The sequence below is a fragment of the Microcoleus sp. Pol12B5 genome, assembly GCF_036701335.1.
GTDB lineage: Bacteria > Cyanobacteriota > Cyanobacteriia > Cyanobacteriales > Microcoleaceae > Microcoleus.
This window is the reverse complement of sequence record NZ_JAUBQQ010000006.1, coordinates 1-57,671: the sequence shown is the minus strand read 5'-3', so window position 1 is coordinate 57,671 and position 57,671 is coordinate 1. Positions and strand designations below refer to the sequence as shown.

At 45.8% G+C, this 57,671-nt stretch carries 45 protein-coding genes; 19 read left to right on the top strand and 26 right to left on the bottom strand.

Going from position 1 to position 57,671, the window contains the following annotated elements:
- Positions 1-333: 333 nt before the first annotated feature.
- Genes QUA24_RS05335 through QUA24_RS05325 form a run of 3 tightly spaced genes read right to left on the bottom strand, consistent with a single transcriptional unit; the run spans position 334 to position 3,198 of the window.
- Positions 334-666: a DUF2834 domain-containing protein gene (locus tag QUA24_RS05335; RefSeq protein ID WP_333227813.1), complete on the bottom strand. Its 333-nt coding sequence runs from the start codon at positions 664-666 to the stop codon at positions 334-336.
- A 57-nt stretch (positions 667-723) separates the two neighbouring features.
- Positions 724-2,856 (bottom strand): pentapeptide repeat-containing protein, encoded by a 2,133-nt coding sequence (locus tag QUA24_RS05330; RefSeq protein WP_333227811.1) that lies wholly within the window; start codon positions 2,854-2,856, stop codon positions 724-726.
- A 15-nt stretch (positions 2,857-2,871) separates the two neighbouring features.
- Entirely contained in the window at positions 2,872-3,198 is a 327-nt protein-coding gene (locus tag QUA24_RS05325) for a hypothetical protein (RefSeq protein ID WP_333212814.1), read from the bottom strand.
- Positions 3,199-3,295: 97 nt separating this feature from the next.
- On the opposite strand from QUA24_RS05325, the gene QUA24_RS05320 reads away from it, so the two are divergent.
- A complete protein-coding gene (locus tag QUA24_RS05320) occupies positions 3,296-3,745 on the top strand; it encodes a hypothetical protein (protein ID WP_333227809.1) in 450 nt (149 codons plus the stop codon).
- Positions 3,746-3,847: 102 nt separating this feature from the next.
- Here QUA24_RS05320 and QUA24_RS05315 read toward each other — a convergent pair whose 3' ends face one another.
- From QUA24_RS05315 to folK, 4 genes are all read right to left on the bottom strand, one after another.
- Entirely contained in the window at positions 3,848-4,495 is a 648-nt protein-coding gene (locus QUA24_RS05315) for a Uma2 family endonuclease (RefSeq protein WP_333227806.1), read from the bottom strand.
- Between the two features lie 114 nt (positions 4,496-4,609).
- On the bottom strand, positions 4,610-6,061 hold the full coding sequence (locus tag QUA24_RS05310) for an FAD-binding domain-containing protein (RefSeq protein ID WP_333227982.1): 1,452 nt from the start codon (positions 6,059-6,061) through the stop codon (positions 4,610-4,612).
- A 142-nt stretch (positions 6,062-6,203) separates the two neighbouring features.
- On the bottom strand, positions 6,204-6,752 hold the full coding sequence (locus tag QUA24_RS05305; protein WP_333136399.1) for an NUDIX hydrolase: 549 nt from the start codon (positions 6,750-6,752) through the stop codon (positions 6,204-6,206).
- Between the two features lie 164 nt (positions 6,753-6,916).
- Positions 6,917-7,405: a 2-amino-4-hydroxy-6-hydroxymethyldihydropteridine diphosphokinase gene (folK, locus tag QUA24_RS05300; protein WP_333227805.1), complete on the bottom strand. Its 489-nt coding sequence runs from the start codon at positions 7,403-7,405 to the stop codon at positions 6,917-6,919.
- A gap of 245 nt (positions 7,406-7,650) precedes the next feature.
- Between folK and QUA24_RS05295 the strand changes: the two genes are divergently transcribed.
- Positions 7,651-8,118, top strand: coding sequence for a hypothetical protein (locus QUA24_RS05295; protein WP_333227803.1), 468 nt, complete (start codon positions 7,651-7,653; stop codon positions 8,116-8,118).
- Between the two features lie 168 nt (positions 8,119-8,286).
- Positions 8,287-10,635, top strand: a complete 2,349-nt coding sequence (locus QUA24_RS05290; RefSeq protein WP_333227801.1) for a PhoX family phosphatase — start codon at positions 8,287-8,289, stop codon at positions 10,633-10,635.
- Positions 10,636-10,889: 254 nt separating this feature from the next.
- On the opposite strand, the gene QUA24_RS05285 is transcribed toward QUA24_RS05290, so the two are convergent.
- Complete coding sequence (locus QUA24_RS05285; protein WP_333227980.1) at positions 10,890-11,255, bottom strand: Uma2 family endonuclease; 366 nt, start codon at positions 11,253-11,255, stop codon at positions 10,890-10,892.
- Between the two features lie 386 nt (positions 11,256-11,641).
- A complete protein-coding gene (larC, locus tag QUA24_RS05280) occupies positions 11,642-13,051 on the bottom strand; it encodes a nickel pincer cofactor biosynthesis protein LarC (protein WP_333227799.1) in 1,410 nt (469 codons plus the stop codon).
- A gap of 75 nt (positions 13,052-13,126) precedes the next feature.
- On the opposite strand from larC, the gene QUA24_RS05275 reads away from it, so the two are divergent.
- A complete protein-coding gene (locus tag QUA24_RS05275; RefSeq protein ID WP_333227797.1) occupies positions 13,127-13,792 on the top strand; it encodes an L-threonylcarbamoyladenylate synthase in 666 nt (221 codons plus the stop codon).
- A 69-nt stretch (positions 13,793-13,861) separates the two neighbouring features.
- On the opposite strand, the gene QUA24_RS05270 is transcribed toward QUA24_RS05275, so the two are convergent.
- On the bottom strand, positions 13,862-14,146 hold the full coding sequence (locus tag QUA24_RS05270) for a DUF427 domain-containing protein (RefSeq protein ID WP_190738299.1): 285 nt from the start codon (positions 14,144-14,146) through the stop codon (positions 13,862-13,864).
- Positions 14,147-14,243: 97 nt separating this feature from the next.
- Here QUA24_RS05270 and recQ point away from each other — a divergent pair, with 97 nt between their 5' ends.
- From recQ to QUA24_RS05255, 3 genes are all read left to right on the top strand, one after another.
- Positions 14,244-16,439, top strand: coding sequence for a DNA helicase RecQ (gene recQ, locus QUA24_RS05265; protein ID WP_333227795.1), 2,196 nt, complete (start codon positions 14,244-14,246; stop codon positions 16,437-16,439).
- A gap of 238 nt (positions 16,440-16,677) precedes the next feature.
- On the top strand, positions 16,678-17,640 hold the full coding sequence (locus QUA24_RS05260) for a hypothetical protein (RefSeq protein ID WP_333227794.1): 963 nt from the start codon (positions 16,678-16,680) through the stop codon (positions 17,638-17,640).
- A gap of 169 nt (positions 17,641-17,809) precedes the next feature.
- Positions 17,810-18,118 carry a UPF0175 family protein gene (locus tag QUA24_RS05255; RefSeq protein WP_333227792.1) on the top strand — a complete coding sequence of 103 codons (309 nt, stop codon included), beginning with the start codon at positions 17,810-17,812 and terminating at the stop codon, positions 18,116-18,118.
- Between the two features lie 44 nt (positions 18,119-18,162).
- Here the strand turns inward: QUA24_RS05255 and QUA24_RS05250 are convergent, their stop codons facing one another.
- Positions 18,163-18,711 (bottom strand): leucine-rich repeat protein, encoded by a 549-nt coding sequence (locus tag QUA24_RS05250; RefSeq protein ID WP_333227790.1) that lies wholly within the window; start codon positions 18,709-18,711, stop codon positions 18,163-18,165.
- Between QUA24_RS05250 and QUA24_RS05245 the strand changes: the two genes are divergently transcribed.
- The 4 genes from QUA24_RS05245 to QUA24_RS05230 all read left to right on the top strand — a co-directional run bounded on the left by QUA24_RS05245 (position 18,700) and on the right by QUA24_RS05230 (position 24,238).
- Positions 18,700-19,854, top strand: coding sequence for an ISL3 family transposase (locus QUA24_RS05245; RefSeq protein ID WP_333227788.1), 1,155 nt, complete (start codon positions 18,700-18,702; stop codon positions 19,852-19,854). The two genes, QUA24_RS05250 and QUA24_RS05245, sit on opposite strands and share 12 nt — an antisense overlap.
- A gap of 366 nt (positions 19,855-20,220) precedes the next feature.
- Positions 20,221-22,170, top strand: coding sequence for a long-chain fatty acid--CoA ligase (locus tag QUA24_RS05240; protein WP_333227786.1), 1,950 nt, complete (start codon positions 20,221-20,223; stop codon positions 22,168-22,170).
- Between the two features lie 151 nt (positions 22,171-22,321).
- Positions 22,322-22,762: a YlqD family protein gene (locus tag QUA24_RS05235; RefSeq protein ID WP_242722909.1), complete on the top strand. Its 441-nt coding sequence runs from the start codon at positions 22,322-22,324 to the stop codon at positions 22,760-22,762.
- A gap of 180 nt (positions 22,763-22,942) precedes the next feature.
- Positions 22,943-24,238 carry a dihydrolipoamide acetyltransferase family protein gene (locus tag QUA24_RS05230; RefSeq protein ID WP_333227784.1) on the top strand — a complete coding sequence of 432 codons (1,296 nt, stop codon included), beginning with the start codon at positions 22,943-22,945 and terminating at the stop codon, positions 24,236-24,238.
- A 607-nt stretch (positions 24,239-24,845) separates the two neighbouring features.
- On the opposite strand, the gene mscL is transcribed toward QUA24_RS05230, so the two are convergent.
- The 3 genes from mscL to QUA24_RS05215 all read right to left on the bottom strand — a co-directional run bounded on the left by mscL (position 24,846) and on the right by QUA24_RS05215 (position 33,065).
- A complete protein-coding gene (gene mscL / locus QUA24_RS05225) occupies positions 24,846-25,283 on the bottom strand; it encodes a large conductance mechanosensitive channel protein MscL (protein ID WP_194067975.1) in 438 nt (145 codons plus the stop codon).
- A gap of 797 nt (positions 25,284-26,080) precedes the next feature.
- Positions 26,081-27,541: a DUF3370 domain-containing protein gene (locus QUA24_RS05220; protein ID WP_333227783.1), complete on the bottom strand. Its 1,461-nt coding sequence runs from the start codon at positions 27,539-27,541 to the stop codon at positions 26,081-26,083.
- A 232-nt stretch (positions 27,542-27,773) separates the two neighbouring features.
- Positions 27,774-33,065, bottom strand: coding sequence for an AAA family ATPase (locus tag QUA24_RS05215; protein ID WP_333227781.1), 5,292 nt, complete (start codon positions 33,063-33,065; stop codon positions 27,774-27,776).
- Between the two features lie 705 nt (positions 33,066-33,770).
- Between QUA24_RS05215 and surE the strand changes: the two genes are divergently transcribed.
- Positions 33,771-34,448, top strand: a complete 678-nt coding sequence (gene surE / locus QUA24_RS05210; protein WP_333227978.1) for a 5'/3'-nucleotidase SurE — start codon at positions 33,771-33,773, stop codon at positions 34,446-34,448.
- Positions 34,449-34,723: 275 nt separating this feature from the next.
- On the opposite strand, the gene QUA24_RS05205 is transcribed toward surE, so the two are convergent.
- Positions 34,724-34,867, bottom strand: coding sequence for a hypothetical protein (locus tag QUA24_RS05205; RefSeq protein WP_333227778.1), 144 nt, complete (start codon positions 34,865-34,867; stop codon positions 34,724-34,726).
- Positions 34,868-35,592: 725 nt separating this feature from the next.
- Between QUA24_RS05205 and QUA24_RS05200 the strand changes: the two genes are divergently transcribed.
- A complete protein-coding gene (locus QUA24_RS05200; RefSeq protein ID WP_333227777.1) occupies positions 35,593-36,465 on the top strand; it encodes a pentapeptide repeat-containing protein in 873 nt (290 codons plus the stop codon).
- Between the two features lie 146 nt (positions 36,466-36,611).
- On the opposite strand, the gene QUA24_RS05195 is transcribed toward QUA24_RS05200, so the two are convergent.
- The 8 genes from QUA24_RS05195 to QUA24_RS05160 all read right to left on the bottom strand — a co-directional run bounded on the left by QUA24_RS05195 (position 36,612) and on the right by QUA24_RS05160 (position 47,757).
- The gene (locus QUA24_RS05195) at positions 36,612-37,826 is read right to left on the bottom strand and encodes an FAD-dependent oxidoreductase (protein ID WP_333227775.1); all 1,215 of its coding nucleotides are present in this window, start codon (positions 37,824-37,826) and stop codon (positions 36,612-36,614) included.
- Positions 37,827-38,217: 391 nt separating this feature from the next.
- Positions 38,218-39,750 (bottom strand): NAD(P)/FAD-dependent oxidoreductase, encoded by a 1,533-nt coding sequence (locus QUA24_RS05190; protein ID WP_333227773.1) that lies wholly within the window; start codon positions 39,748-39,750, stop codon positions 38,218-38,220.
- A 302-nt stretch (positions 39,751-40,052) separates the two neighbouring features.
- On the bottom strand, positions 40,053-40,538 hold the full coding sequence (locus QUA24_RS05185; protein WP_333227771.1) for a CRR6 family NdhI maturation factor: 486 nt from the start codon (positions 40,536-40,538) through the stop codon (positions 40,053-40,055).
- Between the two features lie 175 nt (positions 40,539-40,713).
- Positions 40,714-42,663 carry a DUF3685 domain-containing protein gene (locus QUA24_RS05180; RefSeq protein WP_333227768.1) on the bottom strand — a complete coding sequence of 650 codons (1,950 nt, stop codon included), beginning with the start codon at positions 42,661-42,663 and terminating at the stop codon, positions 40,714-40,716.
- A 47-nt stretch (positions 42,664-42,710) separates the two neighbouring features.
- Positions 42,711-44,921 (bottom strand): hypothetical protein, encoded by a 2,211-nt coding sequence (locus tag QUA24_RS05175; protein WP_333227766.1) that lies wholly within the window; start codon positions 44,919-44,921, stop codon positions 42,711-42,713.
- A 732-nt stretch (positions 44,922-45,653) separates the two neighbouring features.
- On the bottom strand, positions 45,654-46,118 hold the full coding sequence (locus tag QUA24_RS05170; protein WP_333216347.1) for a Fur family transcriptional regulator: 465 nt from the start codon (positions 46,116-46,118) through the stop codon (positions 45,654-45,656).
- Positions 46,119-46,346: 228 nt separating this feature from the next.
- A complete protein-coding gene (locus QUA24_RS05165) occupies positions 46,347-47,420 on the bottom strand; it encodes an Hpt domain-containing protein (protein WP_333227764.1) in 1,074 nt (357 codons plus the stop codon).
- Positions 47,421-47,502: 82 nt separating this feature from the next.
- Positions 47,503-47,757 carry a hypothetical protein gene (locus tag QUA24_RS05160; protein ID WP_333216341.1) on the bottom strand — a complete coding sequence of 85 codons (255 nt, stop codon included), beginning with the start codon at positions 47,755-47,757 and terminating at the stop codon, positions 47,503-47,505.
- A 269-nt stretch (positions 47,758-48,026) separates the two neighbouring features.
- Between QUA24_RS05160 and QUA24_RS05155 the strand changes: the two genes are divergently transcribed.
- The 4 genes from QUA24_RS05155 to QUA24_RS05140 all read left to right on the top strand — a co-directional run bounded on the left by QUA24_RS05155 (position 48,027) and on the right by QUA24_RS05140 (position 50,249).
- Positions 48,027-48,287, top strand: a complete 261-nt coding sequence (locus QUA24_RS05155; RefSeq protein ID WP_333076422.1) for a sulfiredoxin — start codon at positions 48,027-48,029, stop codon at positions 48,285-48,287.
- A gap of 97 nt (positions 48,288-48,384) precedes the next feature.
- Positions 48,385-48,933, top strand: coding sequence for a DNA starvation/stationary phase protection protein Dps (gene dps, locus QUA24_RS05150; RefSeq protein WP_333227762.1), 549 nt, complete (start codon positions 48,385-48,387; stop codon positions 48,931-48,933).
- A gap of 44 nt (positions 48,934-48,977) precedes the next feature.
- Entirely contained in the window at positions 48,978-49,682 is a 705-nt protein-coding gene (locus QUA24_RS05145) for a helix-turn-helix domain-containing protein (protein ID WP_333227760.1), read from the top strand.
- A 240-nt stretch (positions 49,683-49,922) separates the two neighbouring features.
- Complete coding sequence (locus tag QUA24_RS05140) at positions 49,923-50,249, top strand: STAS domain-containing protein (RefSeq protein ID WP_333227758.1); 327 nt, start codon at positions 49,923-49,925, stop codon at positions 50,247-50,249.
- Between the two features lie 56 nt (positions 50,250-50,305).
- On the opposite strand, the gene QUA24_RS05135 is transcribed toward QUA24_RS05140, so the two are convergent.
- A complete protein-coding gene (locus QUA24_RS05135; RefSeq protein WP_006632014.1) occupies positions 50,306-51,442 on the bottom strand; it encodes a PP2C family protein-serine/threonine phosphatase in 1,137 nt (378 codons plus the stop codon).
- Positions 51,443-51,872: 430 nt separating this feature from the next.
- Between QUA24_RS05135 and QUA24_RS05130 the strand changes: the two genes are divergently transcribed.
- Positions 51,873-52,397: an ATP-binding protein gene (locus QUA24_RS05130; RefSeq protein WP_333227756.1), complete on the top strand. Its 525-nt coding sequence runs from the start codon at positions 51,873-51,875 to the stop codon at positions 52,395-52,397.
- 15 nt (positions 52,398-52,412) lie between these two features.
- Here the strand turns inward: QUA24_RS05130 and QUA24_RS05125 are convergent, their stop codons facing one another.
- Positions 52,413-53,180, bottom strand: coding sequence for a DUF1350 family protein (locus QUA24_RS05125; protein WP_333227754.1), 768 nt, complete (start codon positions 53,178-53,180; stop codon positions 52,413-52,415).
- A gap of 577 nt (positions 53,181-53,757) precedes the next feature.
- Entirely contained in the window at positions 53,758-54,783 is a 1,026-nt protein-coding gene (locus QUA24_RS05120; protein ID WP_333227752.1) for a glycosyltransferase family 2 protein, read from the bottom strand.
- A gap of 1,087 nt (positions 54,784-55,870) precedes the next feature.
- Here QUA24_RS05120 and ggt point away from each other — a divergent pair.
- On the top strand, positions 55,871-57,598 hold the full coding sequence (ggt, locus tag QUA24_RS05115; RefSeq protein ID WP_333227750.1) for a gamma-glutamyltransferase: 1,728 nt from the start codon (positions 55,871-55,873) through the stop codon (positions 57,596-57,598).
- The last annotated feature ends 73 nt before the right edge of the window (positions 57,599-57,671 follow it).

Sequence of the window (57,671 nt, the reverse complement as noted above, 5' to 3'; positions counted from 1 at the left end):
CGGACTGTTTGGAAATTGGAACAAATACCGATGCAACCGGGAACTATTTAATAGCAACTTCAATAAACTATTCAGTAGTAGGTTGGGCAAGTGGAACGAAACTAAACCCAAATTTTTTTAGCAAGAAATGAGTGAAATTGCTATTAATATTATGTCCCTTCGATCGACAACAATCACGTTGGTTTGTAGTGAGGAATTTAATCCGAATAAAATTCTGAGCACTTCCGTCGTCACTACAAACCTATAACGGTGATTTTACCGGAAATTATATCATACCTCGATCGCCTGCACCGAATTATTGTGCTGCGCGGCACTAACCGGTGAAACAACTTTTCAAATTGAGACTTCGCTTGATTTTTCCAGCTTGGTTTCCCGCACAAACAAGAAAAGCGGGAAAGCACAGTAAAACGAAACAAGCACACCCAGAAGTAGGTACAGCCCTACAAAACTTATATCCAATCGTTTTGACTCAGCGTACATCCAAGTGCTTCCTGCTACAGTTGCGATAAACAAATCTAAACTTACCGATTTCGCAGCCAGATTAGCGGAACTCTCCTTTACAAAGTCCAGCAAGTCAACATTGCTAAAAAACTGCAAGTTATAGTACCAAGGTAGCACCAGCCCCAAAATTGCTAAGATGAGATAAATGATTCGCTTAACGCTCATAATTACCCTACCTGTTCTTTGAGCGACTGTATTACCCTACTCGCTAACAACCAATCCTTACTTCTTCTGCGGGCACTTCGGATGAATCCCCCCCTGCAAACAAATGTAAGCAATTTGACTTTTATCTAAATTTTTCGCCTCCGCAAAATCAACTCCTAGGAATCGACCGGATTTACTACCAGTCGGACTTTGAATAAATTGATCGGAAGTTGCCTTCCCCAGAAACACAGCGCCTTTAAAATCTGCTCTAGCTAAATTCGCGCCCCTAAAATCAACCGAACTCACCTCCGCATTCCGAAAATTCGCATCTTGCAACTGAGCATCTTTTAAATTCACATTGGCGAGTTTAGTCGAAGTCAAATCAGCCTTTTGTAAGTTGGCGCCGCTCAAATCAGCACCGGACAAATCAGCACCTTGCCATTCCGATTTAGACAAATTTGTCAAGGACAACTGGGCACCTTGAGCCTTCACTTTTGCCAAACGCGCGCCTGACAAATCCGCTCGCGACAAATTCGCGCTTCCTATATCTGCCCCGGTAAAACTTGCATTTTTTAACAGTGCTTCCTGTAAATTTGCTCCAATTAAAATAGCACTGCTGAAATTAGCTGAATTCAAATTCCCGCTTGACAAATTAGCTTTGTTCATGACAGCACGCACAAAAGTAGTGCGGTTCATTACAGCACTGTTCAAAGACGCCCCGACCAAATTTACTCCTTCCAGATTAGCGCCACTCAAGTCAGAAATCCAATCATCAAATGTACCCGGACGCCTGTCTTCGCCGGTGCCGTAAAAGCGAGCTCCTTGCAAACTGGCATTCGTTAAATTGGCATTTCTCAACTTAATTCCCGACAAGTCAACTTTGTTTAAAACTAAAGTAAACTGAGACGGGCCGGCAGGACTTTGAGCTAAATCCGTGCGGCTGAGATCCGCGCCGTTGAGCTGGCTGCTATACACTGTGAGAATTTTGCCGATCGCCCTTTGTACTGTTCGCTGGCGGGCGGCCGCTAACTCGCGTTCCGGGGCCTTGCCGCCAAAGCGCAGGGAATCGAGGTCGTTGCTGAGGGCCTGATTCAACCGCTGCAACTCAGGCAAAGCTTTCGGCCCGCTACTGACTAAAGCCTGCTGGATCGCGTCCAACATGGCGCGGTTGTCTTCTTGAGCTAGCAAATCCGCTAGCAGGGGTACGGCGCGGGAGTCTTCCACGGCCCCCAAAGCCAAAATAGCCGATCGCCTGCCCGATGCCCCGCTAGCCGATGTGGGAGACAATTTGCTGACTAAAGCTACAAATAATTCGTCGTTCCGCTGCCGGGAATCCCGCATATTTGCTTGACTTTGAGTGTAGATGAGAGTGCCGACAAACAAAGTTAAAATCAATCCGGCGCTGCCGACGGTAACTATCACTAAAGTTGTGCCTGGGTGTTGGCGCATCCAATTCCACAAACTGGCATTTGTTTTCAGGCCGCTTTGTGGAGTCACCACCAAAGCCGCAATCTGCGCGTCTTCCTCCGTCCAATCTGGACTCTTGACAGGATCGGCAGACAGTTGATTTGATCGAGCATTGACGACCAAAGTATTTGCGAGGCGATCGTGTCCCGCTTGCCGTTTGTAACGCCACGCAACCGCGCCGTCTGCGAGCACTGCCAAGCTGCTCAGCCCCCCTAAAATCAGCAGATCAGGAAACGCACCACTCAAGCGCCAAATGGCGTAAGCGACGCCCAGAGGCACTCCCCAGCGCCCCAAACTTTCGCGAATTAGCACGGGTCCAAAACCCGGAGGAGTACCCGACGCTGTGACAACTTTGACGCCGAACCAGCGTTTGGGGAGAGTTTGACCTGTTCTGGCGAGCAAAAACAGTTGCCACCCCGCTAAAACTGCCGGTGCCAGCAGTGCCCCTGACCAGAATAGATTAGTTAGGGGTGCGACTCTGGGGCTGCGATCGCGCACGGGTATGCCCAAGGTACGGGCGACGGTTTCGGATGCTGCTGCTACAGAGGAATTGAGCGGCACGGTTTCAGTTTCCTTGTTGACCAATGCCCCGATACTGAAGGGAACGAGGGCGCTGGCCGCAATTAACGAAATTTCCACAGCCCAAGCGCCGCACCTGCGAACCAGCAGTGGCATTTGCTTGGATTGTGTTTGCCAAGACGGATCGGGTTGATTGATGCCGCTGGGCGCGGTGGGGTTAGCCATATTTAGAAATTCCTATTATTTGTCGTTAGTATTTGAGGACTGGGGGGAAATTGCCAATTTATACGCTATGTAGATTAGCACTCCGAGAACGGCAAGAGTCATCAGCGCTGAAATTAGCTGTACGATGCTATTGAATACTGTCAGGACAATTATCGCTCCGACGGCAAAGGCTGCCACCTGCCCAGGTTTGGGGAGTCTTTGAAAATTGTCCAGTAATTGATTGTAGAAGGTTCCGACGGCTTGATAGCTGTCTGGATTTTGTGTGATGAGTGGCGATCGTTCTACTTTAGCTTTTAGTTCTCCCAACGCTTGCTGCCAATTGAAATTATTTTGAGGATTCATAAAAAAATTCCGAAGTTATTTTAGATTAATGTGTTTGGAACCGCCATTATCCCCTACCGTCAAAGAACTAGAACCAAATGCCATTGTGTGAGGAAACATGAAGATCCATTATCTGGGCGATCGCGGCAAACTGTGGTTTAGCTTGATCGTGACCCTAGCCTTGGCAATGATTTTAGCGGATGCCGGCGCCCTTCGGAGCCAACCGCTACAAATTGCTCCGGGATTTCCCGAACCGCTGGGAGTTTCTGGAGTTTCCGGCGGCCCGAACAATAGCGGCGACTGCGGTTTTGTCTCTCAAGGGCCGAACCACGTCATTGAAGTAACGCAGGATTTGCCTTACTGGCGGATTGCAGTACAAACCGCTGGAGCTCCAAGTTTGATGATTCAAGGGCCGAGGGGGCGTTTCTGTGTGCTGCCGGCGAATGCTGCTGCGGGGAATGTAGAATTTTCCGGTTATGGGGACAAGGGGACTTATGTTATTTTTGTGGGCGATCGAGCTCAAGGTCAACACCCTTACTCTCTCTCTATTTCCCAAAAGCGAAATTAAAAATACAACGGAATTAGGAGGCGGGCTGTGAGAAAATGGCTTTTGGGCGATCGTAAATAAGCCGGATTTCTAACAGCCAGTGCGTGGAATAGCGATTTCATATCAATTTTGTATTTGGTCTTTAACCCACTTCCGAAACAATCTGAGAGTTTGACTCGTACCCACTGTTTGGCTTTGTTCGCAATATTGAGAAATAGCTTCAATAATTGGCAGATTGGGAAAAATCGGACTAATTTCTGCTTCAACATATTTCCCATCTTGAAGCACATTAATCTGAAGCTTGTTATTTTCATAGCGCCAGATTTCAGGTACTCCCAAAGCTTCGTAAGCATCGAGTTGAGTTTTGGAAGTTAGATCGACTTCAATTACTAAGTCAGGTGGCGGATCTACAGTTAAGTCTATCCGCTTTTTACCAATCATTAGAGCATAATTCTGAATGTAAAAGCAGTTGTCAGGTTCAATTCCTTGTAACATACTTTTTCGCTTAAAAGTCGTCGAACCAAAACATTCTCGATCAATTTCAAGTTCTTCGAGTAATATTTTTACCATATCGCCAATGATTTCCTTATTGAATTCATGTTCTGGTAGTGGCATCCTAATCTCCAAAGTTCCTTGACTGTAAGCTATTCTAGAGCTACGGTGTTCTCCCAACTCTTCTAAAATTGCTTCAAATTCCTGCCAGTTGACATCATTGAACAGCACTCTATGTCCTGGGGGTACACTGATTTGCCTTAATTGCAGCGTTACCATTTCAACCTCCGATTTCTTTAAGTTTATTATAACTGATACCATCTTTTAAGTTGAGGGGTTTACAGCGCTATCTCAACTTAATTTACTGTTAAATATAGCCAAAAATCGAGCTGTCTAATCTGCGTTTTTTTGCTGTGTGTACAGTTCCTTAAACTTGCGCTGCTGCTCGTTGTGATCTACGATAGGAGAGGGATAATGAAGAAGTCTGCGTTCTAAAGACGAAATATTTCCTGTTAGCAAAAATTTAGTATCAACACGGCGCAATTCTGGAACCCAGTGCCGAATATATTCCCCCTCCGGGTCGAATTTCTGAGCTTGACTCGCGGGATTAAATATTCGCAAAGGTTTCGGATCCATACCGCTCGATGCGCTCCACTGCCAGCCGCCGTTGTTAGCAGAAAGGTCGCCATCTATCAATTTTTGCATGAAGTATTTTTCACCCCACTGCCAGTTAATAATTAAATCTTTGGTGAGGAAACTGGCGACTATCATGCGGCAGCGATTGTGCATCCAACCTGTCTGATTTAACTGCCGCATTGCTGCATCGATAATAGGATAGCCTGTTTTGCCTTTACACCAAGCTTGAAAGAGCTTTTCATCGTTCTCCCACGGAAAGTCTTTGAATGCTTGACGATAGGGGCCGTCTGCTAATTCTGGGAAGTTATACATGGCGTGTTGGTAAAATTCCCGCCACGCTATTTCCTGTTGCCAAGTACGGATGCTTGTAGACGCTTCTTCGCTGCGGCAAGTGTCCATTACTATCTGGGTAGCTTGCCAAACAGTGCGGATGCCAATTGCACCAAATTTGAGGGCTGCGCTGAGTTGGGATGTGCCGTTAATGGCGGGGAAATTGCGCTGTCCTTGATATTGGTAAATTGCCCGATCGCAAAATTCTTCTAATTTTTGTTGCGCTGCATCTTCTCCAGGTTCTATTACTAATGGATTTTCCCAAATAAATCCCAAACTCAACGCTGTTGGTACTGTTTCCATTGCACCTGCTTGGTTGGCGATTGCTTGTTCTTCGGCGGTTAAGCCGGTCATTAATTCCAGATAAGTTATCGGCAGTGTCTCTACTGGTTGGGCTTTAGGTTTACTGTTCCATTTTTTCCAAAATGGTGTATAAACTGTGTAGGGAGTCCCTGTACCGCTGCGAATTTCATCTGGTGCGTGCAGCAGTTGATCCCAGAAATTTTGAACTTGAATTCCTGCTGGTTGGAGGGCGTTTGATACGGACTGATCGCGCTGTTTTGCGTAGGGTTCTACATCCCAGTTCCAAAATACTGCTTGAGCATTTATAGCTGTTGCTAATCTTGGTATTCCTAGGATCGGATCATCTTGAATTATCAGCAATTGGCTGCCTGCTTCCCTGTAACGCGAGGAGAGTTTTTGCAAGCAGCCGATCATGTAGGTAACTCTAGCTGGCGCTACGTCATCGCGATTTAGGATATTGCGATCGAGACAAAAAATTCCGACAACTTTCGGGCTTTGCTGGCGCGCTGCTGCCAGTCCGATGTTGTCAGAAATACGCAAGTCGCGGCGGTGCCAAAATAAAATTAGATTGGATATATCGGACATTCGATTTTAGATTTTAGATTTTAGATTTTACAGTCCTGGACACAAGCGGGTTAAACAACCCGGTTTCTAAGTTAACTTTTATCGGTTTGACGCAGGATTTTTATAAGAAACCGGGTTTGTCTGTCAGTCCTATTTAAGTCAAAAATGGACGGGCCAAGAAAAAGCTAGAAATGGATTTTGCGTCAATTGGTTCCCCAGCTAAAATAGCTTTTTCTAATTCTTCAGGGGTGAATAAAACTGTTTCAATGTCTTCATCATCGTCTTGTGCTGGCGGCTTTTCCAGTTTTTCCAAATCTTGGGCTAAGAAAGCATAAATGATTTCGTCAGAATAACCGGGGGCGAGAAAAAATTGCCCTAAGTTCTGCCATTTTCCAGCGCGATATCCGGTTTCTTCTTCGATTTCGCGTTTGATAGTTTCGGCGGGGCTTTCATTGATTTCTACCGTACCAGCGGGAAATTCTAAAATTCGCCCTTTTGTGGCAAAGCGGTATTGTCGCACCAAGACGAGTTTACCTTCAGGTGTGACGGGAACTGCCAGTGCTCCGCCTGGGTGGCGAATACATTCCCACTCGCCTTCGGAACCGTTGGGAAGACGGAGGGTAGCCACGTCAAAATTAAATTTGCGCCCTTGGTAAAATAGGCGTTGTTTGAGGAGTTGGGGTAGTTCTTGACCGATCGACATAAGCGACAAGCGAATAATGTTTGAGTGCACCGATTTAAGACATCATAGGCGATATCATAGGATTTTAGATTTTAGATGGGGAATGACTGATAATTATCACAGTTGGGAGCTTACCTACGGTTGCATTTTTTTTACTGGTACGATCCGTGAATTTTGCTCCATTTTTACAAGGGAAATTTTTGCACTCCGGAACAGTCTGCAGTTTGCAGGAGTTGGACGATCGCATTTTTCGTCACCGGATGCACCCAACCCGGGGCAATTTCTGCTAAAGGTACTAATACAAAAGCTCTTTCGGTCATCCGGGGATGAGGTAGAGTCAGTGTCGGAGTTTCTAGGACTAAATTGTCGTACAGCAGCAAATCTAGGTCTAGGGTTCTTGGCCCCCATTTTTCTCGGCGAATTCGATTAAATTTTATTTCAATTTCTAATAATTTTGCTAGCAATTGTTCGGGTTCTAAAGCAACTTCTAGGATGGCGCAAGCGTTAATGTAATCGGGTTGCGGCGGGCCAACGGGGGCCGTTTGATACCAGCTTGAATGAGATTTTACTGATATTCCTGGGGTGTTGTTGAGGGTTACGATCGCGCTTTTGAGTGTGGCGAGGGAGTCGCCTAAGTTGCTACCGAGGGCGATCGCACATTTTGTTGATTTCATAAAGAAGAAGGTTGGGCAACGAGCAATGTACGGGATGTAACGGATGGAAGTCGGAAGAAGGAAGAAGGAAGAAGGAAGAGAGTAAAGGAAAAAAGCAAGAATAAAGAAGGATTTAGTTATCTAGCCTACAAGCCCTCTTGTCGGCAAAATCTGATTATACAAAATAGTATTTTAATCAGAACTTAATAAGGTGTTAATTTTTATTGATTATGATTGACAATTGTCAGCATTTAGTTTCAAAGATAATGAATTTGTACCTACGCTTATTGTCGGCCGTCATTCTAGCAATTATCAGCTTAACAGCAAGTATATCAATAGGTTTGGCTGAAACAAAAGAGCGCTACCTTACCCTAGATTCGGACGGCAGTCAATCTTTTGCGAGTTTAGTGCAGCAGGCGGAAGATTTAGCGAAAGAGTCGATCGCCCGCGAGTTTCAAGAAAATCCGGCATTAACAGAAGTTACAATCATCATTACAGCCGATCGCAGCCGACAAAGAGTTCCAGTTTTGCGATCGAGAGTATCCCGCCACGACTGGCAAAAAGATGCGAGAATCGAACAGTGGACTAGATATTTTGCGGATGCTCAATTCCTGCTGGGATTCAGAGAAGGCAATACTTCGCCCGCAAATTCTGGGTCTTCGCAAGTGATGAATGCACCTGCGCCTAGTCGATCGACATCCCGAGAAAATGATCCGGGTTTTCGAGATGATTGAAATCGGGCATCGGGCATCGGGCATCGGTAGCAAACAACAAATAACCAATTATTAACCCAAATATAATTCCACTTTAATTAACCTTCAGGTTAACTTCCCTTAATTTAATAATGATAAAGTTGGATACGGAATCATTTGATTAGGGATGTTGGGTTAAATAAGGAATTTATGTCTAAAATAACTCGCCGACAACTGTTAATTTTCTTCGGCAGCAGTGCAGCTACCACTGTGCTTGCCCCTCAACTAACTAAAACACTATTCGGCTTCAATTCCACCTCGGCCGAAGCTGTACTTCCGCTATCTTTCACTCCGTTAAGACTTCCCCACCCGCTGCCGATTTATCGAGAAATGTCCAGCTTTATGCCGACGGGCTTAAACGGACAGGGAACCGTGATGGCGGCCTCGCAGAATACTAAATTAACCAGCTACAACGTTGTTGACGATGTGGTTGTACCGCCGGAATACGAACGGTATGTGATTCTCCGCTGGGGCGATCGAGTTTTCCCCAATCCAGCAGACTATTTCGGCTACAACAACGACTACACCGGCTTCGTAGGCCTTCGCGGCAGCAGTGACGACGGTTATCTTTGGGTTAACCACGAGTATGTAGGCTTTCCGATGTCGAAAGTGACGCCGGAAGCGCCGTCTGATTTGGCATCATTTCCCACCACCGATCGCGCTGTCCTCGGTATAGACTTATCGGTAAAAAATCGCGATACCCTCGGCGAATTTCTGTACAATCTTGGTGGTTCGATCGTTCGCATTACCAAACAGTCTAACGGTAGATTTCAGGCGATCGCCGGCGACCCCCTCAACCGACGCATTCACGGACTTTCAGGGCTCGGAATCAACAGCCAGCGTACCGACAAATACAAAGATGTCACCTCCTGGGGAACCAGACAAGGGGATAACGAGTACCTCACGGGCACGGGCCCCGCAGCCACCCAAGTCTTCGCGCAAGTCAACACCGACGGACTCGGAAACCGGATAATCGGTACAGCCTACAACTGTTCCGGCGGCACAACTCCGTGGGGCACAATCCTCTCCGCTGAAGAAAACTTCCAAGGTAGCGAACTATTCTTCGTCGGGGTTCAGGAAAACATCAAACCCAACGGTGGCCAAACGGGCTACGCCAAGGGTACTATCGGTGAGGAATTCGGCTTAATCGGCGAAAAATACGGCTGGATGGTAGAAGTCGATCCCCAAGATCCAAGTTTCCGCCCCCGGAAGCACACATGGTTGGGCCGTTTCCGCCACGAAAACGTCGCGATTCGCGCTGAAGCAGGCCGCAAGTTAATAGGGTACATGGGGGACGATCGGCGCGGCGGACACACCTGGAAATTTGTCAGCAACGGTACTGTCACCAATCCCGCAGATAAAAACAACAGCCGATTATTTGAAGACGGCGTTTTGTACGTTGCCCAATACAACCGCAACGGTACTGGAAGATGGCTGCCACTGACATTAAATACCCCGACAAATCCGGTGCGTCCTTCTAAAGTGGGCGAGGCAGAATTAGCAACTTTTGGCAAAGCTCAAAGAGATGCCAATACTCGCTTGCCCAAACGCGCCGGAATTTCTGGTCAAACCGAAGACGGCGGTTCTTTTGTAGTAGATACAACCAATGAAGCAACAGCACTTCCTGGCTATAGCAATAAAACTCTTGCTAATTTTTACAGCAGCCAAGGCGCGGTTTTAGTTGATGCTTTCTTAGCTGCTAATTTGATTGGTGGCACTCCGACGGCGCGGCCGGAAGATTTGGAAGTTAATCCTACGACTAAGGAAGTTTTCATTGCTTATACGGACGCGGCACCGGGAAGCGACGGCTATCCAGATTCTCGCATTTTTACTGTTGCTAAATACGGTAGCGCAGTCAACAGCACCCAGCAGTCGGGAGGACTTTACAAAATAATTGAAGACAGTCCAGACGGTGCAGGTTTGACTTTCCGCTGGCAGCGTTTGGCCCAAGGTGGAGAAGCGGGTTCAGTCTCTGGCGCGGGATTTGCTAGTGTAGATAATTTGGCTTTTGACCCTCAAGGCAATGTTTGGGGTGTGACTGATATGTCTACGAGCACGCACAACGGTTTTGATGTCGGTGCGGCTGGAAAGCCAACGACGATCGACCATAAAAAGACGGGAAATGTGTCAGATTTTACTGGAGTTTTCGGCAACAATTGGCTGTTCTATATTCCGACTTCTGGGCCGAATGCAGGAACAGTAATTCCGTTTGCTTACGGGCCGAATCGGTGCGAAATGACGGGGCCGACTTTTGTGGGAGATACGCTATTGCTTGCGGTGCAGCATCCGGGGGAAGATTGCCCGATCGATGATGGTACTGTACTGAGTCGGCAAATTGAAATGTTGGATTTGAACGGTGGTGTTTTTAATCAAACTCGTAGTGTTTCTCGCGGCAGTTTGTGGCCGAGTAATATCTCGAATGATTCGCGCAGATCGCCTATGCCGTCGGTGATTGGAATTCGTCGCGTGCGATCGACTCCAACGGGTCAGTTTGTTTAAATAGGACTTACGCATCGGGGTTCAGAAACCTAATTTTTACGAATCGGGAGTAAGATTAAATGAACCGCGAGGCACGCGGACGCGAAGAAGTAGAAAAAAGAAGATACTGTTCTTTATTCGCGCTCTTCGCGTCTTCTTGGTTCGTTCCAATACTTAAAAGAATCGCTAGGATAATTAATATTAAATCCCTGGACAGCGAAATTACTAATAAAATTGTACTTGGCGATATAAATCGGCGATTGCAATTTCTATATTCACCGATTTAAGTTGCAAGGAATCGCCCAAAACATACTCGGAAAAAACCCTTCCTCCTGTTGATTGCGCCGAAAAATTTCTACTCCTGGCTGTTTAAATTGCACCAAAACATACTCTTGCAGTGTTAAAAATTGGCGGTATTTAGCAAATTTAATACCGCGATATGCTGCTTCTGTGGAAGGCGATAAAACTTCGATAATCAAGGAAGAGAATTGCGGATCGTTATCATGCTCATCATAAGTTACAACAACATCAGAATAAAAATAATTTTGCCCTGGTTCCACTTGAACTTTTACATCTATAATGTAAATTTCGTAGGGGAGATTAAGGCTATCATTTAATAGCTTGAAAAAGTTTATAGTAATTCGATTGTGATTGCGGGTTTGACCGCTTATCGCGACTACTTCGCCATCCCAATACTCCTAACGTTCCTCTTGGGTGGGTTCCCAAGCTAGGTATTCTTCTGCACTCATCGATGGGTGATCGGGTAAGGCAACCATAATGCGATCGGGAATCAAGTATGTTTCTAGAATAGCTTGAAGAAAAAGCGATTAAAAGGGCGGGTTTTTGAGATTGTCAGTTATTGGCAGATATTTTTTGTAAACCCGACCCTACCTTATTAGGGGTAATCTACCCGACACAATATCAGAGGTTTTGATTCTTCTGATTTAGATATTCCACAATAATGCTGAGTCTGACGGGTTGTCAGCCCGTCAGGGACTAAATTCCTCTTGTAAGTCAGTGTAATTGATTAAGTGCGATCGTACCAACTTTGCAGCGCCAAGCGGTGAACTTCCCGCCAGCTAATATTTTTAATTCTGGCAATTTCCGCGCAATCTTCGTATTCCGGCTGTACATTAACAATCGTTTCTCCAGACTTCGCAACTTTTATCTTGACTTCGCCGTATTCTGTTTTAACGGTCTGGATTTCTCGGTGTAAAATAGTTCTTTGTTGAGCCGATCGCCTAATTCCCAAAGTAGTAGTTTCGCGAAAGATCACAGCTTCGCAAGCCTCCTCAAATTCTGGATGACAAATAGCAGTTAACAAAACCCCCAGCCGCGACTTTTTCATCACAATTGGGGCAGTAAAAATATCCAGAGCTCCGGCGGCAAACAAAGCATCAAAAACATAGCCGATCGCCTGCGGACTCAAATCATCAATTTGCGTTTCCAATACCGTAATAGTTTCTATGGAATTGGGAATTGGGCATTGAGCATTGGGCATCGGGAATGGGGAATTAGTAGCCGTCTTTCTCCCACTCTCCCACTCTCCCACTCTCCCCCTCTCCCCTTCTGACTTCTCCCCAATCCAGAGGCGCAAAATATTAGGAATTGCCAGGTTTCGAGAACCTGCACCCAAACCGATCGCCTGAATTTGCATCGACGGTGGCGGCCCGAAACTAGCGGCGAGAGTACAGGCGATCGCAGTTCCCGTAGGAGTGCACAATTCGCGATCGATCCCGTTGCTGTAAACCGGCACTCGGTGCGTTTCCCACAACCGCATCACCGCCGGCGTCGGCACCGCTAATCGGCCGTGTGCAGCCTTCACCGTACCTGCACCAGTCGGCATCGCCGAAAAGTAAAACTCCTGAATATCCAACCAATCCAAACCCAAACAAGTAGCGACAATATCAATAATTGCATCGGTTGCCCCCACCTCGTGAAAGTGAACCTCGCTTGCGGGGATACCGTGTACGGCACCTTCTGCCTCTGCTAATTTACCAAATACGGCTAAACTCCAAGCTTCCACGCGCGGAGGCAATTTTGCAGAGACGATGATTTGCTCAATTTCGGGTAAATTGCGGTGATGAGTGTGACTAATTTCTGCATCTGCTTCGCCGTGACTGTGAGAATGTTCTTCCCCGTGATGATGGTGGTGGCGGGCGTCAAAAGTCGGAGATTCCGTTTCCGAGGGATCGAGTTCGGTAGCGGGATTTTTGGGTTTTAACGACAAATCCGCAGCTAAATCGACATAAAATTTAGTGGCTTGTTGAGTATTCCGGTGGACTAATTCCGTCCGCAACTGGTACTCTGTCGAAATGCCGAGCAAATTGAGTTTTTCGATTAGGTATTCTAAAGGAACGCCAGCGTGGATGAGAGATCCGATGCACATATCGCCAGCAATGCCGGTTGGACAGTCAAAATAAGCTATTTTATTCATTGTTAACAATTAATTTTCAACATTGATTGTTTCACTCGATATTTCGATCGCCCACTTAGCCTGCAATATCTTAACATGGCAACTATTTACGAAGTGCATCCAGTTGCACCCCAAAGAGACCGGATGGAGAAAATTAACAAAGCTCTGAAAGATGGGGCAGTGATGCTTTATCCGACAGATACAGTTTATGCGATCGGCTGCGATATAAACTCCAAGTCTGCGGTAGAAAGAGTCCGGCAAATCAAGCAACTATCCAATGATAAGCCTTTAACCTTCCTCTGTTCCTCTTTGTCAAATATCACCGACTATGCTGCCGTCAGCGATGAAGCATACAGAATTATCAAGCGGTTAATACCGGGGCCTTATACATTTTTGCTGCCAGCTACCAAGTTAGTGCCACGGTTGGTAATGAACCCAAAACGCAAAACTACTGGAATTCGCGTGCCCGACCAGCGGCTTTGTTTTACACTTTTGGAAGCCTTGGGAAATCCAATTATTTCAACATCCGCTCACATTACCACGGATGATGAAGGTGCAGCACCCGTGCCAGCAGGAAAAGCAGAAAGTTTTGGCAAAGCTGAACTTTTTGACTGTTTTTCAAAGTTAGTAGATGTCATTGTCGATGACGGTTCCGATCCGGGATATCAAGTTTCCACCATTCTCGATTTGACAGCAAGCGAACCGATTGTTGTTCGCCGTGGTTTGGGTTCGGAAGCTGTCGCCGTTTGGGAAAAAGATTAAAATTTTAAGGGGCCGGTTAAGCGCTAAATTCGCCCACAACCCGCCCCATTTTTTTAGTTTGAAACTGCTTTAAGCCTCTACTTTAACTCCTTTCCAAAAAGCAATATATCCGGCAATATTTTTAGCAGCATCTTTCGGAGTAGGATAGTACCAAGCAGCATCTTTATTAACTTGTCCGCCGACTTCGACACTGTAGTAACTAGCAACACCTTTCCAACCGCAAGTAGTGTGAGTGCTGCTGTCTTTGAAATACTCACGGTTGATGGCATCGGCGGGGAAATAATAGTTGTTGTCTACAATTTCGCACTTGTCGCTCTCGGCCAAAACGGCACCATTCCAAATTGCTTTCGGCATCAGTTTTTCTGCTTAAATTGAGATTTTCAATTATTGTAACTGTATTTGTGCTCAAAAGGCATAGAATAGTTGAGAAGCCAACAACCAACTACTGCAAATGCCAGCGTCTCATCCGCCAATATCTTCTGTGCCACTGTCCCTGGAACAAGCTCTTAAACATTTTTTTGGCTATGACTCTTTCCGTCCGGGACAGCAGGAAATTGTCGAAGCTGCTTTACAAAAACGGGATATGATGATTGTCATGCCGACGGGTGGTGGCAAGTCTTTGTGTTTTCAATTACCGGCACTGTTGAAACCGGGATTGACAGTGGTTGTTTCACCGTTAATTGCTCTGATGCAAGACCAGGTGGAAGCTTTGCAGGATAATGGAATTGGGGCGACTTTTCTCAACAGCACTTTGAGCTCTCAGGAAACCCGATCGCGCGAAACTGCGATTCTCGAAGGTAAGATTAAATTGCTTTATGTTGCACCCGAACGCTTGCTCGGTGAGAGATTTTTACCATTTTTAGATATAGTAGCAAATAAGTTAGGAATTTCGGCATTTGCTATCGACGAAGCCCACTGCGTTTCGGAATGGGGGCACGACTTTCGACCAGAATACAGGCAAATGCAGCGAGTGCGCGATCGATATCCCGACATTCCCATTATGGCACTAACCGCCACCGCCACCGAGCGCGTCCGCCAAGACATTATCCAGCAGTTAACTCTGCGAAATCCCTACATCCACGTCGCCAGCTTCAACCGCCCCAATTTATACTACGAAGTTCGCCCCAAAACTAAGCACAGTTTTGCCGAAGTTTTGCAAATTATCCAAAAAAAAGGCGGTTCGGGAATTATCTATTGCCTCAGCCGCAAAAAAGTTGACGAAGTTGCCTATAAATTGCAACAAAGTGGCATCCAAGCCTTACCCTACCACGCCGGCATGAACGATGTCGATCGCGCAACCAATCAAACCCGCTTCATTCGCGACGACGTGCAAGTAATGGTAGCCACAATAGCCTTTGGTATGGGCATTAACAAACCAGATGTGCGGTTTGTAATTCACTACGACTTACCCAAGAATCTCGAAGGATACTATCAAGAATCCGGCCGCGCCGGCCGAGACAACGAACCAGCCCATTGCAGCTTATTTTTCGGCTACGGCGATGTCAAAATGATCGACTACATCATCGAGCAAAAACCAGATCCGCAAGAACAACGAATTGCCCGCCAACAGTTGCGTCGAGTCATCAACTATGCAGAATCCACCGAGTGCCGTCGTACAATCCAGTTAAGTTATTTTGGCGATTCATTCCCCGGAAACTGCGGTACTTGCGATAACTGTTGCAACCAAAAACCAGTAGAAGATTGGACGATTGAGGCAATGAAATTTCTGTCGTGCGTCGCCCGATGCCAAGAAAAATTCGGCATGAATCACATTATTGACGTGCTGCGCGGTTCAAAAAATCAAAAAATATTGCAGTACCAGCACAATCAACTTTCTACTTACGGAATTGGCAAAGATAGAAGTGCCGAAGAGTGGAAAAAATTGAGTCGTTCACTGTTAAATCAAGGTTTTTTAGAGGAAAGAACAGACGGGTTTCCCATTTTGAAACTGAATGAAAAAAGTTGGGAAATTATGAAACGTCAGCGCACAGTTGAAATCGCCATTGAACCCCAGCGGGAAGTACAGAGCAAAGTTCGTTCTTTGGCAGTAGAAGTAGAAGGTTTATTTGCCATACTGCGGACACTACGCAAACAAATTGCCGACGAACAATTTGTACCACCTTACGTAGTTTTTGCCGATAAAAGCTTGCGAGATATGGCAGAAAAACGCCCACAAAATCTCACCGAGTTCGAGGAAGTTTACGGCGTTGGTAGCAACAAGCGAAATAAGTACGGTAAAGTTTTCTTGGAGGCAATTCGCACTTTTTGCCAAGAACAAGGATTGCCAAGTGGTGCTGCATCTTCTGAGGTCGCTAATCTTCCCAATCTTTCCAACGTTGCGTCTTATTCGCAGATGCAGACCTGGGAATTATACCGACAAGGTTTGACGGTTCAAGGAATCGCAAATGCGCGGGGGATGAGTCCTAATACTATTTCTGGGCATCTGATAGAATTGATGGAAATGGGCAGGGAAGTTGATATAAATTTGTTGGTTGAATCGGAACGCCAGCAGGCGATAGTGTACGCTATTGAAGTTATGGGAGATGAAAAACTGAGAGCAATTTATGATTTTTTGGAAGAACGTTATACGTTTGAGGAGATTAAGTTTGTGCGGGCTTGGTGGCGGCAAAATTATGTGGGGTTTTAACCGCAGATGTAGGCTGATGAACTCTGATGAACGCAGATAATTGATAGGAGGAAGGCTACTCTTCGGCGCACATTACGGCTATCATGTGTTGTTTAGTTCACCCTACTTCATGCCCTTTCACCTGAGTTCGGCTAACTCCAACCAACTCGTAGTAATTGAGCAGCCTGCACGTTACTCATTGCGACTTCCCAAATGCCTTTTGCACAATAGCTGTAAAAGTCACGAACAGGCAGAAACAATGAAAGCTACTGGTAAGGTGTATACAATTGATTTGGCTGGTAATCAGTATCAAAGCCCTCGCTACTTCCAAAGTCGGGCCAGGATTAACTCCCTCATCGACCATTATATGTCATTGGAAGTTTTGAGCGATCGACTTTCCGACCTACCCCAGCAATTTTCCACCCCGCATCCCCGCCCTTGGGAACCCATAGATTGGCAAGGAATCAATCGCAACCAAATTATTGGTGTCAAGCCAGAAATCTTTTTACAAATTTTGGCCAGTGCGGCAGAAATTGAAGCTCCCATCCGCAGCTACGGTAGAGAAAGCTGGTGCTACTTACAGCATATTTACCCGCAAATGGCACGGTTTATGGGAGGAGTTTTTGATGCCAATGGCAACATTCTAGAGATAGGTGTCTGGGAAAAAGAAGAACGCCAACATTGCCCAACATTTAGGAAAATTTACCAGCAACTTACAGCGGAAAAACTGCAAGTTAAACCCAATTCTGTGAATGGTTGTCAATCCACAGGTGACGCTTGGCAAGATACCTATAAACACGTGATTAGTCGCCTGAGTACCGAGTGGGGAGCTACTTCTGTTTACTTATGGTTGATGGTACACTCAACAGGAGCGTTGCAACAGGCAATTTCCCAGCCTTTACAGGATGAAATCAATCATTTGGCTAAGTTTTGGGGTTTCAGCCGCTGGGCCTTCTCCCAGAGTTACTTCAACCAACTAAAAGGCTCTACCAAAAACTTGATTGCTTTGCTGAAACACCATCAGATTGAACGCACGCACGGCAATGATGTGTTTAATACTTCACTCAGTCTCAAACAGCTTTCTTTGGTGTTGGAATTGACTTTTACATTCACGCGAGTGATGGTGCGGCTGCGACGCTGGAACCGCGAACTCAGTCGCAGTTATCTCAAACATTTGTTTGGCACTGCGCCGATGGTTGATGCACCGCGTAAGGTCGCTTAAATAGGACTTATGCGGAGCAATTTTTACACTATTTGTGGGGATCAGGTGGGGTGTGCTTCGCCCTACAGATAGTGTCTGTGGGTAAGTCCTGTTAACAAAATTAAACCCGAATTGCAAAATTAAACGATCGCACTTCAGAGACAATTGAAATTAAAATGTACTATAAATCATGCAGATTACGATCGACCTTCCCGACAATCTCCCCCTGACTGAAGCCGATGTGAGGATAGAACTCGCGATCGTACTTTATCAGCAGCACAGCCTCAGTCTCGATCGATCCGCTCAACTTGCTGTAATGTCTGTGGACAATTTCTACCAACTATTAATCAGCCGCCATATCGTCACCCAGCCCGCAGATCCCGATGACGAACCAGCGGGACTTATTCTAGCCAGCCTCCGCACATCCCTCCAGCAAATTAAAGAAGGCAAATTGCATCCTATTTCCGAACTGTGGGAGGGGATTATCGCTCGCGTTTGAAAAAGCCACCCAATTCATAAAAGTTTGAGCATTTAATTTCAAAGTTACCACTGACAGATAGACTCGGGCTTGAGAGGACAAGTCTTGGGTGCGATCGGGTTTCCCATGATGTGGAGCCGAGTCAGTTTAGTCAAGGAGTGTAAGGGTTTGATGTCTCTGATTTGATTGCTATCGAGGTTGAGCACAGTCAGATTAGTCAAAGATTCTAGCGGTTTGATGTCGCTGATTTGATTATTGTTGAGACCAAGCTCCTTCAGGTTAGTCAAAGATTCTAGGGGTTTGATGTCGCTGATTTGATTGTTGCTGAGGACAAGATGCTTCAGGTTAGTCAAGGATTCTAGGGGTTTGATGTCGCTGATTTTATTGCCAATGAGGATGAGCACAGTCAGGTTAGTCAAGGATTCTAGCGGTTTGATATCGCTGATTTTATGGTCATCAATCAGCCCGAGTCCCGGGAGACTCGAAAGTTTCCGATCGGCAGCATCGCACTCAGTAGTCCCGGCTATCTTCAACAGTTCCTCAACAGTATGGGCTCTCCTGAGTTTATGGTGTAAAATGTACCTACTAATACATTTACCGTTATGAGCTTCCATCTAGACTATCTATTAGCCTTGCCTGGAGTCAGGGTTGAAACTTGTACTCAAGTTGAGGGAAAAATTTTCTTGGCACTGAGCATTTCATCAGAAGGAATTGTTTGTCATCATTGTAACAATCCTACCGAAAAACTGCATCAAAATCGACCAATTTTAGTAAGAGATTTGTCTGTTTTTGGTCGTCCTGTATATCTAAAAATCCCACGACGGCAGTTTTACTGTCCTTTTTGTCAACGGTATCCCACAGAAAGATTAGATTTTTTGGACGTTAAAAGACGGCATACTCAACGATATGAACAAGATATTTATGAGCGTGTAAAACAATCGAGCATGGAGCAAATTGAACGAGAAGAAGGACTGAGTTATGACGAAATAAAAGGAATATTTGAGCAGGTAAACACCCTCAAAAAAAAACCGAATTGGCAACGGGTTAAACGAATTGGTCTCGACGAGATAAGTATGCGAAAAGGTCAAGGAAATTTTGTGACTGTTGTGAGTGACCTGGGCGAAGGTAATTTAATTGAGATGATTGATTCTCATCGCTGTGAAGAAATCATTGAAGTCCTTATAGAACAACCAATTGAAGTTCGTAAACAAGTTGAGGAAGTGAGTGTTGATATGTGGGGAGGATTCCCTAAAGTTATCAAAAAAGTATTCCCAAACGCCAAAGTTATTATTGATCGTTTTCATGTAATGAAAGTAGTTAACAAAGACTTAAATAAGTTACGTAGAGCAGCCGGAATAACAGATAGGCAAAGTAAATATTTATTATTAAGTAATCGAGTAAATTTGAATCAAGAGCAGATTGATAAATTAGAATTGACACTAGGAAAATCCGAATGTTTGCGAATTGCATATGAGATGAAAGAAAAATTTAGAGAAATATATGAGACTAATTTGACGGTCCAAAAAGGGCAGAAGAAAATCAAAGAATGGCTAAATCATGCACAAGTATTTTTTAGAGAATCTGCATCAACAATTGAGAATCATTTTGAGGGAATTTGCAACTACTTTCTTCATCGCACCACAAGTGGAGTCATGGAAGGAATCAACAATCGGATTAAGTTGATAATGCGGCAAGGGTATGGTTTTTCTAATTTTAATAATTTTAGGAATCGCGTATTAGCTTGCTTTTCTGATTAGATAAACTTATAACCCTAAGTTCAGGAGAGCCACAGTATGTTTAGCTTCGGGACTCAAATCAGCTTTTTGGCGACACCAATCGGCGAATGTTCGTCCACTGTTTCCCGGTTGCGGATCTGCGACTAACTTGAAAGGCTTATTTCCACATGAGGCTAGGCAGATCGCACTTAAAGCAATTAGTATCAACCTTGATAAATTCATGTATTTCTGTGCAACTATAACTGTCATCATTTTGTATCTCTAATTATCTAAATAGACAACGGCAGGTTGACAAACTGTCACGACAGTGCCACAAAGTTGTAAAATACCTGTGATATTAAACTTATACTGAATAATTTTATCTCCGAAAACTCAGGAAAATACCCTATGAACGGCCCAGCATCTTACACATCATCTCAAATGACCGATCGCGATCGCGCTAACCTCAGCAAGCTAATCGATTACAGTTCCATTCGATCGATACCCGAATTTTGGGCGATCGTCAAACAAAAATTCGGTCAAACCGTCGCCCTCCACGACCCCCACAGCCAACCAGAAATCAAACTCACCTACACCGACCTCTACCAGCAAATCCAGCAATTCGCCGCCGGCCTCCAAGCCCTGGGCATCGAACCAAATCCCGAAGAAGCAGTCCCTCCCCGCGTCGCCCTCTTCGCAGACAACAGCCCCCGCTGGCTGATAGCCGACCAAGGTATCATGATGGCCGGGGCCGCCAACGCCGTTCGAGGCGCCACCGCCGACCCCGAAGAACTCCTTTACATCATCCAAGACAGCGGCAGCACCGCCTTGGTAGTCGAAAACCTGGCATTACTCAAAAAACTGCAACACCGCCTCCCGGATTTGCCCATCCAACTCATCGTCCTCCTCTCCGACGAAGAACCGGAAACCAGCCAAACCCTAAGCACAGTCAAATTTTCCCAAGTCATGACCACAGGGGCAAACCGCCCCCTCAAACCCACCAACCACAAGCCTCAAACCCTCGCCACCCTCCTCTACACCAGCGGCACCACCGGCAAACCCAAAGGCGTCATGCTGACTCACGGGAACCTGCTGCACCAACTCACCACCTTGGGCACAGTTCTCCAGCCCGAAGCCGGGGAATCTGCCCTCAGCATTCTGCCTAGTTGGCACGCCTACGAACGCAGCGTCGAATACTTCTTGCTTTCCCAAGGATGCACGCAAATTTACACCAATATTCGCTATTTCAAACAAGACTTTAAAACTTACAAACCCCATTACATGGTCAGCGTTCCGCGCATCTGGGAATCGATTTATGAGGCCGTACAAAAGCAATTTCGGGAACAGCCGCCTAACAAACAAAAATTGGTGGATTTCCTGTTATCTGCCAGCCAGCAATACATCGAGAACCGCCGCATTTGCCAAGGATTAACTCTCAATTTAAAACCTGCTTCTGCTACTGAAAAACTAATCGCCCGGACCAAAAGCATTCTGTTGTCGCCCGTGCACGCCCTCGCCGAAAAACTGGTTTACCAAAAAGTCAGGCAAGCTACAGGGGGACGCTTAAAATGGGCGATTAGCGGTGGCGGTTCTTTGGCAACGCATTTAGACAATTTCTTTGAAATAGCGAATATCGGCTTGTTGGTAGGATACGGTTTAACCGAAACTTCGCCGGTTTTAACAGTCCGCCGCCCTTGGCACAATCTTAAAGGTTCCGCTGGACAACCGATCGCCCATACGGAAATTAAAATAGTAGACCCAGAAACCAGACAGCAACTGCCAACAGGCCAGCGCGGCTTAGTATTGGCGCGGGGGCCGCAAATTATGCAGGGCTACTATCTCAATCCCCAAGCGACTGCCAAGGCGATCGACCCCGAAGGCTGGTTCGATACCGGCGATTTGGGCTGGCTGACACCGGGGAACGACTTAATCTTGACCGGGCGGGCCAAAGATACGATCGTCCTCAGCAACGGTGAAAACATCGAACCCCAGCCCATAGAAGACGCCTGCGTCCGCAGCCCCTACATCGACCAAATTATGCTAGTAGGTCAAGACCAGAAATCCGTCGGCGCCTTAATTGTCCCCAATGCAGAAGCTGTGCAGAAATGGGCAGAAACTCAGAATCCCCCTTTACACGAAATTGACTGGAATAGCAAGACAATTCAAAATTTATTCCGCCAAGAATTGAACCGAGAGGTGCAAAATCGCCCTGGATACCGCGCGGACGATCGCATCGGCACGTTCCGGTTGATTCAGGAGCCATTTTCGATCGAAAATGGAATGTTGACCCAGACCCTGAAAATTAAGCGCCCGGTTGTGACGCAACACTACCGCGATATGATTGACGGGATGTTTTGAAATATTCGCAGGACTTGGGGAATGGAAAAGAAAAAATTATCCCAACACCCGAGTCCTGAGTCCGAGTCCTCAGTCCTGGGCCATTAGTTCATATTTACCAACTAATGGCCCAAGACTAATGCCTAATTCCTAATTGACAAGCAACAACTTTATGGAACCACAATTACTCTTGAAGCGATCGATTAACGTTAAAGTCGTCGTTACTCCCCGCTGGAAAGAAGAAGCTCAACAGCAACTCCAAGCCCAAATCAACCAAATAGACTCTCAGCTACAACAGTTAGAAATGCAAGGGCAGCGGATGGTTTCAGAAATCAAACAGCAAAATCTACAGCCCCCAGGCCCGCAAGTACAGCAGCAAATAGAAAACATTCAAGTGCAGGTGAATCAAAGAAAAAGCGAACTGCTAGAACAGAAAAACCAAAACCTGCAACAGCTTCAGCAAGTGCAGGTGCTAGACCTCGAGCAAGAAGTGAGTCAAGGTCAAATTGACGGCACGTTCACTGTCGGGCTGGGAGAAAACTTGATTCAAAAAATGCAAGTAGAAATTCTCCTCCGCGACGGCATAGTCGAAGAAATTCGAGGTGATATTTAGAAATTGGTAAGTGGTAATTGGCGATCGGTAATTGGCAATTGATTTTGAGTCAACAGTCACACATCAAGAATTCGAGAGACTGGCATAATAATAAGTATTGCCGGTGGCCGGTCGCCAATTATCAATTGCCAAATACCGATTACCTATTACCTATTACCAACACACAAGGACTTTTTACAGATGATTCGCGAAGTTTTCATGCCAGCCCTGAGTTCAACAATGACAGAGGGCAAAATTGTTTCCTGGGTCAAATCCGCCGGAGACAAAGTAGAAAAAGGCGAAACGGTGGTAGTCGTTGAATCCGACAAAGCCGACATGGACGTGGAGTCTTTCTACGAAGGCTATTTAGCAATAATTATCGTACCTGCGGGCGAAGTTGCTCCGGTGGGCGCAGCAATCGCCCTCGTAGCAGAAACAGAAGCCGAAATCGCCACAGCTCAGCAGCAAGGAGCCGCAGCCCCAAGCGCAGCAGCCGCCCCGGCTCCCAGCCCCGCTCCTGTCAGCGCAGCTACATCGTCAGCAGGTTTGCAGCAAAATGTTAGTCGCCAAAATGGCCGCAGCGTCGTTTCTCCCCGCGCTCGCAAGTTAGCCAAAGAATTTAAAGTAGATTTGAATTCTATCAAAGGCAGCGGGCCCAACGGTCGTATTGTCGCAGAGGATGTGGAAGCAGCAGCCGGCAAAGCCCAACCCGCACCGGTTCAGCAAGCGGTAACAGTCCCCGCAGCACCCGCACCGGCACCCGCAGCACCCGCCCCCGCAGCAGCCAAACCCGCCCCCGCAGCAGTCCCGGCGATCGCACTTTCGGGCCAAAGAGTACCGATGAATGCGCTGCAAAATGCGGTGGTGCGGAATATGGAAGCAAGTTTGAGCGTGCCGTCTTTCCGCGTGGGTTACACAATTACTACTGATAATCTCGACAAACTCTACAAACAAATTAAGTCGAAGGGCGTCACGATGACGGCTATGCTGGCGAAGGCTGTAGCAGTAACTTTACAAAAACATCCTCTGCTGAATGCTTCTTATGTGGAGTCCGGGATTCAATACCGTGCTGATATTAATGTGGCGGTAGCTGTGGCGATGGACGGCGGTGGTTTGATTACGCCGGTGTTGCAAAATGCCGATCGCCTCGATATTTATTCGCTTTCGCGCACTTGGAAGGATTTAGTCGATCGCGCCCGCACCAAGCAGTTGAAGCCTGATGAGTACAGCACGGGAACTTTCACTCTTTCCAATTTGGGAATGTTTGGTGTAGACAAGTTTGACGCGATTTTGCCACCGAATCAAGGCTCGATTTTGGCGATCGGTTCTTCGCGGCCGCAAGTAGTGGCTAATGAAGATGGTTTGATGGGAGTGAAGCGCCAAATGCAGGTGAATATTACTTGCGATCACCGGATTATTTACGGTGCTGACGCTGCATCTTTCTTGCAAGATTTAGCCAAATTGATTGAGACAAATCCTCAATCTTTGACACTTTAATTAGGACTAAAGTCCTGACTACAAACCTTACTCTGAGGTTCGTAGTCAGGACTTCAGTCAGGAACATCTCAGTATTGCAAAAATGATTTTTATTATTATAGAACCCATTTGACATCTTTTGTGAAATCCTTACAGGGCAACTATTCTAGCCTAAATTTAGGATTCTACTGATTCGCCCCAAACCTAGTTGTGGTAATAAGTCTGGAATAGATGTCAAATGGGTTCTATAGGGCTGAACTATGCCTACAGCCATACCCTCGATAATAAAGAAAGCATCTCCAAATTGAACGTTAATAACGTGTAATTTCTCAGCGTTAAAAAAGCACGCAATTCGGAAACACGTAAAAGAAAAATTATGAAAAATACTGTTTATCACCACCAAACTTTGGATTCAGGATGCCGGTTACGAAATCGCAAAGAAGGCTTTTGAAATATCTTTAGTGTGAGTGTGCAAAAAAGGAGATAACAGCCTAAACTTTTGCCTGCATCCCCTAAAAATCAAGTATTAAGTAGTTGTACAAAATTAATCACACAAAATATCCCCTGAAAGCCTTACAAGGTAAAGAGTCTTTATCTAATTAATTTCGTTTGGTTACTTACGTAGTCTCTAAATACCACGCGATTCCAATGCTTTTGCTAAGCGTTCTAAAACTTCTGTCATCTTTTCCTGGTTGAGAGTAGCAGCATCAACAAGTGCAACTTCTGCTTCTGCTTCTGCTGCTTGCCGACGAATTAATCTTTTTTTTGCAGATTCTACGCTTCGGAGTAATAGAAAAATAACAAAGGCGATAATCACAAAACTAATTACAGATGCCAGGAAAACACCCCATTTTATACCTCCTGGTGCCCAACTTTCCAGGTCTTTAGCTCCCGCAGCCGTTAAAGCAGGATTAAGAAGAATGGGAGTAATAATATCTTTGACTAAAGAATCAATGATTTTTCCAAAGGCTCCACCAATGATGACGGCAACTGCCAGTTCAAGGACATTTCCCTGAACTAAAAACTTCCAGAAATCGCTCCAAAATCCGCTACTACTTCTTGCCATGATGGATGTTCCCCTATAGATATGCCAGTAAAATTTATTTTCTCATGATTCAGGAAAAACTTTATTATATTTTAAACCAAACAAACTGGTCAAAGGCGATCGGGTTCAATCTAAGAACGGAGTGGCGCGACTTTTTGGTGCAACGGATGTTGTCCTTACTTTTCACGCTATCTCTGAAAGCCTTGTCAGGCAAGGGTTTCATCTGAAGACGTTTGTCAATGATTTCTACTTAGGGCTTGCTGAAAAAGTGTACGCAGTGGAAAAACGATGCTACACAGCTTGAAAAATAGTAGGTTTATTGGTGAATTCCCAAATTTAGCCAGAGACGAACAACCAAGGTGCAAAGGTTTTGAGCCTCTATAAAACCCGTTTGACATCTTTTACGCTGTTATACGTGACCGCAAAAGCATTATCCAGCAGCAGCCATGCCTTATTGTAGCAGTCTAACGGATTCAGAATGGGAAATAATTGAACCCATACTACATGAGATATTGCCCAGGAAGAAGCTAACTAAAACCATGTAACTGGACAAAAAGAGAAATCTTAGATGGAATCTTCTATCAACTAAAAAATGGCTGCAATTGGTAAGACCTACCCAAGGATTGGCTCCCTTACAAGGGCCGTATATTGGCTTTACTTGCAGTGGCGAGCACAGGGAATGAATGATAGAAGAGCTGATGAGAGTGCTACATGGGCAAGTGCGTGAGCAGGTAAAAAAAAGCCAAATGGACTACATTTTAGTTTTTCTTGATGCGGACTAAAATCCTCACTACAAACCTTTGACTACTGACTACAAACTAATTACTCGATCGCACTGTCAAAACTTGCGGCGGCGTCGCATCCGGCGGATACAAGAAATCCACCTGCACCAAACGGCGTTCCCCCGGCTTCATATTCACATTCACCAAAGGTTCCCCCTGCTGTCCCCGCCGCTGCACAATGTGAATGTAGCGCGTCAAAGTCTTGCCCGTATCATCCTTAAACATCACCCGTACCGTGCCTCGGAAAAATATCCGATTTTCGGGAGGATCGTAAAACATCAATCCCCCCGCTTCTGTATTTGCTTTAATCGGTGTTTGCATTTTAATGCTAACAGATTGAGATTCACGAGATTTGTTGTAAAGCGGAAAAGTTAAGTTGTATTGAATGCCGTAATTACCGTGAGCAAAATAAGCAGTATCGGGATAGCGAGCTAACATTTTAGCGCTTTGAACTTGGCCAGTCCCAAAAGTACCCGTGTCCGTTGTACTCAAAGCATAGGAAAATGACTCGCCGCGCTTGGGAATTGTTAAATAATCAGTTCTCGAATTGTCCGTAATTTTAGCTTGCCACTGGGAACCTTCCGCTACTCCTGCCACGCGGCCATAAATTTTTTGCACCGGATTTTCGCCTCTGGGAGTTGGTGCTAAATCTCTGGGTCCCGCTAAACCTTTAGTATTTAAAATATTTTCCCACTCTTCTAATGTGGGATATTGCTCTACTCCTTCTGGAGTTGTAGGAGCAAACATCGCTAAACTAGCGACATAAACCGAATTGCTGCTCGACATTCGCATCAAGGTCGATCGACCGTTGGAAGAAGGCGTGACATTCCCCACAGGTATCGGCAAATTCATCAGCATTCGGCTCTGATTGCCCGGAATCTCTATCGCAGCGGGCAAAATGGCTTGTCTGAACCCCCGCAATACATCGCTCGTGATGCGGCTTCCAGGCCCCGCAAACACAGTGCCGAATCGATTTTCTAAATAGTTCGGCAAATCGACAAACAAAGCATCGGGCCGAGTTAAATAACTCGCTCCTTGTAATATTTTTAAAGTGACAGGTTCAGAATTGGGATTGTGAACGATAATCCCTTGAAATAAGGTGCGAGTTTGGTCGCGATTTTTGGCCTTGGCGATGTGGTGGGCGAAGATGTCAAATCGGCCTTTGAAGGCAAAGTTTAAATGAGCCGAAGGTACTTGTTTTGATTCCTGGGGAAATGTGGAGAGCAAAATGCCTTCGGTTTGCACGACTTCCGGGCTGTTGCTGTTGAAAACCGGGATGTTGTCGAGTTTTCCCGGTAAAACGCGCACTTGTTGGGGCACAGTTATCGTTTTTAGCAAGCTGCTGCTGGGCTGTGGTGGTAAATCCAGTTCGTTTTCGGGTAGGGGGGCTTCTGGCTCGATGATCAGTTGTTGTTGGGCGGGAGGTGCGGCGATTGTTTGAGCTAGGGGGAAAATTGGCAAAAACATTGCTGTGAGCGCGTTTAACTGAACTTGCATTGATATTTGACCGATCCTCTGGGAGGACTCCGCTAACGGGCGATCGACACAAAACTTTACCACAAGTTGGTTGATGTGTTTGAGGAATTTTGGATTTTAGCACAGACGTGGCGCTCAGCTTTCGATCGCACCTTCCTGAGTCCGCGCACCATTTCCAAAATTGTTGGGCGTGAAGTCGGTTTCGATTGTCGGACGCTCAAACAATTTACCAATTACCAATTACCAACTTGCGTTATTTCTGTTTTAGGACTACCAACGTAATGTCGTCAAAAACTTTATATTTGTCAATATGTTGCAGCAGATTATCAATTACTGCTTGTCGAATTTCTTCAGCCGTTTTGTGGCAATTTTCTTTAGTCACTTGGCACAATCTTTCTATGCCGTAATACACTTTATTTATATTTACAGCTTCGGTAATTCCATCTGTGTAAAGCACTACTACATCTCCTGGATTAAGATGCACTTGAACTTGGGAAACAAAATCAGCAATATCTTCCTCTAATCCGACAGGAAAGCCGAGCTCAGTTGTATCGATCCGTTCGATGTTACCATCAGTACGGACTACAATTATTTCTTCATGTTGACCGCTGATGGTAAAGTTACTATCTTGATAATCTAACAAAGCCAAGGTCATGTTTTTAGACGAGTCTATGCGCTCGATATTGGCATAAAGGGTGCGGTTTAACACATCAAGAAACTTCACCGGATCGGTTTCGTTCATTTGTTGGAGAGTGCGGACAGCGGTTTGCGCCATAATCATTAATACGCCACTTTCTAAACCATGTCCGGTAACATCGCCGATGCTAATTTTTACCTTATCATTTTGGGTTAGCACGTCGTAGTAGTCGCCACCAACTTCATCGGCAGGTTGCATATATCCTGCTATTTCTAATCCTTTAATTTTATCTAGTTCTGATTGTTTGGGCAAGATCATTTGTTGCAGTCGTTTCGTGACTTCTAACTCAGCACTGAGGCGGATGTTTTCGGCTTTAAGTTTGTTGTTAAGGCCGCTAATTTCCTGGTTTGCTTGGGCGAGTTGGGCGGTGCGTTGTTGCACCTTTTCTTCTAAAGTTTGATAGAGACGGGCATTTTCGATGGAGATCGCAGCTTGGGCGGAAATGATGTTGAGGACTTCTAGGCGATCGCGCGTAAAAGCCCCCGCTGTTAAATTATTTTCTAGGTATAAAATGCCTACCAACTTACCTTGATTAATCAGGGGGCTACACAAGATAGATTTAGGTCGCTGCTGAATAATATATGGATCCGATGCAAACCTGCTTTTATTCGTTGCATCATCGATCGCAAGAGTTTCTTGCGTGCGTTCTACATAATTGACCAGCGAGATAGGAATCTCTTGACTTTCAGCCGCTGACTTGGAGATTAATTGACATCGTTCACCCGTACACTGAGCTTCAATTTTCCACTTACCTGCTGGGTCAGGTATGATGAAATAAAACTTTTCTGCTCCGGCATTTTCCAGCAAGACTTGCATCAAATTCGAGAGTAACTTATCTAAATGAACTTCCCCTGAGAGCGCTTGGGAGGCTTTGATAATTGTTGATAAATCCAGCTCGTTTGCAGCACCTGAACTGGTAGAAGTAAGAGTGGTTCTGGTCTGAACAATCGTTTCGCTTCTTCCACTCGTCAGGCTGTTTTTCCTACCGACGACTGGTGCGAGTAATTCAGAATAGCGCTCTTCTAAATCTTTAACTTTTGCTTTTGCTCCCCAGCGAATATAAGCATAGTAAGCGTCTATCATGTAGGTACGCGCTACTTTCTGACGACCTAAAGTTAAATAAAATTCTGCTGCTAGTTCATTGGCGAGGGCTTCGTGCTGGACGTATCCATTTTCCTTGGCTCCATCTATCGCCCGGTCGTAATATTCCATTGCTGAGAAAGATTGCCCTAACACGCGGGCTTTTTCTGCCTCTACTAAGTCATACTTATGCTGGTAATTGGCTGGGCAATGGAACGCCCAATATTTCATCTTTTGCTGATTTTCTTCTACTTGTTTCAGGTATTGTTGCTGCTTTTCCTCAGTTTCCTGAAAATACTGAGCTAAAAGAGCAAGAGAATAGTAAAAAATATGTTCTGAAAAGCTAAAGTTACTGGGGAGCATTGTTGAATAATTGACTCCTGTAATACCATGCTCTATAGCCATTGCATAATCTTGGAACAAATAGCAAAGCATGGTTTTAGCAAAAAACACTCTAAACAAGGCAATTGTATTATTAATACTTTGAAGATATGCGATTGTCTCTTCTTCATTTAACAGGTCGCCAATTAATAGCAATTTATTGTCTGCTCGACCCATTAAATTTGCCACTAACTGACCGATAATTTTGATGAGATAAAGCTGATGTTCTTGGGACAGCTTAGCTGTTAAATCGCTATAATTTTTTTGTTGCTCTTGCACATAATCCAGATGCTCTCCCTTAAAAAGCAGATGTGAGCAATAGTAATCAGCAGCATGACAAGCATATTCTATATCACCGACTTCTAAGCCGTTATTAATTGCTTGAAGCAAGGGGTCTATAGTAGTTGCCAGAGGCTCTTTTTGATGGTGATTACTGATAAAAATATTAACGAATATTTTAGATAAAAACTCTTTTCCATTTAACCGAGCCAACAACTGCAAAGATATTTGACCCAGTTTATAGCCAGAATCTATGTCTGGTATTAGCCAAGATATGAGTGAACCATAAATAGAATAAGCGTAAATAGAAACCAACGAATTTCCGTATTGAATCGAGAGTTCAATCATAGTATATAGAATCGGTAGCGCCATTGCGCTCGATCCAAAACAAGCAGGAGGCCATATAAGAATTAAAATTTGCATTGCCGCTAGCCTGTAGCGATCGCTCATTTCTGGCAAGTTCGCTAACTCCTCGATATTTAACTCTTGGGGGGGTGATTGGGATAGGGCCACTCCCAGCATTTCTAGAACTTGCAGTCCGGTATCTACCGCAGAATTGTTCTGGTTTTTAGCGAGGTTAAGCCTAATTTTCAGTTCGTATAAGTTGACTTGTTCGAGAATTTTTTTGGCTTTTTGGAGAGTGCGATCGCACAAAATTTCCGCTCGTTCTAAATTGGCATTGAGATATTCGGCTTCCGCCGCTTCCCGATAAAAATTAAATGTCAGATCGTATCTACTTTCCCAGCTATCTTGACTCAGGAGTTCTATACCTACATTCAAATAATTAACAGCGGCTTCATATGCAGTAGCTGCCTTCGCTTTCTGTCCAGCAATCAGGTTTAATTCAGCCAACTCATCTTTTTCTGACTGATTAGTTAGCAAATCTGTGCCAAAATTCAGTTGGTTAACCAGAGCAAAAATATTATCTTTTCGCTCTTGCTCTGTTGTATTATTCAGCAGTAGTTGACCAATTTTCAGGTGAGTGGCTTTTTTGTCGGACTCTGGAATCAAAGAATAGGCTGCTTGTTGCACGCGATCGTGCAAAAATTTGTATTCAACTTTGATATTCCGTACAGATGCCAACTCTTCCTGGGCAAAGACTAGAGGAATTTTGTAATTTTCAGACAGCGGCAGAATCAAACCAGCTTGCAGCGCTTCCCACAAATGAGCAGCTGTCGCTATGTTTGATTCTTCATTGACAATTGATAAAACTTCTAAGTTAAATTGGTTGCCGATACAAGCCGCTAATTTTAGTGATTTTTGGGTTGTTTCTGGGAGTTTGCGAATATTTCTGGCAACCAGCTCAACGATATTGAAATCTGCGATACCAATTGCTTGGATTTGTTGAATATCCCACTCCCAGCGGTCGGTATCTATCTGATAAACCAGCAGATTTTCCGAGTACAGGGTTTTGAGTAGCTGCGTTAAGAAAAAGGGATTCCCTTGGGTTTTATTAAAAAGTAATTCAGAAAAAACTTCTATTTTGTCTGAATTTACGCTGGCATCCAGAGTGTCGGCGATTAATTGGTTGACGCTATCCAAAGCCAGCGCCTGAATGGTGATATTATTCACCACCGTTTCAGTTTCTTGAATTTTTTCTATTGTCTGAATTAAAGGATGAACGGGATTGACTTCGTTATCTCGATAAGCTCCAATCGTTAACAAATATTTGCTATCTGGGTCAGTGACTAAGAGTTGAATTAACTTTAGAGATGCCGAATCTGCCCACTGTAAATCGTCTAGGAATATCACTAGCGGGTGTTCTGGTTGACAAAAAACGCGAATAAATTGTTGAAATACCCGATTAAATCTGTTTTGGGATTCCGATGAACCCAGTTGAGGAACTTCAGGCTGTTTACCGATAATTAGTTCGACTTCCGGGATAACATCAATAATAACTTGACTGTTATTATCTAGCGCTTTTAATAAGTTTTCTTTCCAAATAGCAATCTGTTGGGAACTTTCAGTTAATAGCTGACGAACTAATTCTTGAAATGCTTGGATTAAGGCAGCATAGGGAATATTGCGCCTAAACTGGTCAAATTTACCCGCAATAAAATATCCCCTTGCTGCTACAATTGGTTTATGAACTTCATTGACGATTGAAGTTTTACCAATCCCGGAATAACCGGAAACTAACATCATCTCGGTGGCACCGAGGCTGACTCGTCCAAAGGCATCTAGAAGAATTTGGACTTCGGTTTCTCTGCCATAAAGCTTCTGGGGAATGAGTAATTGGTTGCCGCGATCGCGTTGACCGATGGGAAAATTTTCAATCTTTCCAGTTGCCTGCAATTGCTGCAAACAAGTTTCTAGGTCAAATTTTAATCCCGCCGCACTTTGATATCGGTCTTCCGCATTTTTTGCTAACAGTTTCATCACAATATCTGAGACCGCTTCAGGAATTTCTGCTACCTCTTTAGGTGGGACGGGTTGTTTGGCAATATGATAGTACACCAACTCCATCGGATCCGTGGTATTAAATGGCAACTGGTTGGTCAGCATTTCATAGAAAGTCACTCCTAAAGAATAGAAGTCGGTGCGGTAGTCAATCGCTCGATTCATCCTCCCCGTTTGTTCGGGTGACATATAAGCGAGAGTCCCTTCTAGCAAGTTGGGATTACTAATGCTTTGGTTTTTCAATTCCAAGCGCGATGAAATACTAAAGTCAGTCATTTTTACTTTTTCGGTCGCTGGATTGATAATGATATTTGAGGGCTTAATGTCTTTGTGAATTATCGGTACTTGATGGAGATAAATCAACGTTTCGGATAGAGCGATCGCTACCCTCAGCACCTCGGTTATTGACAGGTTATTGGCTGCCATAAAATGATAAAGGGATAGCCCCCCAAAATCTTCTAATATTAGCGCTAAACTATTCTGATAGTTTTCTAAGTTGTAAGTTTTGACAATTCCTTCACACTCTAAATTGTGAGTAATTATAAATTCTTGCCTTAAATTGGTGATTTGTTCAAGGCTAGGATATTGATTTTTTATTATTTTAACGATAACAAGCTGTCGATCCCGATTTCTTATCCCTCGATAAACAACGGTTCTGACTCCTTCGTAAATATTTTCTATAATTTCGTATCCTGAAAGAACGATCATTTTTTTACCTTACCCTTTTCATTAACTATTCTAAATCGATGTCATCCAGTTCATCCTGACTTGCGGTCATAAGTGACTGTGGAACGGCACAGCCTGCTTTGGTATTGCTTTGAGTGGGTTCGTTCATGTGGCTCTCCTGAGTTAAAATATAATAATGGTAACAGTGTAGATAAGTAGTTGATTTATGAATGGGAAATGAGGACTGTAACTTAGATACTATCTTTGATAAGGATTTCATATCTATTATCCCATCCCCTGCGTCAAAGCCCAATAGGAATCGACATTCACTTATTATCGGCTCTCTCGTACTTATGGTGATAACGCAAGCTAATAATTTAGCAGGATCGAGAGTTTCAACGTTCAGTCTCAGATACTTAGTATCATGTGCTACTTTTAACACCAAGCATCGGGGAGAGCCGAGGAAAAAATTATGTGATTAGATGTTTGCATCGACACTGATGTTATGAATGCTGCACAGGGGCAACCGTAACAAGTCACTTTAGCTGTCATATCAAGGTGCGACTGGGCTAAAATGTGGCGCGCCACATTTCTGGGGCAACTGTTCAATTAATGCCATGATATAAATGTGTGGCCATGCTCATACTGATGATCGCCACCAACCAACAACCAATTTGGGCTAGAGCTACCAGAAGGTTGCCAGCCTCTGCGCTCTCAAATCGCTTCTATAAAACCGACACATTTTTAATGACTATAATTTTAACCAACGACGATGGCATAGACGCTCCGGGGATTCAGGCACTTTTGCAGGCTGTAGAAGGCAAAACAATTATCGTGGCTCCCCAAGGGCAATTGTCCGGCTGCGGGCATCAGGTGACGGCTCACAGTCCGATTCATGTCGATCGGCGATCGGAATTTGAGTATGCTGTAGGGGGAACACCGGCCGATTGCGTGCGTATTGCTCTTCATCACGTTTGTGCGAAACCGAATTTAGTGCTTTCGGGTATTAACGCAGGTGGCAATTTGGGCGTTGACGTGTATATTTCGGGTACGGTTGCGGCTGTGCGCGAAGCAGCCATGCACGGTATTCCGGGAATCGCAATTTCCCACCGGATTAAAAGGCCGCTCGAAATAGACTGGGATGTCGCTACTCGCTGGACATCGCGGGTGTTAGCGGATTTGCTGAACCGGGAACTAAAGTCTGGGTGTTTCTGGAATGTGAATTTGCCACATTTAGCGCCGGGAAGTGCGGAACCGGAAATTGTGTTTTGCCAGCCTTCGACGCAGCCGTTGCCCGTGGTGTACCGGATGGAGGGAGAATACTTTTATTATGCGGGAGAATATGGCTCGCGCGATCGGGCGGCGGGGACTGATGTTGACGTGTGTTTTGAGGGTAATATTGCGGTGACAGAGATATCGCTGTGATAGATTTGATGGGATTTGATGGGATTGGGCGATCGAACTATATTTTTTTTCAAGAAAGCCTAAATAGACGGTCTTAAATTCGATCTGCGACAGAATGTTTCATATTCATGACTAAAAACAGATTTCATTATACTTTGGGTTGAAGACTGCATATACCCTAGGTATAATAAACCTGTTTTTCGGATTATCCCACAATAGGATATCGTGATTTATTCAGAATTGATACTAATAAAACTTAAACAAATTAATGGCAATTCCAAGAGAAGTAGCTATCTCTACTTGCGCCCCTCGGTGCTACCATAATTTTTTTTGTCATCCTTCGGCTTAGCAACACCATCAGGTTGTTTCTTTGGTTTTTTGACTTCTTTATTGCTTTTTCTTTCTTTTGACATGATCATTCCTCCAGTTTGACTCAGCATAACATAGATTGACACATTTGCCTAACTGCCAGTAGAGAGGGTGATACTCTACAGATAATACTCGCTGTTACTTTTGTACAATCTGCAATATATTATCCGCTAAGTTTTGAACGAATACCCTCTACCGTTAGGCATATCGATAAATTCCTCATAAGTACAATGTCTGAAATTACTTTTCACCCCGATAGACTCAAGGAAATATTGAAAAGCACGATCGTATAACTCCTGCGAGACAACCGAGAAAATTTCTCGCTGATTAAGCTGTTCTTTATATATCTAATTTTCCTCAAAAATGACAGGAGATCAAAATATGGAGATATGACCATGCCAGCCTTCGCGACACATGAAGCAAACACAACTAACAAATTTGCAGTCTCCGTTTAAAAAAGCTGTTAGTCACAGTGGACAACAAGAATATTATTTTACTATTGATTAATAATTAGGACAGTGTTTGATGGCTTACCTATTGAGAATAACGGTTTCACCGATCTCAGTACGATCGCAACGCTTGCCAAAACACACTAGAGACCCACGATAAATCAAGGGTTTCAGACTATGACCTCAAAACGGTCGGGACTCTGAAAAAAGCACAAAGTATATGTATAAATATAAAGTTAATTGTCAGCTTTCTTGAAAGTGCGATCGCGTCCGCTCCATTTGAGATAAAATACTTATAAAGAGTGTTTATTTCTAAATAAATTTCCGCTATTAGGAATGTGACCAGTATGGAAGTAACCGAGCTGCTCAAAGAGTACGAAAATGGAAACAGAGACTTTGCTGACGCAAACCTCAGCGGAGCAAACCTCAGCGGAGCTATGTTGGTCGGCGTCAACCTTTCGAGGGCTAACCTGTCGGGAGCTAACCTGAGTCGGGCGCATCTCACCAAAGCAGAACTCAACGACGCAAACCTTTACAGGGCAAATCTGAGTTTTGCCAAAATGGGCCAAGCCAGACTAGCAGACGCAGAGCTTACAAAAGCCAATCTCAGCGGAGCTTTCCTCGTCAAAGCAAAACTGCCCAGGGCAAAGTTGAGTGGCGCCCAACTCATCGGTAGCAACCTGCGGAGCGCCATCCTCTGGAACGCCAATTTATGTACAGCCGACCTGCAATTCATCAATCTGCGGGGCGCTAACCTCACGGGAGCTAACCTCAACTGGGCCAACTGCGGAGGGGCAAAACTCAGCGGTGCAAAGCTTTTTGGCGCTCAACTAACAGGCATCTATCTCAGGAAAGCTTACATCAATGGCATCGACCTGAGCAGGACGGATCTCAATGGCGTCAACATGAGCGAAGCCAAACTAAACGGGGTAAACCTGGAAGGCTCGAACTTGTTAGCTGCCAATCTCAGCGGGGCTCAGTTGCGGGGCGTCAAGTTGATGGGAGCAGATTTAACCAGGGCAAATCTGGTGGGAGTTTCTTTGGCGCAGGCAAACCTCGATTGGGCTAGGCTGTGCTATGCAGACTTGAGCGAAGCCGACTTGAGCGGGGCAACGTTCACGGGAGCCAACTTTGAGGGTACTCAGTTAGCCGGATCAACCATGCCCCCATCTATGAGCAATGATGTCTACTTAACTGCAGCACGTGGTGTCGCAGCTTAGGCAAGGTCAAAAATTAATTTCGCATCCGAGTGGACGACTCTCGCATGGGTTTAACTTTTGATACAAACATCATTACTTTTGTGAGAGTGTTGCACCGGCAAGAAATTTACTGATATTTGCGAGAGTTTGTAGCATCACAATTGAGTTCACCCGATTAATTTCGCGACTCGCAAAGCAGAGGTAATGGCTCCTTCGTGCAAACCATCCCCCAAATAAGCTCCCGCATGATAAGTGTGGTTCTCGCCATTAGTCTCGATAACTTCATCTCGATATCGAAAAGACTCCACAGTGTACAGCGGCGTGTGATGTTTCTGAATGTGAATAATGTGCTTTTGGGCGATCGACTCTTCCAGATGAAAAGCTAAACTGTACTCTCGTGGCGAGGAGATGCCGCAAAGCTGATTCAAGCTCGCATTATATCCCCATCCCTTCTCCGTCTCGAAAAAATCAAATTCTGATAACTTGCGGATACCGTAGCGATCGTACATCGATGTATCCGAATGCAGTACAGTGGTTGCATAATTGGCTTTCCACGCCGAAAACCGCTTCGTTTCCGCCTCCGTCGGATCAGATAATAGCCTCATAACTTGATCGGGTGGCATCGCAAAAACCACCTTATCAAATTCCTGGATTTCCCTATCAGAAAGCACGATTTTTATAGCATCCGCACTTCTAAAAATATTGGCAATCTCCACATTTAGCCGTATATCGCCCTTAAATTGCTCCAAAATCTTTTCAATGTAAGAATACACCCCGCCTTTAATCCTCACCCAGTTGACCGAGGCATATTCGCGCAAAACAGGCATCGCTAATTCCGCCGGAAAATTGTCGAGTAATTCAAACGGTATCGAGTAGCTATACATCGTCAGCAACTTCAGCCAATAATTGCGGACGCACGAGCTTTTCAAAGACTCCGAAAGCGGCACATCGTAGAAATCGTGCTGTTTAGCAAACCGCATTTTTAAAATAAACCCCGCCGAACGAGCGTAGAGACTATCAAGCCGCAAATACTCGATCAGACGTTGGATTCCGGTAAAATTTTTCCGGATAGAGACCTTAGACAAAAAGTGATCGCCATCTTTAAGAAATAGCGCGGAACCAATCTGCACGGGTTCTAATTCAACGCCTAGCTCCTGCATAAAAGCCACGAAATTGTAAAACACAGTCGGAAATTCTAGTACACCATTTTCTAATATTTCATTGCACTCAGATTGATTGGGCGCAACATTTTTGTTAAGCGTCCGAATGTGTCCGCCTAAAATCGGCTGCTTTTCTAATACAGTGACGTGATGTCCCTGTTTATCGAGCCAGTAGGCTGCTGCCATACCGCTCGCTCCGCCCCCAATAATTGCAATTCTCATAGTTCACTCCTAGATTGATAGAAGGAAGTTCGGCAACGGATTCTGTAACGGATGTAACGGATGTAACGGATGTAACGGATGTAATGGATGTCAGGAAGAAGGAAGTTCGGCAACGGATTCTGTAACGGATGTAACGGATGTCAGGAAGAAGGAAGAAATTCTCGTTTCCAGATAGAACCTCGGAACGCATTTCACTGTTGCTGTGCCTCGTCATTTTTAAGAGGAGGCATAGCCTCCAGAAATTCATTCCTTGGCAGAGCCAAGGAAAGGAACGAGATAATGAGAGCAGAAACGAGATATTTTTAAGAGGTGGCAGGGCAAGAGTGAAATTCATTCCTTGGCTTTGCCAAGGAACGAGAGAAACAGGAAAATAACCAATTGCCAATTTTCCTTAGCCTAAAATCGCATCGCCGGATAAACGTTGATAAAGCAGCGCCCCCGTCCAAAATGTCGGTGCAAAGCCTGGATAGCCCGATGAGGCGTTGCAGAAATAGAAATTGTTGAGGGATGTTTCATGATTTAGTCGATCGACTCCCATGTTGCGCGGCGTCAGGCTGGAACCGTAGGAATTACCGTTAGGACACCAACAGAAGCGCTCGTTAGTCGTCGGACTTCCGGTAACATGAAAGACCATGTGTTTGCGGAAATTCGGAACATAGTGTTTTTCAACTACATCTAAAATCGAGTCCATAATCTCTTGTTTCTTCTGTCTGTAAGCTTTGCGATCGGTCTCCCAAAGCTGTTTAAAATAGCTATAATTAGCAACAGTCAGAAATTCGACAATTTGACAATCTTCTGGACAATCCCGCCGCGCTTCCGTCAGTAAAGTTGGTGTTGTAATTGCAAAGCTCGGGCGAGAAAAATCATTTTTCTCATACATTTGAGCAAAAGCTTCATTTAGATCCATGTGTTCCGAATGAAACGTATTCCACTTGCCAAATCCATAGTCTCGGAGATCGATATCTTTGACAACGCAGTACACCATATAGTTAGATGCAGAATACTCATAGTTGAGTTTCCGCCGCACTGTTTTAGAGAACAGTTCCTCTCCAATCATCTTGGCCGCTCTTTTCGGGTCAAGGTTGCAAATCACCGTGTCGCCCGTGAATTCATGGGTTTGATGGGTGGTCAAATCCATCGCTTCAACTCCAGTTACTGTTCTGTTTGTCACCCTAAAATTAGTGACTTCATGGTTTAGCAGCACCTTCCCCCCGTTGGATTCAATGACTTTAACTAAAGAATTGATGACATCTTCAAAATGCTGCGTCGGGTAAAATGCGCCTTCTTGATAGCCTCTAAACAAGGCAATCCAAGCATAGAAAGAAAGCTGATTTGGGGGCAGCAAAAAGTCCGGCCATTGCAGGGCTAATAGGGTTTGGGCGGCTTGGGGGAGTTGGAACTTGTCGAAAACGTCCTGAAGTTTACTATTGAGGTGTTGGACAGCACAGAATACGTCACCGAAATTTTTGAGCAATTCAATTGGTTTGACGGGAGGAGCGAGTTTTCTGAGTCCGTTGCCGGTTTTCTCGACTTCGTTGACGAATTGGCGAATTCTCTCGCCCGCTTCGGGAAACAGCGCCGACAATCGCCGGATCAGTTCCTCTGGTTCCGAGGGGATATCAAGTGCATAACCAGGCATTCTCATGTGGTCGTAGCCATTCGGATCGTACCGTTCAAAGGTGACATCTCGATCAAGACCGAGTTTTTTGAGAACTCGATTGACTGTATGTCCTTCGCCGCAGTCCCAAACGTAGTGGAATTGGGCATTAAAGGTGTATTTATTGGCCATCGTAAAGGTGTGACCAAAACCTCCGGGATGCTCGTGAGCTTCGAGGATGTGTACGGTTTTGCCGGAGTTTGCCATCAAAGCTCCGAAAACCAGTGCTGATAAACCACTGCCGACGATGAGGTAATCTGTTGTCATGGTAAATTTCCTCGATCGATTGAATGGGGCGATCGTTGTCTATTTAAACTAACTATCAATTCTGAGAAAATTCTGAAGTCCAGCAACAATTTTTTGAGGCGCGCTGGTTTAAGGATTGTATTAAAGTCTGATGGCGGTTGCTGTTAAGCTTTATTAAGCTGTTGTGGATGGAACTTATAGCGGCGGAGGCGGACTGGAAAGCCCGCCCCACAAGCGAAGAAACCGAATTTCTACCTTTCTACTTAGTCTTTAGGTATAGAGTCGCCTACCTAATTAGGACTATGTTAATTTGAGCGAGATGCTTATTTGTGGGGCAAAATCACATCAAAAAAAGCATCCTCCAAATCATAACCAAACATCTGCGACATCGCCATCAACTTCGATTTACTGGGAATTCCCTGCTGATTCAACCAATCAGTCAACACAAAAATTTTGTTCATCAAAAACATTTCCAAAGCTTCAGGATTGTACTGAATACCTTGGGTGCGGTGGAACTGGTGCGGCACCAACATCGCCGCATAGCGCGCCAATTCTCCCGCTTTCCAATCCAGCAAAAATGGCAGCCAAGGATAACAAGCATCCAAGCGAATAAACCACAGCCGCACTTCGGGAATTTCCGAAATTTCTCGCGGATCTAACTCTTCGCGCGGATACTCAATTTCAAATTGTAGCTGTTGTTCGTTTTGGGCGATCGCTCCTTCGGCCAGCCACTTTTCAATCACACTCCGCACCGGAGACAAATCTAAACTGTTTATGCGATCGGCATCTATCGCTATCATAATACTCATAAAAAGTCAACCCATTTTAATTTTTAGATTAATCCCACAGATGAATCCGGGAGGCGAGTACCCAATTGCTTGATTGTCAACTGTCTACCATGTAGTTATCATACCACCACCTATAAATATTTTAGCTCACTGATGACTAATGACTAATGACTAATGACTAATGACTAATTACTAATTACCCATTTTTCCCAAACTTGCTATCTTGCAAAGAATTACCAATCCCCTGGATAATTCCCCGCCCAATCAAACCAATTCCCCGCCCTATAACCTGAGTCAAAACATAAACAACGCCAGCACCCAACAACGAAATAACCGCGCGAACTCTAGGTGCGATCGCATCCCTGGTTTCCAGCACTAAAGTCAAGGCCAACTGCCACCCAGAAAGCTGTACTAACTCCAGATTTCTTGGAGCATAAATAGAAATTTTCTTAATTCCAGAATCGCCCAAAATAAACAGCCAAAACCTGCTTTCAAAAATAGCTTTCGGTTCCACAAAATATCTATCCCAGCTATATCTCCACGACAACTCATTCCGAAACCGCTCAATTTCTCGCGTCGAAATCAACTTACCATCGTAAAAAATTTGCTTGATTTCTTCAATATTTGCCAAATTATTTAGTAGAGGCTGTACCACTCCGCTAGCAACTTGAATTGCCAAATTTTCCAACAAAGCTTCAGCTCGCTGCATTGCTGCCGGGCTGCCAGCAACACAAGAAATATTGTCAACAGTTAGAGGAACTTCAAATAGCAAATGTGCAAAAAAATCAACTGTCATCGGTATTTTATCAAGGATTTCTGCTGCAACTACATCAGCATCTGCCAGCAGCATCGGCACAACTTCTACGCCGCTGCCTGCCAAGAGATAAGCAGGGCTTCCCCCTTGACTTTCTCCCAGTTTCAAGCTTGTTTGACTGCCATCAAAAACCAGATTTTCTTCCGTTTGCAGTGTATAGTATCTGCCAAAAAAATCTATAATTGTCGCCTGCCATAAATCCCGTAAAATAGCAGGCATTTTTTGCGACAATTGAGTGTGCTGCACTTGCGAAAAGCGCAATTCTTCCAGCAAATCCTTTAACTTATGCAGGATGGAAGTCATCAATTCACGCTTTTTGGTCGATCGCAAAATATCGATTTCCAAAGGCAAGCCAGTCAAATTCACCAAATCAAACTGCAATTTAGCTGCCGCCGAGTCAAACAAGCTACCTTGCCAATTAGTTGCAACCACCAAAGATTCAGCCGAAACTTGGGAATTCGTTAATTGCGATTGAGAATTATTTAACAAATTCTCGCCTCTAATTTTTTCTTTCTCCCCTCTGCCTTCTCCCCTCTGCCTTCTGCCTTTTTCCTTCTGCCTTCTTCCTTCTACCTTCTCCCCTTTTTCTTCAAATAATAACTGACTGACAATCCAACGAGCTGCGAGCAATTCTCTGCGGCGCCCGCTGAGTACAACCCCATCTATAATAGAGGGCAAATCTGTGGGAGCTGCGGCTCTGAACTCTTGCAAATCAGCTTGGACAACTGCCAAAGTTGCATCTATTTCCCGTAGTCCAGAACGATAAAAATAAGCCAGTATTTTTTTGTGTACGGGCGTATCAATTGTCGAATTATCTGCATTTTTATCTGCAATTGCTGCGTAGTTTTCTACTGTTTGAACCACCGCTGCATTTAGTTCTATTTCCGAGTTAGCTGCTGTATCCGTCGCCCAATAAGTGAGACCAGATGCCACAGCGCGAATAGCTTCGATTGTCAAAGAAATATCTGTACCTTTAGGACAATAGCCATTCGCGCCCGCCGCCTGTATCTGGGCCAACAGCTCCGGTGTCAGCGGCCCGCCTAGCAGCAACAGGGGCAGGTTGGGGTACAAAGTTTTGAGTTCGCGACAAAATGCCAGGGCCTCTATTTGACCCGATCGCAAATTTAGGGTCTCAACAGCCAAAATTACCAAATCTGCGGGCTTCTTGGCTGCTACCGAGTCGATCGAGCGAGATTCGAGAACCCGCAAAGCCTCGGTTGCGGTTGAAATCTCTGCAACAACTTGCAAGTCTGGATACTGCTCGCAAGCAACTCGCAGCCCCAGCCGGAAAATGGGGTCGCTCTCGATCGTCAGCACTTGGAAATTACTCACTTGATTTTAGATTTGAGATTTTAGAGAGCGATCGTGCGAAAACCCAATTACTCCGGGAGCAAATTAGCATCAGGAGGCCCAGCCGATTCAGGAATCGAGGGCGGCGCGGGTTCCGGAGCCGGAGCCGGAGGAGCCGGAGCCGGAGCCGGAGCCGGAGCCGGGGCCTCTTCTCTCGCGGGCGGATAGTAAGGTTCCGGCTCTGGCGCGGGCGGATAGTAAGGTTCCGGTTCCGGCTCTCTAGCAGGCGGATAGTAAGGTTCCGGAGCCGGGGCCTCTTCTCTAGCAGGCGGATAGTAAGGTTCCGGAGCCGGGGCCTCTTCTCTAGTAGGCGGATAGTAAGGCTCTGGTTCTGGCGCGTACTCCTCCTGTCGCGGAGCTGGCGCGTACTCCTCCTGTCGCGGAGCTGGCGCATACTCGCGAGCGGGTTCCGGCGCGTACTCGCGAGCTGGTTCCGGCGGCGGCGCACTGTTGGCTCTGAGTTCAGCACTCCAGCGCCCGATCGCACCTGCTGCCTCTGAATACAGCGCCCTACCGTAACCGATTTGGGAAGCCGTATCGATTGCCGCTCCTAGACTGCCTTGAGATGCCAATGCCGAAGCTCGATCAAGAATCGGTCTATCTTGAGCAACTTGCAGTTCACTGACCCACTGATAGACATTATCCTGAGCTTTCGCGTACAAAGTCCTACCGCTCTTAATTTGCGAAGCTTTTTCAATAGCAGCACTAAGTTTTCCTTGCTTCGCCAGGGCGATCGCTTCATCCAAAAAAGGCTGATCTTGAATAACTTCTATGCGTTTCGTCCACTGAGCCAAGAGAGTTTGCGCTTCTATCCTGCGGGGGCGGTTTTGAGCAACCAGGACTAACTGAGCCATACCGCCCTTGAGGCCTTCAACCGTCTGCGGTTCTGCCAACTGCTTCGCCAAAGTCAGAAAAGATTGGTCTTCGATCCGCTGAATTTCTCGACGCCAAGCAGCCACCAAAGTTTGAGCGTGAACGCGCCGTGGCTGCTTAAGTCCGATGGTTTGCGCTTGCTCGATCGCGAGTCCAAACGTTCCTATCTGACCGACACTAGCGATCGTACTCGCCACTTGCAGTCGCAGCAAATCTTGAAACTGCACCTGCAAATTTTCAATTTGAACTTGAGCTTGCTTGTACAGAGGGCGACCCGGAGCTATTTGGCTAGCAGCCCCCTGCCCTTCGAGCAAGCTAAAAATGTGTTGTGGCAGCGGAGTTGATATCGACTGGTTCCACGTCACTGCCTGAGCTCTACCCAACTGCATCAAATCTTGAGCTTCCGCAAACAGTAGCGAATCCTGTGGCACAACAGAAGCAGCCTCGATCGCCGCCGGCAGGTCTTTCGCCCCCAACCGCTTAGTAGCCATTGCCAGCAAAGTCCGGCTCCAGCCCTCAATTTCCTTTTCAGCTTTAGCGCGGGCAAAAAGCTGCGAGTCTATTTTGCGAGCCAGGACGATCGCCTCAGCGAACTTTTGCGGAGTCTCGTCCTTCGCCAAATCTCTAGCCTCTTCCAAGCGCTGCCAGCCGTTTCTTTCCAAAGAAATCTGCTGGATCAGCTCGTTGTAACGCTTCTGACTCCAGAAAACATTTTCCAGCTTGAACAAAGCTTGAGCATAATCCCAAGCCTTCCTTAAATCCTCACTTTTCAAAGCTGCTAGGGCTGTATCGTAGAGTTTTTGGCCCTCCTGCCAATTTTTTTCCCAAGCAGTCACAGCCTCCTGTACCTCTGGGTAAGATCGACTGGTTTTCGGAATTTTCGCCACAATCTCTAGGGCGCCTTTCAAATCGCCCCTCTCAATTTTGGCCCTGGCAAATCCCAGAATGGCTTTCGACCATTCCCCTATCAAATGTTGACCTTGCGAGTGTAGCGGATGTTCTTTCGGCCAAGCCTGCACCAATGCCATTGCCGATTCTAGCTGTTCTAGCTTCCCCGACTTAGCAGCTTGTTGAGCGCAGTAAAGTCGCTCTCCGTCCGCCGCCAGCGGCGACAGTTGCTGGCAATTTGGCGGTGGCGGCATCGTCAGCAACCACAGAAATGCAGCGGCACCGGTTACTCCAAATCCCACCAGGAGACTCAGCCAGATTAGCTGCCACTGCCAAAAAGTTCTTTTCCCCTCGGTCGGCAGCGCCGTTACTGAGGAACTCGCATCGCCTGTCGCCTCTGCACTGAACTGTGCCGTCGGTTTGAGGGATGGGTTGTATTGCGGTGGTGTGTGGAATTGGTCAGATTGTCGTCTCGCCATTACTTCAGCTTGTCCTGTAATGCGCACTCTTCACGTGACACTCCCACATCAAATCATAGATTGTGATGTCGGCTTCTGACTCCGGTTAAGGAGATCGAGAACTTCCTTCAAGGTACTGGCCATCTTTCCCTCTACGGCGTTTTATAGTGAGGTTCGTGTCCAGCCCCACTGATTGCTTCCGAGTATTTTAGGCTCTCGAAGCACGTAAATCATACCAGTTATCAAACAGTTATTGACAGATTCCGGGGCTGTTTGGCAGAAAAAACAGTATAAAGCCCCGTCAGTCGAGCAATTTTAGATTTTAGATTTTAGATTTTAGATTTTAGATTTGACTCCACAGATGGATTGGGGGGGCGATTAAACTAAGGTCTAATATTAAATCCGGGTCAGAAATTCCATTATCATACTCAGCGGTTGAAACCGCAACTACACTAACTTTCGTCTCCTCCAAGCCCATTAAAAATAAAGGGGCATTACAGCCGGATTTGGTCTACACTTTTAGGTGTACTGGGTAGAAATGATTTTTTTGTTTAGTCGTAAATTTTATTCCCGATCGCCCAACTTGTCGATCGAGTTTCATTTTTCTGTTTTCATTTTTTTTCGACTGTGCCAAATTCCGGCTGGCGACGGCAAAAAACCGATCAAACCCAGCTAAATACTTAAATCATTTTATACCACCGATCAACCCAGTACAAATATCAGTTTTGCTTCCAACAGCCGCTGCTTTATCCGTTACGAAGCCTTTGGCGTATCGCTGACACTCGATGCTTCCGTGGCGGACTCGGCAGAGCGATAACCGTAGAAATCTATCCGGTAGTCTACAATTCTGACACCAGTTTGCTGTTGGATTTGTTCGATCAATTCGATCGGCAATTCCACATGAACGTCGAGAATCTGAGCCGTATCAAGACAATTGACGTGAGAGTGAGAGTCGCTGACATTGCCGTACAAGCGTCCTTCCGAACGTTCTATGCACTCAATAATCCCTGCTCTCGACAAAGCTTCTAGATTTTGATAAACAGAAGTATGCCCGATCGAATGCGCTTGTTTGTTGAGGCGATCGTAAATTTCGCGAGCCGAGAGGTGTTCTTTTGCCTCCCACAAAAGTTCTAGAATAAATCGACGCTGGCGGCTCAAGCGCATTCCCATCGCCTGACAGCGGTTTAAAGCATCTTCTAATGAACTAATTGGTTTCACAGCTACCGCCTTATAAAGCCTGCTCGATTTTTAATTCTGGTACAATATTGCACGCCTACATATCCACTAATTCTAACGCAGGCTTGCCCAACAGTAGAAGGTAGAGCGCAAAAATCTCGAATGAGTGAATTTTTTCGAGTTGCTGCTCAACGAGCGGCTGCCAGCACCCCCAGAAAATTATCCACCTCACAAATATTGCTTTGATTCTATCTTCTACTGCCACACCTCCTAGTTCGAGGATTTGATGGCGTTAACCAGTAACTTGGCGATTTCCGAGAGTTGCTTTTTGTTGAAAGTTTTGAGCAAAAGCTTGACTACCGCCTTCGGTTCGGCCGGAAGTGCGACTTGCTTCGACGCTGCGGCTGGGGCGGCTGGAGCGGCTGGGGCGGCTGGGGCGGCTGGTTTTGGGCTTGCTGCCAAAAGTAGCAAATTTTTACTCGGAGCAATCGTCTTGACTTTCCCCACTTGTACTAAATCGCCAGCTTCCTTGAGTTCTTTGATAATCAACGGAGCTAAGACTTTATAAGAGTTTTTGGGATTAACGATCGCAGATCTAGCTGTTTTTACTAAATTTTGCCAAGTCTCTACTTTACCTCCCAATTTATAGAGGCGAACGCACACAGCCGTCAACTCAGAGCGACTAGCAGCCGATTCTTTCTGCTTGAACACCTGCAACATTTCTTTGAGTAAAGTCATCACTTCAACAGCAAAATTTGGCGGCACAGCGCCCGCTGTTGGAGCAGCGGGGGTACCAGACCCAGCAGCAACCGCCTGCACTTTCCCTGACGCTAATTTATCGAGGTGAGTTTCGAGTTGAGCAAAAACAGGCATGACCTGCTGCACGAGTTTTTCTCCCTCTTCATTCCTCAAGCCGAAAGGCCCCTCCAGTCGCCCCAGCAAGTCCTTAAGCGTATCAACTCCCTTTAAAAATAGGGATTCTGCCGTTTGGTCAACCTGCTTGACGGGCCCGTCCTTGAGAACCTTAAAACAATCTTCCAAGCGGTGAGCGGTTGTTTTAATACTATCTAAGCCAAGCATAGCCGCCCCTCCTTTCACGGAATGGGCGGCTCGAAACATCTCTTGGACGCTTTCGGGGTCTTTCATCGTGGACTTTAAATCCACTAAACCATTTTCTAGAGTATCGAGGTGCTCCTTAGCCTCCTCTATAAACAAACGCATAATTCGGTCTTGCTGATCTGACACGACAGTCCTCCTAACAATCTGTGCACCCTCCAGAAAGCACCCTCTTCGCGGGAGAAAACACGACTCCTGCCAAAAGTCGGAAGCTCCCATGCAAAACATTCTAGCCTGCCTCAGCTAGCAGACTCAAAATACTCGTATCAGGGCAATCTTAGCTCTCAAACTGGTGCGGTGGAGATTGAGGCTAGAGTTCTGAGGGAGTATCTGGAGCGACTTCAATACCCATTCCTTGTTTCATCATCTGCTGATTCGTAATCAAGTCGCTTAACTCCTTGACTTCGACGCCGATGTCTTGGCAAGCCTTTTTCAGTTCCCGCTCGAAGGTGTTGAGGTCGCCTCCGTAGCCGCAAAGCTTCGCGGCGGTGGCGATTCCTTGTTGGGCGTTGGCTTTGGCGCAGTCGATCAATTCAATGCCTTTGAGGGGTTGGGAGGATGCCATAATTTCAAGCCACAATTTATCTTTGCTCCCACTGTACCTAGAACGTTGAGGTCGATCGATCTATCGAAAGGCATGAAAGATCCTGCCTGTGCTGAGTGTTGCCAATTCATAGCTATTTGGATGGGATTTCCGGGCCAGATAGCAGTAGTTGGGATTTTCTAGCCCCCATATTCCGAGCAGAAACCAGGTTTTTGCGTAAGTCTTAATATTTATTGCAAAACGAAGTCGTAACGAGTATGATTTAACAAGAAGCAAAAAAGAGAGCCGCCATGAGGATAGAAGAAATTCCCCTCAACCAGATTCGCCGCCCCCTGCCGCGAGTCAACGACCAAACCAAAGTCGCCGCCCTCATGGAATCCATCCGCGAGGTAGGTTTAAACGAACCCATCGACGTGCTAGAAGTAGATGGTCAGTATTACGGATTTTCCGGCTGCCACCGGTACGAAGCTTGCCAGCGTCTCGGTTTAGAAACTATCCGCTGTAATGTACGCCGAGCTCCCCGTGCGGTGTTGCAGATGCACCTAGCCTGAGCCTCTCAAGAGAAATTCACCACGCAGGCAAACATTCAATCGCCCAAACCTTTCTAAGAAGTTCGATCGACAATCACTAATAACAAGCTAAAAACCTATGACTACCAACAATCACAAACAACATCTTTACCCCACCCGGATCGATATGTCAGCCGCCACCCGCTCTCAAGTAGTGGGGTTGCTCAACGCCACGCTGGCAACGACTCTGGACTTAAAAACTCAAGTCAAGCAAGCTCACTGGAACGTCAAAGGCATGGACTTCTACCAGTTGCACTTGCTATTTGACGAAATGGCAACAGAACTCGAAGAATACATCGATTTGGTTGCCGAACGGGTCACAGCTTTGGGCGGTTTGGCTGTAGGAACAGCCCGCACAGCCGCCGCAGATTCGATTTTGCCAGAATTTCCTTTCGACATTTTAGATGGGAAAGAATATGTGACGGCTTTGGCCGATCGCTATGCGCCCTACGCCCAACACCTGCGAGTCGCCATAGACAAAGCAGGCGAACTCGGCGATGCCGATACAGCGGATTTGTACACCGAAATTTCGCGGACAATTGACAAGCGTTTGTGGTTCCTAGAAGCACATTTGCAAGGTTCTGCGACACCTGCAACAGCCGTCGCCGAAAAAGTTGCCGTCAAATAGCCACAAAAACAGTTGTGGGGTGGGTGTCCGAGCCCGCCCCACAGATGTATTTCCTTAAGGCTCGTGACAGTTTACGATCGAGAATATGTCCATTTATTAATTTGGATGAGTTTTTCGTGACTGCCAATATTCCAGATTATGCTCCTCAACTGCAACGCCTGATGGAACAGGCGGGGCTTTCGAGCGATCGAGAACTCAGCCAAAAAGCAGGAGTTCCCGAAATTCAGGTCATCCGCCTGCGTCGCGGCTTAGCTTTGCAAACCCGAGCCAACATCCTGCTCAAAATCAGTCAAGCTTTGCAAATTTCCTTAAATGAACTGCTCGCAACCTTGGCGCCAGACTATGTAGAGTTAGAACAGGCACCACCGACAGCCCTAGAACAAGAATATCAGCGCCTGCAAGCTGCGATCGAACAGCAGCGAGAATCTTTGCTGCAGCAATTCCAGCTATCTAGCGTGCAAATTTTAGAATCTTGGATGTTGCAGTGGCCGACTGCTGCGAGCAAAGCTCAGGAAAATCACAACTTGCGGGCTCAGAAACTACTGCCCTTGCTGCGGCCCGTCGAGCAGTTATTGGAGCATTGGGGAGTCGAGTCGATCGCCCCAGTCGGAGCCGAGATTCCCTACAACCCCCAACAGCACCAGCTCATGGAAGGAACAGCCGAGCCCGGAGAACCCGTCAAAGTCCGCTACACAGGCTACAGACAAGGCGAAAAACTGCTCTACCGCGCCAAAGTTAGCCGAGTTTGATTAATACCAGAAGGCATTCGGCAGAACAAAGATTGTCCCTATCTCAAAATTCACTTCCGGCGAAGCGCTGCGACTCAGATCGGCGTTACGATCCGCGAAGATCGTCATCTTTTGCACTCAAAACTACTCTTCCGCTCTCAGGCTCTGGCGCTTTCCCCCCTCTCTTATTTGGATCAGAGTCCATCTCGCAGCTATACTAGCCTAGTCTGGCTAGAAATTCTGACATTCCCACCGCAAAATATGAGTCCTGTAGTTAAAATTATTCAGCCCTCTGGCATTTTAGACGGCACCAAGGCAAGTCAATTCCGCCAAGAGATTAGCGACCTAGTGGAAGCGGGAGCCGATGTGGTATTGATAGACTTCACTGATGTGACATTTATGGATAGTTCTGGTTTAGGCGCTTTAGTCTTGGCGCTCAAAACAGTCCGGGCCGCTGGGAGTCAATTAGTTGTCTGTTCTATCAACGAGCAAATCCGCATCTTATTTGAACTCACCAGCATGGATCGAGTTTTCGAGATATTTCAGACCCGCGAGGCTTTTAATAGCAAAATTCTCTCAACTAACTAAATCTTTGGGCTGCTGCCTTCTTGCTATTTGGTCGCAGATGTGCTGCAAGAAGTCAGCTAGCCAAAGTTTACCTTGAGTAAAGACCAATCATCATCAAAAACTGCTTTAGCGTTCAACTTTTGAATGTAGTTCAAAACCAGCTCTAACTGGTCGGCACTTGCACCGTTGTAAGCTGCTAAAAGGTCTACGAAAGGGTCAAGCCCCCAGATATTGCCGTCAGGTTGGTGGATCTCGTATACCCCGTCGCTAAAGATGTAGAGAGTGCTCAAATCCTCGACATCGCAGCAATTATCGACATAGGGGGCGTCGGGGAACATTCCAACCGGCATTCCGGGGGTTTTTAATCGCTGAATTTTAGCGGTGCTCGCAGGGGACTGGGAAATCAACACGGCTGGTGGATGGCCGGCGCTAGCATAAACTAGCTGGCGAGAAATGCGGTTGTAAACGCCGTACCAGATGGTGAAATACTTGTCATTTTGGTAGCTCATCTGGAAGGTGGTATTCAGGGCGCGCAAAACGTCGCTGGGTTTGTAGTAGTCTATGTTGGGGAGCGTGCGCGATCGCAGCAAATTCAGCACGGCCACAGAAGGCAGCGCCGCCCGCAAACCGTGACCGGCTACGTCGAGTAAGTAAATCGCCAAATAATCGGCATCTAGCCAGTTGTAGTCGAAGCAATCTCCCCCCAACTGCCGCGAGGGAATGAATTTTGCCTCGATGCTAAAAGGTTCCGTCATCGGATCTGGCAGCAGTGATTGCACGTACTCGGCCGCCTCTGCTAACTCTGCTTCCAGACTTTGCTTGGCAATTTTTAAATCTCGGCTGAGTTGGTGCAGCCTCAATCCCGCGCGTACTCTCGCCTGTAACTCGTTGAGTTCGATCGGCTTTGAGATAAAATCGTCGGCGCCGGCGTCGAGGCCTTTGACTCGATCGGCGATCGAACCCAAAGAAGTCAACAAAAAGAATTGTGTAGTTGACAGATCCGGATCTGCCTTAACTCGACGGCAGACATCGATGCCGGTCAAGCGCGGCATGATCCAATCGCAAATTATCAAGGCCGGACGCAATTTTTGCGCCTGGGCTACACCGTCTTCGCCATTGCTTGCTACTGTTACTTCGTAACCCTGTTTTTTCAGGGTTCTTCTCAGCAGTTCTTGAACAGCCGTATCATCGTCAATAACCAGAATTTGAAACATGGGCACTTAGGTACTACAAGTTTTTCAAGGTCTGGGGGTCATTTAAAATATATCCTGTCAGCGCCCTTGTCTGAGATTGAGTATAGTTGATTGACATCGCTTTCGAGGTAATTGCTTTTGAGGGCGGGTCGTTGAGTCCAATTTACGTTAAAATTTGATAGAAATTTGGCGCGATCGAACTTCACTCAGTTTATACTCAGAATATAAATTTTTATAGACTTTTATTTGCCACAGGCGCTGGTTGACATAAAAATGCTATTTATGGTATAGTGACCAACCGATTAGTGGATTAGACATTTATCCACGGCCCACCAAAGCTAGTATCCTCAAACTACCATTCAATTGCCGCCGTTATACTTTGTCTCGTTGTATTTTATCGGGTTGTATGTTGTCTCGTTGTATTTTGCCCACCGGCCGATGAAGAACTTCTGTGGTGAGCGTGATTGAATTAAAGGGTAAGGGTTCCGAAAAGTTGCCGATGCTAAAAAAAGCGGATATTCAAGTCAATACAGGTCTGAATGGATTAAGCTGGGTTTTGTCGTGGTTTGCACAATTGTACGACTCGCGAATTCCTACAAGTGTGTGGATAAGGTGTCAGTTGGCTTTGGCTGAGGGCTTTACGAATGCGGTGCGTCACGCCCACAAGGGCAAACCAGCGGATTTGCCTGTTGACATTCAGGTGGTGGTGTTCGCTGAATCTTTAGAGATTAAAATTTGGGACTCGGGCGATCCGTTTGATTTAGAGAAAAAAATCAAAGATATTGCGGAAAAAGTCGATATTCACTCTCCGGGCGGGCGGGGCCTAAAATTAATCAAAGACATCGCAGACAGTATTAGTTACGAGAGAATGGCTGATGGACGAAACTGTTTGTCGATGGTCAAAAATTATACTCCTGTCTCAAGGCCGAACAATGAAGATGATATTTTGGAAGTGGTAGAGGAAATTTCTGATTAATGGGTTGATCGGATTTTAAACGCGCGACAGAGGATTAAGCCACAGCAGAATTGTCCGTTTTAATTCATTTAATTCTCGATACACTTCTTGTTTGACCCACTGCCCGATCGCGTCGAAAGGTGTAAAAATTTGACCCACAGGCCAGCTAACATCTTGCCCCAAGGGCGTTTGGTGGTTGCCTGCTAGAGTCTGAACGGTAATCATGTCGGGAAATCGTGCTTTTAGCAGTTTGGTCAAAAGCAGGGTTTGGTCGATGTTGTCGCCGTTAAATTTGACTAAAAGATTGCGCCGAATTTGATAGCTATCTTGGACGAGGCGATTAGTCTCTTGCGGGGAAGGGGTAAACTCGACGTTAAAGACAGGGGAAATTTGCTCGACGATCGGGATTGCTTCGGATGCCGCATAATTGTTGAAAGAAATCAGAATATTGCCTGCCCTTTCTATGTCAAACACCGAACCGATCAGGAGGTGGAGTTTGCATCCCATGCTGTGTCCCATACCGTAAATGGGGAGATAGGAAGATTTGAGCAATTTAGTGGCGCGCAGGCGATCGAGGGCATTTTCAAATTTGTTGAGGGCATCGCGGGCGATCGCAATATGATCCAAAGTATTGACAAACGGCGTTGCTACTACAACATATCCTTGATTCCCCAAAGCTTCTAACAGCCAGCGATAGGTGAGTTGCGGTGCTGTCGCCACAAATGCACCGCCGAGAAAATGTACGATCGCGATCGGTCTTGACGGAATTAATACCCAGTTGCCAGAAATTTCTTGCCAGTCCATAAATTCAATCTAATTCCAAATAAAAAGGCGATCGTCCTCTGAAGATAAAAGGCAGAATGTTTTATAAATTTTTGCTTTTATTTTTTGCATCAAAAAGGGGTTTTCTACCCATTTTTTTATTCCAAAAACTTTCCTTTTTACTTATACATTATTTATTCTAACTGGTGTGAGGGCAAATAGCACGGCTGGTGATCGCTGGTATTAGTGCCTTGTATAGGCTTGAAGCTAGTGGCAGAATAAATCAAGACTGACATCCGATCTCGCAAAATTTTTTATATTGTCTGCCACTGCACGGCTGCAAGCCGCTGTAGCTGGTATTGCGGGTAATTGACCCGACAGAATATTCGCAGTCAAATACGGATCAAGACCCCAACATCGCGTATTAATCAGCCCCTGGGCGATCGGCTTTGATTTGGCTTTATTGGCAGCACCTAATTTCTTGACTAAACCCGCATATAGCAGTTCTCAATCTTGGTGAGGTATACCCTATGCTCGATGCTCTATGCTCTATGCCCCCTTATTAAGCGTGCACCTCATGTTACTGAGAAAGGCTATACAACTATAACATCCTTTAGGATCAACCCCCGATTTCAGACGATCGCTGGGGGTTTAATTCTGCCGAATGACCAATACCTTCTGCCGTTTGATGACTCAACTTTTCGTGAGTTTTCATCCATTTCCACTTGTGCACAGTAGCTTGAGGATTGAGCACTGTGGTAGCCACGCCGTAAACAATAGTCGGCAAAACCTCCCGATTTAACCAACTTTGTCCCACCTTTCTCATGTAGTGCAGTGCCAAAACTTCTCGAAATTTGTTAAGCCTTTGCAAAAGCGGCAAATTCTTAAAACATAACTTTTCGTACTCCTGGAGTGATAACTCTTTTTCTCCCCGCAAGCGCCGCAGTTGGTTTTCCTTGACACAATCAGAAGCTATGCGCTTCTTCAGCCAGTGTTTATCTGTGAGAGAGTTCCCTCTAATTCGATAATTTCCCAAAGGTTCTGTCGCCGCTAGCAAGCCATACTTTTGAGCAAGTTTAGTAAATAACTCTGTATCTTCTCCTACCTGCCAATCTTCTGCAAAGCCGCCTTCTTGGAGTAGAATAGAGCGATCCACTACAACTGAAGATGGGAAAACCCAAGGACTTTCGCCTGTCTCCTTAATCGCCTGCATTTCTGCTTTAGTTGTAGGATAGGTGGGAATATAACTCAACTTTTTACCGTGCTTGTCTAAATATCGCAAAGCGTGAGCCACCGCTTTGACTTCGGGATTGTCTGCGAGCATCTTCAAACAAACTTCTAACTTATTGGGTTCCCAGGTATCGTCGCTGTCGATAAATGCTACATATTCGCCTGTGGCGCGATCTATCATTAAATTTCTAGACTTAGAAACCCCGTAATTTTGGGGATTCCTGAAATATTGAATTCTCGAATCTTGCTCGACCAGCTTAGCAGCAACTTTGTCAGTAGCATCAGTAGAGCAGTCATCAACAATTAAAATTTCTAGATTCTTGTGGGTGCCATTGAGTACGGAAGCAACTGTCTCGGCCAGAGTGTCGGCAGCATTGAATGCAGGAATGATTACACTTATTTTTTGGCTATTCATAACTTGCATTAAGGTGTGGTTTGGTAGTTGTTCACCGAAGTATAGTATCGAAGCCTACACTCTGACTCATTTACGTGCAAGTACCTGTAGTCAGAAAACTTGCCTACATACTGCCAATATAACAGGTTTACCAACGTGAGTGTTATCTACCATAAGGAGGGGACAGCCCTTAGCAGGCGGAGTGCAGACTATTATTTGGCGAGCAATTTTTCGGACACAAAGGCGACGGCTGCGATGGATTGAGGGTTTTGTCCAGGGACTGGAGCTGTCCTAAATTCGATCGCATCTTTTTGCTTTAATAGGACTTACCAAGAAAAACCCGACCTCACCAAAAATTATTGGTTTGATAACTAGATAGCTACTAAAAAATTGCATTTATGACTCAGTTCGATTTCGGTTAATCGCTAATCATAATTTTTTATTGCGCCCAAACTGGGAATGAGGAATTTGCAACTTTCCTCCAAACCTAAGTACAATTATTTGATAAATTTCTATATCAAGAGTCAGTAAAACATGGTTTACTGATTAACCAAAAGTCAAAAAAATTTCCAAAAAAAACTATAAATAAGTCTGTTGCAGCAATCGTAAATCATTGGTGAATTTATTACTCCCTCCCTTGGTAAAGTTGGGGTGGGGTAAAAAAATACGACTCATTTTGAATTACTCTATGTGTTGCCTTACGCTAGCCATCACCTAAAATACTGATTGTTTTGCTGTTGCTTAATCAGCCTAGGAAACAAAAATAATTGGAAAATTCAGAAGCTTTGTGAACCAGGGTTTATATGATTGGCATCTTTAGTTTTTCCTACCGTAAATCAGCAACACCCTTTTTCTGAGTTTATCAGCTTTTTTGAAATCCGTATTTTATCACAAAAGCTGCTTTTTCAAACTTGTTTAATTATTAAATTGCCACCGTCTGTCCCTGATTTATCTCTTCCTCTTGTACCCCGATCGCCTCCCAAGGTCAAATCGTTTTTCCGTCTGCCATAACAGGTAATTTATCTGAGATTGAACTTAGTACCGCTAGGTTTTAGGGAAGATGCTCCTAAAAGTATACTATAAAAAATCCTCGCCTCACGCGTAAAAAATGTTGCCAAATTTCTTGAGCAAAATGCGAATTTATACTTCTTGCCTAACAGTCTTGGTGTTGGGTAGCTGCCAGCAACAGCTACAGCCAACCTTGCAGCAGCAGCGCAGCCAACAGGGGATGGCAGTTTCGGCTCACCCCCTGGCGAGCGCTACGGGGCTGGCTCTGCTGCAACAGGGCGGCAATGCAGTGGATGCGGCTGCTGCTGCGGCTTTGGCGATTTCGGTGGTGGAGCCTTTTTCGGCGGGTATCGGTGGCGGGGGTTTTTTACTGCTGCGGCGGGCGGAAACGGGGACTGTGCAAGCGCTGGATTTCCGGGAACGAGCTCCGAAACGGGCGGCGCGGGATATGTACCTCGACAAGCAAGGCAAGGTGCGCCAAAGGGCAAGTCTGGACGGGCATTTGGCGGTGGGTATTCCGGGTACTGTTGCTGGACTTTATACGGTGCACCGCGAGTATGGTAAGTTGCCTTGGGCCCAGGTGGTGGCGCCGGCGATCGCCCTGGCTGAAAAAGGCTTTCCGGTAAGTTCGCGGTTTACGACGGCTACCGGGCGACGACAGGATGTACTCAAAAAAAACCGGGCAGCGCGGGAGGTCTTTACTCGTGGTGGCATTTTATACCAGCCCGGTGAGCTTTTGGTGCAGCGGGATTTGGCGCGGACTTTGCGGCAGATTGCACAAAATCCGCAGAGTTTTTATACCGGGGACATTGCGCGGGCGATCGCCGCCGACATGGCTAAAAACGGCGGTATTATCACTCTGGAAGATTTGAAAAACTATACGCCGATCTGGCGGAATCCGGTTTGTGGCAACTTTCGCACTTATGAAATTTGCGCGATGTCGCCTTCTTCTTCCGGCGGCGTTCATTTGTTGCAAATCTTAAATATTCTGGGAGATACGGATCTCAAGAGTTTGGGAAGGCAAAGTCCAGATACTTTGCACTTGCTGGCGGAGAGCATGAGGATTGCTTATGCCGATCGGGCTGAGTATTTAGGCGACCCGGATTTTGGGAGTGTACCAGTCAAAGCTCTGAGTAGCAGGAATTATGCCAAATTGAGACGATCGCAAATCCAAATGTCAAAAGCCCGACCCTCCAGCGAGGTAAAGGCTGTTGATGCTGAAACTTTGAACCGTCTCCTGTGGGAGTCTCCGGAAACTACGCACCTTACGGTAGTTGACAAAGAGCGCAATGTAGTAAGCTTAACATTTACGGTGAATGGCGGTTTTGGGGCTGGAGTCGTGGCCGCGGGTACGGGAATTTTGCTCAACAACGAGATGGATGATTTTGCAGCGGCGCCGGGAGTGCCGAATTTGTTTGGTTTGGTGGGCGGGGAGGCAAATTCTATCGCCCCGGGCAAAACTCCTTTATCGAGCATGACGCCGGTCATCGTGACAGAAAATGGCAAATTTCGCCTCGCTGCGGGGGCTCCCGGAGGCAGCACGATTATTACCACGGTGTTGCAAATTTTACTGAACGTATTGGTTCACGACATGAATGTCGGCGATGCTGTGTCTGCACCTCGGATACACCACCAGTGGCAGCCCGATCGACTGAGGGTGGAACGGGGAGGTTTTGAGGCTGCGACGCTTTCGGAGTTGCGGCGGCGGGGACACCAGATTGTTGAAGGTGACGGGTGGGGCAATGCCAATGCGATCGTCCTGACTGCAAACGGTTGGTTGGAAGGGGCTGCCGATCGGCGCGGCGAAGGAGAAGCAAGGGGGTTTTAAGTAGTTAGACAGAATTAATTACACAAATACATAGTAGAATGATATTCCAGGCAAAATTATGAGTTAATTAGAA

Bases quoted from the DNA above. Each gene is read 5' to 3' on its own strand.
- QUA24_RS05250 (WP_333227790.1), bottom strand. From the start codon at position 18,711: ATGGAAGCTCATAACGGTAAATGTATTAGTAGGTACATTTTACACCAT.
- mscL (WP_194067975.1), bottom strand. From the start codon at position 25,283: ATGGCAAGAAGTAGTAGCGGATTTTGGAGCGATTTCTGGAAGTTTTTA.
- QUA24_RS05275 (WP_333227797.1), top strand. From the start codon at position 13,127: ATGGCAACTATTTACGAAGTGCATCCAGTTGCACCCCAAAGAGACCGG.
- QUA24_RS05240 (WP_333227786.1), top strand. From the start codon at position 20,221: ATGAACGGCCCAGCATCTTACACATCATCTCAAATGACCGATCGCGAT.
- QUA24_RS05145 (WP_333227760.1), top strand. From the start codon at position 48,978: ATGTATTTCCTTAAGGCTCGTGACAGTTTACGATCGAGAATATGTCCA.
- dps (WP_333227762.1), top strand. From the start codon at position 48,385: ATGACTACCAACAATCACAAACAACATCTTTACCCCACCCGGATCGAT.
- QUA24_RS05205 (WP_333227778.1), bottom strand. From the start codon at position 34,867: ATGCTGAGTCAAACTGGAGGAATGATCATGTCAAAAGAAAGAAAAAGC.
- folK (WP_333227805.1), bottom strand. From the start codon at position 7,405: ATGAAATCAACAAAATGTGCGATCGCCCTCGGTAGCAACTTAGGCGAC.
- QUA24_RS05260 (WP_333227794.1), top strand. From the start codon at position 16,678: ATGAAAGCTACTGGTAAGGTGTATACAATTGATTTGGCTGGTAATCAG.
- QUA24_RS05120 (WP_333227752.1), bottom strand. From the start codon at position 54,783: ATGAATAGCCAAAAAATAAGTGTAATCATTCCTGCATTCAATGCTGCC.
- QUA24_RS05135 (WP_006632014.1), bottom strand. From the start codon at position 51,442: ATGTTTCAAATTCTGGTTATTGACGATGATACGGCTGTTCAAGAACTG.
- QUA24_RS05215 (WP_333227781.1), bottom strand. From the start codon at position 33,065: ATGATCGTTCTTTCAGGATACGAAATTATAGAAAATATTTACGAAGGA.
- QUA24_RS05315 (WP_333227806.1), bottom strand. From the start codon at position 4,495: ATGGTAACGCTGCAATTAAGGCAAATCAGTGTACCCCCAGGACATAGA.
- QUA24_RS05195 (WP_333227775.1), bottom strand. From the start codon at position 37,826: ATGAGAATTGCAATTATTGGGGGCGGAGCGAGCGGTATGGCAGCAGCC.
- QUA24_RS05190 (WP_333227773.1), bottom strand. From the start codon at position 39,750: ATGACAACAGATTACCTCATCGTCGGCAGTGGTTTATCAGCACTGGTT.
- QUA24_RS05290 (WP_333227801.1), top strand. From the start codon at position 8,287: ATGTCTAAAATAACTCGCCGACAACTGTTAATTTTCTTCGGCAGCAGT.
- QUA24_RS05140 (WP_333227758.1), top strand. From the start codon at position 49,923: ATGAGTCCTGTAGTTAAAATTATTCAGCCCTCTGGCATTTTAGACGGC.
- QUA24_RS05270 (WP_190738299.1), bottom strand. From the start codon at position 14,146: ATGCCGAAAGCAATTTGGAATGGTGCCGTTTTGGCCGAGAGCGACAAG.
- QUA24_RS05230 (WP_333227784.1), top strand. From the start codon at position 22,943: ATGATTCGCGAAGTTTTCATGCCAGCCCTGAGTTCAACAATGACAGAG.
- QUA24_RS05155 (WP_333076422.1), top strand. From the start codon at position 48,027: ATGAGGATAGAAGAAATTCCCCTCAACCAGATTCGCCGCCCCCTGCCG.
- QUA24_RS05245 (WP_333227788.1), top strand. From the start codon at position 18,700: ATGAGCTTCCATCTAGACTATCTATTAGCCTTGCCTGGAGTCAGGGTT.
- surE (WP_333227978.1), top strand. From the start codon at position 33,771: ATGACTATAATTTTAACCAACGACGATGGCATAGACGCTCCGGGGATT.
- QUA24_RS05305 (WP_333136399.1), bottom strand. From the start codon at position 6,752: ATGTCGATCGGTCAAGAACTACCCCAACTCCTCAAACAACGCCTATTT.
- QUA24_RS05160 (WP_333216341.1), bottom strand. From the start codon at position 47,757: ATGGCATCCTCCCAACCCCTCAAAGGCATTGAATTGATCGACTGCGCC.
- QUA24_RS05335 (WP_333227813.1), bottom strand. From the start codon at position 666: ATGAGCGTTAAGCGAATCATTTATCTCATCTTAGCAATTTTGGGGCTG.
- larC (WP_333227799.1), bottom strand. From the start codon at position 13,051: ATGAATAAAATAGCTTATTTTGACTGTCCAACCGGCATTGCTGGCGAT.
- QUA24_RS05165 (WP_333227764.1), bottom strand. From the start codon at position 47,420: ATGTTTTGCATGGGAGCTTCCGACTTTTGGCAGGAGTCGTGTTTTCTC.
- QUA24_RS05295 (WP_333227803.1), top strand. From the start codon at position 7,651: ATGAATTTGTACCTACGCTTATTGTCGGCCGTCATTCTAGCAATTATC.
- QUA24_RS05220 (WP_333227783.1), bottom strand. From the start codon at position 27,541: ATGCAAGTTCAGTTAAACGCGCTCACAGCAATGTTTTTGCCAATTTTC.
- recQ (WP_333227795.1), top strand. From the start codon at position 14,244: ATGCCAGCGTCTCATCCGCCAATATCTTCTGTGCCACTGTCCCTGGAA.
- QUA24_RS05125 (WP_333227754.1), bottom strand. From the start codon at position 53,180: ATGGACTGGCAAGAAATTTCTGGCAACTGGGTATTAATTCCGTCAAGA.
- QUA24_RS05325 (WP_333212814.1), bottom strand. From the start codon at position 3,198: ATGAATCCTCAAAATAATTTCAATTGGCAGCAAGCGTTGGGAGAACTA.
- ggt (WP_333227750.1), top strand. From the start codon at position 55,871: ATGTTGCCAAATTTCTTGAGCAAAATGCGAATTTATACTTCTTGCCTA.
- QUA24_RS05175 (WP_333227766.1), bottom strand. From the start codon at position 44,921: ATGGCGAGACGACAATCTGACCAATTCCACACACCACCGCAATACAAC.
- QUA24_RS05235 (WP_242722909.1), top strand. From the start codon at position 22,322: ATGGAACCACAATTACTCTTGAAGCGATCGATTAACGTTAAAGTCGTC.
- QUA24_RS05185 (WP_333227771.1), bottom strand. From the start codon at position 40,538: ATGAGTATTATGATAGCGATAGATGCCGATCGCATAAACAGTTTAGAT.
- QUA24_RS05320 (WP_333227809.1), top strand. From the start codon at position 3,296: ATGAAGATCCATTATCTGGGCGATCGCGGCAAACTGTGGTTTAGCTTG.
- QUA24_RS05255 (WP_333227792.1), top strand. From the start codon at position 17,810: ATGCAGATTACGATCGACCTTCCCGACAATCTCCCCCTGACTGAAGCC.
- QUA24_RS05330 (WP_333227811.1), bottom strand. From the start codon at position 2,856: ATGGCTAACCCCACCGCGCCCAGCGGCATCAATCAACCCGATCCGTCT.
- QUA24_RS05200 (WP_333227777.1), top strand. From the start codon at position 35,593: ATGGAAGTAACCGAGCTGCTCAAAGAGTACGAAAATGGAAACAGAGAC.